Raw genomic sequence first — 57,671 nt, 5'->3', positions numbered from 1 at the left:
GGTGGAGAGGGCGGCCAGCGCGGTGTGCGCCATCACCCGCACCCCGTGCGCGATGCAGGTCTCGTCCACGTCGAAATCGCCCTGGTGCAGGTCGTGGCGCACGTCCGAGCCGGGCCGCCCGGTGCCGAGCCGGATCATCGCGCCCGGCACGTGCTCCAGGTAGAACGAGAAGTCCTCGCCGCCCATGCTGAGCTCGGCCTCGACCACCCGGTCGGGACCGAGCGCGGCGCCGGCCGCACCGGCGATGACGGCCGAGGCCATCCGGTCGTTGATCACCGGCGGGACGCCCCGGACGTAGTCGACCTCGACCTCGACCCCGGTCGGCGCGGCCACCTCGTGGATCAGCCGGGTGATCAGCTCCTCGGCCTGCCGCCAGGCGTCCCGGCTGAGGACCCGGACGGTGCCGCGGACGTGCCCGGCGCCGGGGATCGCGTTGAACGCCTGCCCGGCCTGCACCGCGCCCCACACCAGCGACAGCCCGGCCCGCGGGTCCATCCGGCGGCTGAGCAGCGACGGCACGTCGACGATGATCCGGCCGAGGGCGTGCACCAGGTCGGCGGTGAGGTGCGGCCGGGCGGTGTGCCCGCCGGGGCCGGTCAGCCTGACCTCGACCGCGTCGGCGGCCGCGGTGAACGGCCCGGAGCGGACGCCGACCAGCCCGGACGGCAGCTGCGGGTAGCAGTGCAGCGCGTAGATGGCATCGACGTCCTTGAGCCCGCCGGCCGCGATCACCTCGGGCGCGCCGGACGGCATCGCCTCCTCGGCCGGCTGGAAGATCAGCCGCACCCGGCCGGGCAGCAGGCCCTGATCGTTGAGCTGGGCCAGCGCCATGCCGAGACCGAGCACGACGGTGGTGTGCACGTCGTGGCCGCAGGCGTGCGCCTGGCCGTCGACGGTGCTGCGGTAGGACACGTCCTTGAGGTCCTGCAGCGGCAGCGAGTCGATGTCGGCCCGGAACGCGATGGTGCGCGGGCCCTCGCCGATGTCGCAGATCACCCCGTTGCCGCGCGGCAGCAGGCGCGGGCTGAGGCCGGCGACGGTCAGCTCCCGGGCGATCAGCGCGGCGGTCTCGAACTCGGAGTGTGACGGTTCCGGGTGGGCGTGAATGTGCCGCCGGATCGCTACCAGCTCGGCGCCCCTCGCAGCGAGCCAGCGGTCCAGCCGGCCGGGGAGCGGGTCGGTGCCGGGCATCTGCCCGGGCCACGACGTATCGGCGCCTTCCGGCGCCTCCAGAGCAGTAGTCACGTCGGCTTCCGTATCACTCTCGAACTTCGTCGGGTTTCGCAATGCGCGACAGCTTAGTCCTGATCCAGGTAACGCTGTGTAACGGTCGCGTAAAGAGGTGCGGGCACACGGGAGGTCGTCCCGGCCCGCCAGCCCTTCAACGGGTAGTGGATCGCGCAGGTGACGCGACACACCACCGGTACGTCGATCGACGTGGCGACTCTATTAGTACAACGTTAAGTCGTCCCCACTTGCGGTGCGGGGTATTCCACCGGCGATCACCGACTCACCGCCACACCTCGACTACACAGGGTCGAAGTGTCATGAACAGTGACGCGGTGCCTTTCGTTCCGGCCCTCCCTGCGGGCAAGATAGCCTGGTTGGCCGACAGCCCCTATACCCCCTCGGTGGCATCCTCAGTGACTCAAATTCCGACGTGGAGCGGTGGGAACTCGTCTCCAACCAGCGGACGCGCAGCCCCTGGCACGCTCATCGGCGGGCGGTACACCCTTCGCGCCGCGGTTGGCCACGGTGGCATGGGCACGGTGTGGCGCGCGGCGGACACCCTGCTGCGCCGCGACGTGGCGATCAAGGAGGTCATCCTCCCGCCCGGTCTCGCCCCCAGCGACCGTGACGCGATGTATGAACGGACCATGCGCGAGGCCCGGGCCGCGGCCGCGCTCCAGCACCCGGCGGTGGTGCAGGTCTACGACGTGGTGCACGAGAACGGCCGCCCGTGGATCGTGATGGAGCTGCTGGACGCCCGCAGCCTCGCCGACATGGTGATCGAGGACGGCCCGGTGTCCCCCCGGGTGGTCGCCAAGATCGGCATCGCCCTGCTCGGCGCGCTCGAGGTCGCGCACGCGCACGGCGTCCTGCACCGTGACGTCAAACCGGCGAACGTGCTGATCTGCGGCGACGGCCGGTGCGTGCTGACCGACTTCGGTGTCGCCCGGATGCCCACCGACGTGCAGCTGACCACGCCGGGCATGGTGCTCGGCTCGCCGCACTTCATCTCGCCGGAGCGGGCCATGGGCCACGACTTCGGCCCGCCCAGCGACCTGTTCTCGCTCGGCGTCACGCTCTACACCGCGATCGAGGGCCGGCCGCCGTTCGACAAGGGCGACCCGATCGAGACCATGCACTCGGTGGTCGAGGACCCGCCCGCCCCGGTGGTGCGGGCCGGCTCGCTGACCCCGGTGCTGATGGGCCTGCTGGAGAAGAACCCGGCCCAGCGGATGGACGTGCAGACCGCCCGGACCATCCTGCGGCAGCAGCTCGTCGGGCCGCTGGCCAGCAAGAACCCGCCGCACATGATGACCGACCCGTACTCGGTCGTCCCCGCGTCCCGGCCGACCAGCCCGCCCACCCCGCCGCCGGCCGCCGACACCCAGCCGATCCCGCCGCAGCCCAGCGGCCAGATCGGCGGGCGCGCGATGCTGGCCGCCGACGAGTCGCTCACCGACCACCTGGCCAAGCTGGAACAGCAGAACGCGGGGGGCCGCCGCCGCGCGCCCGAGCCGCCGGCCGCCCCGGTGTCCACGGTCAGCGTGCCGACCGGTCAGATGCCCTCCTTCAAGCTGCCGGACGGCGGCCGGGGCCGGAGCCAGGGCGGCAACGAGACCACCAGCGTCATCCCTCCGCAGAACTCGTGGGCCCAGCAGCGGGCCGGCGCCGCCCCGCGCCCGGGCACCGTGGTGGTGAGCCCGGCCGCCAAGCGGCGGGCCGGCGTCGACAAGGTGGTCGGCACCGCCCGGGAGGGCGCCGAGAAGGCGGTGGCCACGTTCCAGTCGTGGCCGCGCAACAAGCAGCTGATCTCCGGCGGTGCCGCCGCGGTGGTGCTGATCCTGGTGCTGGTCTTCGCGTTCAGCGGCGGTTCGGACGAGCCGGTCACGCCGCCCCAGGCCGCCCCGCCGCCGGCCAACGCCGCGGCCGCCGACTTCGAGACCCAGCCGTACAAGGGCAACGCCGCGGTCAGCGTGGACGTCCCGGCCGGCTGGACCCGCTCGGCCGGTGGCGTCTACGTCGAGTACATCGAGCCCGACGACAAGACCACCAAGGTCCGCGTGCTGGTGGAGAACGGCAAGATCGCCCCGACCAAGTTCGTCAACCAGACCGCCCCGGCCGGGCTGCGCAAGGGCAAGTCCTGCCCGGCGCCGTTCACCACGGTGGCCACCAGCGAGGTGACCATCTCCGGCAACCCGGGCGCCGAACTGGAGTACACCTGCGGTGCGGGCGCCGACATGCGCCACGGCATCTGGCGGATGACCACCGTCGGCAACAAGATGTACTCCTTCTTCCTCACCACCACCGACGCGAAGTACCCGGACTACAAGAAGTACTACGACGTCATGACCGAGACGTTCCAGCTCAACCTCTGACCGGCCTGTGCTATCAACTCCTGATGGCACCACAAGTTGATGTTGACCTGATCGCCCGCGCCGAGGCCTGGCTCGCCGACGACCCGGACCCGGTGAGCCGGGCCGAGTTACGCGCGGTCCTGGACGGGCTGCCCGGGACGGCCGCGGAGCTGGGTGACCGGTTCTCCGGCCCGCTCACCTTCGGCACCGCGGGACTGCGCGGCCGGTTGCGGGCCGGCCCGAACGGCATGAACCTCGCCGTCGTCACCCGGGCCGCCGCCGGCCTGGCCACCTGGCTGGACGCGCGGGGCGGCACCGGGCCGCTGGTCATCGGATACGACGCCCGGCACGGTTCGAAGGAGTTCGCCGAGCGCACCGCGCGGGTCGCGACCGGCACCGGCCGCCAGGCGCTGCTGCTGCCCGGACCGCTGCCCACCCCGGTGCTGGCCTACGCGGTGCGGGCACTGGACGCGGTCGCCGGTGTGATGGTCACCGCCAGCCACAACCCGCCGCAGGACAACGGCTACAAGGTCTATCTGGGCGCTCAGCTGGGCGGTCCGGCCGGCGCGGGGGCGCAGATCGTCCCGCCGGCCGACGCCGGCATCGAGGCGGCGATCCGGGCGGTGCCGAGCGTGGCGTCGGTCCCGCTCGGCGATCCGGGCACGGTCCTCGGTGACGAGATCCTCGCCGGGTACGTCCGCGACGCCGCCGCCGTCCTCCGCCCCGGCGGCCCCCGCGACCTGACCATCGCGTACACCCCGATGCACGGGGTGGGCGGCTCCACCCTGGTCGAGGCGTTCACCGCGGCCGGGTTCCCGGCGCCCGCGGTGGTGGCCGCCCAGGCCGAACCGGACCCGGAGTTCCCGACCGTGGCCTTCCCCAACCCGGAGGAGCCCGGCGCGATGGACCGGCTGCTGGCCCTGGCCGGGACGGAACACGCCGACCTGGCGATCGCCAACGACCCGGACGCCGACCGCTGCGCGGTGGCGGTGCCCGGCCCGGACGGCTGGCGTCCACTGCGCGGCGACGAACTGGGGGTGCTGCTTGCCGATCATCTGATCCGGCGCGGTGTCCCCGGCCTGTACGCCACCACGATCGTCTCGTCGTCGCTGCTGGGCCGGCTCTGCGCGGCCCGGGGTGTGCCGTACGCGGAGACCCTGACCGGCTTCAAGTGGATCGTCCGGGCGGCCGAGGACCTGGCGTTCGGCTACGAGGAGGCGCTCGGCTACTGCGTGGCCCCGGCGATGGTCCGGGACAAGGACGGCGTCACCGCCGCGCTGACCGTGGCCGAGCTGGCCGCCGGACTCAAAGCCGAGGGGAGAACGCTGGCCGGGCGGCTGGACGAACTGGCCGCCGAGTTCGGGCTGCACGCCACCGACCAGCTGTCGGTCCGCGTCGACGACCTCGCCGAGATCGGCCGGGCGATGACCCGGGCCCGGACGAACCCGCCCGCCACTTTGCTGGGCGCGGCGGTGACCGAGGTGGTGGACCTGCTGCCGGAGAACGACGTGCTGACCTTCCGTACGCCGGCGGCACGCGTGGTGATCCGGCCGTCGGGTACCGAGCCGAAACTGAAGGCGTACCTGGAAGTGGTCGTGACGGGTGACCCGGGGACCACCCGGACCCGGGCGGCGGCCGACCTGGCGGCCCTCCGCGCCGAGATCGCGACCACGCTCGGCGTGTGACGCGACCGTCTCCCGGGGCGGCGAGCCCCGGGAGACGACGTCAGATCGGCTTGGGAGCGCCCAGGGCGGCCTGGATCGCCTTGCCCAGGGTGGCCACCACCAGCGCCACGCTGGGCCGCACGATGGAGTCCTCCAGGGACACGTCGCCGACGAAACCGGCGTTGCTGGCGATCTCGGCGAGCCGCTCGTGCGCCCGCTCCGCCTCGGCCGGCGGCAGTTTCAGCGCCGGCTCCATCCGCGCCGCGACGAGCAGGGTGGCCAGCGCGGCCGTCCGCTCGTCGGGCAGGGTGTTGCCGACCAGCGCGGCGGCCAGCCGGCTGCGGATCTCCGCCTCGTACGCCGGATCGCTGGTCGGGTAGCGGTGCACGTGGATGACACCCAGCTGGGTCTCGTCCACGTCCTGCACCACGCCCCGGGCGCACAGGTCCTCCAGCACCCGGGTCCGCAGCCGGTGCCGCAGACGCTGCAGCCACTGGGCCGGCGTGTGCGACTCCTCAGTCGCGATCTTGGACAGCACCGCGTCGGCGACCGGGTCACCGAGCGGCGTGCCGTCCACGACCTTCAGATATCCGTCGGCCGCGTACGCGACCCGGTTCGCCAGCGCGAGATCGATCAGGACGGCCGCTGCCATACCGAGATCGAGGCCGATCCGGGATCCGGTCGCTTTACCGCTCTGGTCGTCGTAGGCGAGAAGAAGCAGTTCCTCGGCGAGGGGGATGGACGTCATGCCCGAACGATAGTTGCTCAACGCCCGGCTGCCATCATCCAGTCGACGAGCTTTGACGCCGCGCCGCCCTCTCCGCCGGCACCATGTGTCGCCGCGAAGGCCTCCGCACGGTCCCGGTGCGCCGCGACGATCCCGGGGATGTCCTGCAGGGCGGCCGCCACCTCGGCGGACTCCCGCAGCAGCGGGCCCGGCGCGGATTTCTCCAGGTCCACGTTGAGACCCGGGGAGCTCTCGAACTCCTCCAGGTCCGGCACGTAGAGCAGAGCCGGCCGGCCGGTGCTCGCATAGTCCGCGAGCAGCGCCGAATAGTCGGTGATCAACATGTCGGTGGCGAGCAGGAGTTCACTCACCTGGGGGTACGCGGTCACGTCCAGCACCCCGTCGACCTGACCCAGCACGTCGTCCGGCACACCCGGGTGACGCCGCACCAGCAGCCGGTGGTTCGGCGGCAGCGCGGTGGCCACCCCGAGCAGGTCCAGCAGGCGGCCCGGGTCGCTGGCCCCACGACGGCGCAGGTCCGAGGGGCGGCGGGTGGGCGCGTACAGCACCAGGGTGGTGTCCTCCGGCAGCCCCAGCAGCTTCAGCACATGGGCGCGCGCGGCGGTCCGGCCGATCGTCGACAGCATGTCGTTGGCCGGCCGGCCGTACTCCAGGACCGTCCCGGTGAAGCCCAGCTCCTCGCGCAGCACCGGAGTGGCCGACGGACTCGGCGAGGCCACCGCGGTCCACGACGCCGCATCCGACTGCAGCTGCTCGATCAGGCTCTTGCCGAGCGGGTGTCCGCTGGCCAGGGCGCCGGAGCGGGCCACCGGCCAGCCACCGGCCAGCCGCAGCACCACCTGGCCGGGGGCCGGGCGGAACCAGAGCGGCAGGTTGTCGTTGGTGACCACCCAGCGGCTGGTGGCGAGCGCCGCGTACCACGCCTCACTGCCGTACGAGACCGGCTCGGCGTCGTCCGGCAGCGGCTGGCCGCGGTCCACGGTCCACAGCACCGGCGGCGCGTCCGGCCGGGACCGCAGCTCGGCCAGCAGGGCCGCCGGGTCGTCGAAGAAGCGCCGGCCGGGTGCCGCGTCGAGCAGCACCACGTCCCGCAGCGCGGGCCGGCCGGACGCCGGGAAGTACTGCTTGAACAGCCGGTCGTGCTCCTCCGGGCCGGTCTCCGGTGCGCTCAGGTAGATCACCGCGCGTTCGTACTGCCCGCGCCGGATCCGGCCGCGCACCCCGTCGTTCTCCGGGCCCTCCAGCGGCAGGCTGGCCAGCACCCCGGCGTCGAACGCCAGCGGCGTCGTCGTCTCGTGCCGGACACCGGGCGCCCGGAAGGTCAGGTCCCAGGTGCCGGCGACCAGTGGCAGCCGGCCGGCCAGGGTCGGCACCCCGGACGGGTCGACGGCCACCTCCCAGCGTCCGTCCTCCACCTTCAGCGGCAGGCCCAGGTCCTTGCGGCGGCCGCGCAGGCGCAGCAGCAGCCGGCCCTCGGCGGGCACCGGGCTGTCGCCGCTGAGCACCAGCACACCGTTCGGCTCCCAGCGGGCCCCGGTCACCACCGGGCCCTGCGGGCGGGTGCCGATCGAGACGCCCCGGTTGTGGTCGGCGACCGCGGTGAACACCTCGTCGGTGCCGTACGGGACACGCATCTCCCGGTAATCGGCGCCGGCCATCAGCCGGGTCGACTTCCCACCGGTCTCCAGGTCCAGGTAGAAGCGCTGCCCGTAGTGGCCTTCGGCGTGGTTGTCGTCGCGGACGTCCAGCGCGATCCGGTTCAGCGGCAGCCGGGCGGTGAAGTCGCGCCCGTCCGCGCCGATCTGGGCCGGCACCGTCTGCGCGACGATGCCCGCCGCCCGGCACAGCTGGATCTCGGCGGCGGTCTGCTTCTGCCGCAGCCGGCCCACCAGGACCAGGTCGTCGCCGTCCGGGCGGCTCTCGGTGAGCCAGCCGTCCGCCTTGATCACCGAGATCCGCAGCTGGCCCTTGGCGATGTTCGGCATCACCCAGACGCCCGGGGCCACCGGGATCTGCGGCAGCGGCTCGATCCAGTCGCCGGGCATCCGGACCACGGTCTTGCGCAGGTTCAGGCCCTGGGTCATCGCGGCCGCGACGGTCCAGTGCCCGGCCTGCCAGGCGTTGCCGATCCGCAGCGTCTCGGGCTTGATCCGGAGCACGAAGCCGCCGGGCTGGGACCGCGACCAGATCGGGACCTTGCGGCCGCTGGCCGGGTTGCTGGCCCAGAAGACCTTGAGCCGGCCGGTCCGGCTGGCCGGTGCCGCCGGGGACCCGACCGTGCCGGACAGCACGAGCCGGTCGCCCTCCCAGGTGAGGGCCCGGACGACCGCCTCCACCTGGGGCATCTTGACCGGTTTGGTGTTGAGCCGGTAGCCGTGGTCGATCAGCTCGATCAGCTCGGCGAACTTGTTCTGCTTGATCAGCTTCCAGTGCGGGCGGATCTCCGCGGGCAGCTGGGCGATCGCCGTCTGGTCGACCTGCTTCAGGTACGCCCGGGACAGGTCCATGAAGGTGGACTGGAACTCCGGCGTGGCCGACGGCAGGAACTTGAAGTAGTTGCTCAGCTGGTCCTGGATCGACAGCCGCAGGAAGTGCTGGCGCAGCTCCTCCTGACCGGCCCGGGCCAGCGCCTGCGAGGCCAGCTCGATCGAGTGGAACCGGTCCACCAGGTTGCGCAGGTCACCGCCGGACTGGGTGATCGACCGGACGGCGCCTTCCCGCAGCCGCCAGAAGTAGATCGTCCCGGCGACCACCGCGACCTTCTCGGCCAGCGCGTGCGCGGGCACCGTGACCGGGGCGTCCTCGTAGAGCCGGCCGACCGGGAACTCGAAGCCGTGCTTGTCGTAGAAGCTGCGGCGGAACAGCTTGTTCCAGATCGTCCGGTCGGCGAGCAGGACCCGCCGGGTGGAGACGTGCGCGTTCAGCTTGGTCTTGGTGATGGCGGTCTTGTGCGGGGCGCCGCGGTGGGTGCCGCGGGAGGTCAGCCGCACCACCCCGCCGGTGGCGAAGTCCGCGCCGTCGGCCAGCGCGCCGACCAGCAGCTCGTACGCGTGCGCGGCGAGCAGGTCGTCGCTGTCCACGAACGCCAGGAACTCACCGGTCGCGGCCGGCACACCGGTGTTGCGGGCCGCGCTCAGCCCGGCGTTGGCCTGCCGGATCAGCTGGAACCGCTCGTCGGCGGCCACATACTCCTCGGCGATGGCCGCGGAACTGTCGGTGGAGCCGTCGTCGACCAGGATGACCTGGAGGTCGGTGTAGGTCTGGGCCCGCAGCGAGTCCAGACAGTCCCGCAGGAACGGTTCCACGTTGTAGATCGGCACGATCACACTGACCAGGCCGGGCACCAGCTCAGACAAGGGGTTCCCCCAGGAAGACGCGCCGGACGACCCGCTCGGCGGCGTGGCCGTCCTCCAGCGAGCAGAACCGCTCCCGGAACCGCTCCAGGGCCTGCCTCGCTTCCGGACTGTCGATCGCACCGGACCGGATCGCCTCGACCAGCTCGTCGAAGGTGCGGGCGAACGTGCCGGGGTGACCGGCCTCCAGATCGAACGAGACGCCACGGACGGCCTTGTAGACCTCCCAGTCCGGGGCGAAGATGATCAGCGGCTTCCGCAGGATCGCGTAGTCGAACATGATCGACGAGAAGTCGGTGATCATCGCGTCGGACGCGATCGCCAGCGTCTCCACCGACGGGAAGGTGGACACGTCCAGCACCCGGGGGTGCCGCGGCGGGAAGCCGATCGAGTCGTAGAAGTAGTGGCCGCGCAGCAGCACCCGGACCTTCGGGCCGAGCGCCTCGGCCAGCTCGTCCACGTCCAGCGGCGGGGTGAAGACCGCATGCCACTCACGGTGCGTCGGGGCGTAGAGCACGACCTGCTCGTCCTCGCCCAGCCCGAGCTCGGCACGGGCCGCGGCGCGCTCCGCCGGGCCGGCCAGGGCCAGCCGGTCGTTACGCGGGTAGCCGGTCTCCAGGGTCTCGCCCTTGATCGGGAACTGGCGGTCCCAGAGCAGCGTGGTGTGCCGGTTCGGGGTGATGCTGAAGTCCCACTTGGCGAGGTTCATCCGCATCCGGTCGGGGTTGAAGTTGCCCAGCGACGCGGGGAACCGCGGCTGGTCCAGCCCCATCGTCTTGAGCGGCGTCCCGTGGTGGGTCTGCACCTGGATCGCGTCCGGCCGCTTCACCACGTCCGGCGGGAAGGTGGCGTTGTTGATCATGTACTTGGCGCGGGCGATCAGCCGGAAATACTCCTTCGTCCCCGGGTTGACCGTCGGCACACCCTCCGGCACGTCCCGGGCACCGGGCTTGACCACCCAGACACCGCGCACATGCGGAGCCAGCTCCTTGGCCTTCTCGTAGATCGCCGCCGGGTTGCAGGCGTAACCGCGGTACCAGTACGCCCCGTACACCGCCAGGTTCTCGTCGATCGGCTCCCGCAGCTGCTGCTTGTAGTAGATCTGCAGCGCCTTCTTGTCCCGGGCCGCCTTCGACTTGGTCCGGGCGCCGCGCACCTTGCCGATCACCCCGTCCACCGCGCCACGACCCCGGCGCAGCAGGCGGTACGCCGAATACTTGCCGTCGGCCAGCAGCTTCAACCGCATGCCGCCCAGCCCGCCCGGCCGCGGCGACACCCGGGTCTCGTGCCCGCGCAGCAGCTTGGAGATCTCGGTGAACATCGCGGGCCGGGCCTTCTCCGGCACCCGCGCGCCGTTCTCCATCAGCGTCAGCAGATCACCGATCACCCGGTTGAGGATCTTGCGACGGATCTTCGGATCGGCCTGCTCGACCACCGGCAGGCGCAGCGTCCGGTCCCACTGGCGGACCAGCTCGACATGCCGCTTCGACCGGCCGCGCAGCGAACCCTGCCGGTCCATCCGGTGGATGTAACACGGCGGCTCGATCATCGCCACGTTGCCGGCGTCGGCCGCGGCCAGCACCGCGTAGCCGAAAGCCATGTCCTCGTACCACTCGGTCTCGAACCGGATGCCCGCGTCGATCAGGAACTGCCGGCGCACCACCAGGCCACCCAGCGGCGGCGCGGCTGCCAGGATCGCGTCCAGACCGGTCCGGGCCTTCTTCGGCGTGACGAACCGGGACACCTTACGGTTCCAGCGCTCCCGCGCCACCCCGACCAGCAGCACGTCCGGCTTCTCCTCACGGAGCTTCGCCTCGACGGCCGCCAGCGCGCCCGGAGCGATCCGGTCATCACCGTCGACGAACCACACGTACTCACCGGTGGCGCGCTCCAGGCCGGCGTTGCGCGCGGCGCCCGGGCCGCCGTTGGTGTCCAGGTGGATCGCGACCACCCGGGGATCAGCCGCGGCACGCTCATCGATGATCTGGCCGCTGTGGTCGGTGGAGGCGTCATCGACCGCCACGACCTCCACGCCCTCGACCGATTGCTGTCGCAGAATCGAATCCAGACATTCGTTCAGATAACCCTGCACTTGCCACGCAGGCACAACTAAACTGGTCAAGTTCGGCATAGGTGGACGCAGACCATCCGTGTGACGTCGTTGAGGAAGCGCCCACAGTATCATCGACGCAAACCGAGACCGTCATTAAGATGACCATCGAACTTACGTCCTCATAACAACGGTTTTGCCTGCGCGAGCCGGGGTTCTCCGCCACCGAGAGGCGCATCCCTTCTGAGGCTAGGCTGCATCGGTGCGAGCAGTCCTGGCAACCCTCGGATACGTCCTCTCACCCGACCGCGACCGGATTCTGATGATCCGTCGCGACGCCCGGCCGGACGACATCCACTACGGCTATTACAACGGCCTCGGCGGCAAACTGGAGCCCGGCGAAGACGTGCTCACCGGCCTGCGGCGGGAGATCCACGAAGAGGCCGGCATCGACTGCACCGGCATCGAGACGGCCGGCACCATCGCCTGGCCCGGGTTCGGCCGCGACGGCGAGAACTGGTTCGGCTTCCTGTTCCGGATCACCGGCTGGACCGGCACCCCGCACACCACCAACGACGAGGGCAGCCTGCACTGGGTGGAGATCGACCGGGTGCTCTCCGGCGAACTCCCGATGTGGGAGTCCGACCGCCACTTCCTGCCCCTGGTGTTCGCCGAGAAACCCCAGGTGTTCCACGGGGTGATGCCGTTCACCGACGGCCGCGCGACCAGCTGGTCCTACACCGAACTTCCCTGATTTTGTACGCCCCACGAACAGCCCCGTCTCGTCCCCGCGAGGTGGGCGACACACCAGACCGTCCAGCGCCCGCCGGGCGAATGCGCCCACCCACGCCCGGCCTACGGCCAGCCGTACCCAGAAGCCCAACACCCCCCCCACACACACAACCCACCCCGATTCGCGGCTAGCCGTACCTCAGCCATGTAACAGAGGCCTCATTACATGGCTGAGGTACGGCTCGGCCAGCCCAGCCGTACCTCAGACGTCTTATCGGCACTCGATAACCTGCCTGACGTACGGCTAGCCGAGAGTTGGGAGCGGGGATACCTGCCTGATGTACGGCTAGCCGGGAATCGGGGGCGTGTTTGCCCGGCGGTCGCTGGGCGGTCCGGTGTGCCGCCCACCTCGCGGGGACGAGGCGGGACCGTTTCGTGGGGCGTACCGGAAAAGGGGTTTCAGAAGCGGCGCATGCCGCCGAATTGACGGTCGCCGGCGTCGCCGAGGCCGGGGACGATGTACGCCTTCTCGTTGAGCCCCTCGTCGATGGAGGCGGTGATCAGGCGCAGCGGCAGGCCGGACTCCTTCAGGCGCTCGACGCCTTCGGGGGCGGCCAGCACGCAGCAGATGATGATGTCGGTGCAGCCGCGGTCGGCCAGCAGGCGGCAGCAGTGCAGCAGCGATCCGCCGGTGGCCAGCATCGGGTCGAGGACGAGCACCGGCTGCCCGGTCAGGTCGGCGGGCAGCGACTCCATGTAGGCGCGCGGCTCGTGGGTCTCCTCGTCGCGGGCCAGTCCGACGAAGCCCATCGACGATTCGGGGAGCAGGCCGAGTGCGGCGTCGGCCATGCCGAGTCCGGCCCGGAGGACCGGGACGATGAGCGGCGGGTTGGCGAGCCGGGTGCCTTCGGTGGGCGCGACGGGGGTTTCGATGGGGTATTTCTCGACGGCGAAGAGGCGGGCCGCCTCGTAGACCACCATGGTGGTCAGCTCGTGCAGCGAGGCGCGGAAGACACCGGAGTCGGTGTCGGTTCGGCGCATCGCGGTGAGCCGCGTCTGGGCCAGCGGGTGATCTACGACAAGGACGTCCACGGCTGACAACCTATCGTTCAATCAAGATCAACTGTCGTGGGGTTGCGTAGAATCCCTTTCATGACTGTGACAGCGTCCGCTGGACTGTCCGATCTCCGCTCGTTCCTGCACGGCCTGCCCGGGGTCGACAAGGTGGGCGTCGAGTCGAGGGCGGCGGCGCTCGCCACCCGCTCGGTCAAGGCGGACTCCAAGGCGGCGGCGATCGACCTGGCCATCCGGATGGTCGACCTGACCACGCTGGAGGGCGCGGACACTCCCGGCAAGGTGCGCGCGCTCTGCGCGAAGGCCAGACGCCCGGACCCGTCCGATCCGTCCTGCCCGCCGGTCGCCGCGATCTGCGTCTACCCGGCCATGGCCGGTGTCGCGGCCACCGCGCTGGCCGGCTCCGGGGTGCATCTGGCCAGCGTGGCGACGGCGTTCCCGTCCGGTCAGGCGCCGCTGGCGGTCAAGTTGGCCGACACCCGGGAGGCGGTGGCGGCCGGTGCCGACGAGATCGACATGGTGATCAGCCGGGGCGCTTTCCTGGCCGGCGACTACTCCCGGGTCTTCGACGAGATCGTCGCGGTGAAGGAGGCGTGCGGCAGCGCCCATCTGAAGGTGATCCTGGAGACCGGCGAGCTGGCCACCTACGACAACGTCCGCCGCGCCTCCTGGCTGGCGATGCTGGCCGGGGCCGACTTCATCAAGACCTCGACCGGCAAGGTGGGTGTCAACGCCACTCTGCCGGTCACGCTGGTCATGCTGGAGGCGGTCCGCGACTTCCGGGAGCGGCACGGCCGGATCATCGGGGTCAAACCGGCCGGTGGCATCAAGACCACCAAGGACGCGATCAAGTATCTGGTGCTGATCAACGAGACCGTCGGTGACGAGTGGCTCGACCCGGACCGGTTCCGGTTCGGCGCCTCCTCGCTGCTCAACGATCTGCTGATGCAGCGCGCCAAGCTGACCACCGGCCACTACGCGGGCCCCGACTACGTCACCCTGGACTGAGGCCCATGTTCGAGTACGCACCGGCACCCGAGTCCCGTTCGGTGGTGGAGATCGCCCCGTCGTACGGGCTCTTCATCGACGGCTCGTTCGACAGCGGGACGGACGGCACCGTCTTCAAGACGGTCAACCCGGCCACCGAGGAGGTGCTCGCGGAGGTCGCCGCGGCCGGCCCGGAGGACGTCGACCGGGCGGTGGCCGCGGCCCGGCGCGCGTTCGGCCCCTGGTCGGCGCTGCCCGGTAGCGAGCGCGCGAAGTACCTGTTCCGGATCGCCCGGATCATCCAGGAGCGGTCGCGTGAGCTGGCCGTGCTGGAGTCGCTGGACAACGGCAAGCCGATCCGGGAGTCGCGGGACGTCGATCTGCCGCTGGTCGCGGCACACTTCTTCTACTACGCGGGCTGGGCCGACAAGCTGGCGTACGCCGGTTTCGGCCCGGATCCGCGGCCGCTGGGTGTGGCCGGTCAGGTCATCCCGTGGAACTTTCCGCTGCTCATGCTGGCCTGGAAGATCGCGCCGGCGCTGGCCACCGGCAACACCGTGGTGTTGAAGCCGGCCGAGACGACCCCGTTGTCGGCGCTCTTCTTCGCCGACGTGTGCCGGCAGGCGGAGTTGCCCGCCGGGGTGGTCAACATCGTCACCGGGGCCGGCGACACCGGCGCTTATCTGGTGCAGCATCCGGATGTCGCCAAGGTGGCCTTCACCGGTTCGACCGAGGTGGGCCGGCAGATCGCGCGGACGGTGGCGGGCACCGGCAAGCGGCTGACTCTGGAGCTGGGCGGCAAGGCGGCCAACATCGTGTTCGACGACGCCCCGATCGATCAGGCCGTCGAGGGGATCGTGACCGGGATCTTCTTCAATCAGGGGCATGTGTGTTGTGCGGGTTCCCGGCTGCTGGTGCAGGAGTCGGTGGCCGATGAGGTGCTGACGTCGTTGAAGCGGCGGATGGCCACGTTGCGGGTCGGTGACCCGCTGGACAAGAACACCGACATCGGTGCGATCAATTCGGCGGCCCAGTTGGCTCGCATTACGGAATTGTCGGAAATAGGCGCACGGGAGGGTGCGGAGCGCTGGTCGCCGGCCTGCGAGCTGCCCTCGCAGGGCTTCTGGTTCCCGCCGACGATCTTCACCGGGGTCACCCAGGCACACCGGATCGCCCGCGAGGAGGTCTTCGGGCCGGTGCTGTCGGTGCTCACCTTCCGCACCCCGGCCGAGGCGATCGAAAAGGCCAACAACACGCCGTACGGCTTGAGCGCCGGGATCTGGACCGAGAAGGGTTCCCGGATCCTGGCCGTGGCCGACAAGCTCCGGGCCGGAGTGGTGTGGGCCAACACGTTCAACAAGTTCGACCCGGCGTCGCCGTTCGGCGGCTACAAGGAGTCCGGCTACGGCCGGGAGGGTGGCCGTCACGGCCTGGAGGCTTACCTTGCCTAAATCAGCCAAGGCGACGGTCACGACGGAACCGCGACCCGTCCGCCTCGCCGTTCGCAAGACGTACAAGCTCTACATCGGCGGCAAGTTCCCCCGCAGCGAGTCAGGACGGACCTTCGTGGTGGACGGCGACAACGTGGCCCTCGCCTCCCGCAAGGACGCCCGGGACGCCGTGGTCGCGGCCCGCGCCGCCCAGCCGAAGTGGGCCGGCGCCACCGCCTACAACCGCGGTCAGGTGCTCTACCGGATCGCCGAGATGGTCGAGGCCCGCCGGGCCGAGTTCACCGCCCTCGGGGTGCCCGGCGCCGAGGTGGACGCCACGATCGACCGCTGGGTCTGGTACGCGGGCTGGTCCGACAAGATCGCCCAGGTGGCCGGCGGGGCCAACCCGGTGGCCGGGCCGTTCCTCAACGTCTCCGCGCCGGAGCCGACCGGGGTCGTCGCGATCGTCGCCCCGCCCTCGCTGCTCGGGCTGGTCAGCGTGATCGCCCCGGCGATCGTGACCGGAAACACGGCGGTGGTTCTCGCCGGCCGGCCGCAGGTCGCCGTCACCCTGGCTGAGGTGCTGGCCACGTCGGATGTCCCGGGTGGTGTGGTGAACCTGCTCACCGGCCGGTTCGCCGAGACCGCCCCGTGGCTCGCCTCACACGCCGACGTGAACGCGTTCGACCTCACCGGGGTGGATCACCCGGAGCTGGCCGCCGAGTTGGAGCGGGCCGCCGCAGGGACGCTGAAGAGGGTGATCCGCCCGTCGGCGGCCCCGGATTTCACCGTCGATCCGGGTCTGCGGCCGATGACCGCCCTCCTGGAGACGAAGACGGTGTGGCATCCGAAGGGCTACTGAGAGCCCACCGGGACGGCTGTCACACAGCGTTGCCGACTAGGGTGTGTGCCCAGAGTCACCCGTCCCACCACCCCCAGATCACCCGGAGGTCACCGTGACCAGCCAGTCCGACGAGCCCGAGGCGTCCGCGCCGGTGGCTGAGAAGTCCTCGTCCGAGGGGTCTTCCGGGCGGGAGCTTTGGGAGAAAGCCCGTGTCGAGCCGGTGGAGATCGCTCTGCCCGGCGGGGTCGGCCTGACGCTCCGGGCGTACCGGAAGGCTTCCGAGCTCACGCCGACCGAGATCGAGGTCGACGAGGACGACCCCTTCGAGGCGCGCCGCAAGCGTGCCGAGGAGGAGGAAGAGGTCATCGTCGACGAGGAGTATCAGGCGCTCCTCACCGAGGGCGAGACCGAGGAGGGCAAGGAGAAGGGATCCGCCGAGGAGCCCGATCCGGCCGACTTCGAGGATGAGCCCGCCGCCCAGGCGGATGACGAGGAAGTACCCATGTTCCTCAGTCACAAGGGCCGACTGCTTGCTTTCAAGAGCGCCGAATCGCTCGTCTCCTTCCTTCGTTCGGGTGCTCCGCACGATCTCGCACAATTGGACACCTGGGGTGACCTGGCGGAGCGGGTACAGTCGAGCGACATCGACCCCCAGCCGGAGGACCGCTACGAGCTCGACCTCGTGGTGGAAAACCTGCGCGGCGGTCATGACACGTGGGATCTGCCGCTGCTCATCAACGCCGGCGAGGTGGCCCGTGACCTGGGTTACGCACTCCGCATCAAGCCGGTGATCCTGGCACTGTCGCCCGGTTCGCCGCTCGACGACCTCGACGAGTCGCTCCGCTCCGCTGAGAAGGGCGGGATGGGCGGGTTCTTCGGCCGCCGCAAGCTCAAGAAGATCGGTGCTCAGCAGGCGAGCCTCGGCTGGCGTTCGGTGATCGGCAAGATCTCGGCGGCCGTGGACTGGCGTGACTGACCGATTACCGGGGAATATCTATCCTTGGCTGAAACGAAGCACTCCCGGGGAGGAGGACGACGCCGTGGCGCTCGTGCGCGTGTACTGCGGTCTGGCGTCGGCTGATGAATCGGTGCGTTCGGCTTCGGCCGCCCCACTGACCATCGCCGTGGTGGACGACGCGGGCCGGCTGCTCGGCGTCCACGAGATCAGCGACGACCCGACCGGGTACGCCCAGTTGGGCACGCTGCTCGTGGAACGGACGACGGGCTTCAGCGACGCGGCGGTCGCCGCCGACAGCGACGATCACGTCGTCACGTCCCTGCTCACCGCGGCCGGCCGGCCGCTGGTGGTGGTGGACGACGACGCGGCCGACGACTACGCGGAGCGGTTCTCCGACGACGACTCCCCCGAGGAGATGTCCGCGCCGGCGGCCGCCCGGCGGGCCGTCGGCCTGGCCCGGGCGCTGCAGGCCGGCGCGATCGCCGCGGTGACCCTGCCGGCGCCGCGCGAGCTGGTCAGCTACAAGCCGGTCCTGGCCGCGCACGTGGCCATGCTGGTCGGGCGGAACGCGGCGTCCCTCGCCCTGCGCGAGGTGCTCCGCGAGCTGTACCCGGCGGCGCTTCGGGCCTACCCCGACCCGGCGCACCCCACGGCCCTGGCCGTGCTCGACGCGCTGCCCGAGCCCGGCCGGCTGGCCGGGCCCGCACAACCGGCCCGGGAGATCGCCGCCGAGCTGGCCCGGGCCGGGTCGGGCAGCGAGAACGAGCTGGCCGGCGCGATCACCGCCCTTCAGGTCGCGGTGAGCGAGTCACCTCGCCGGGGTGGCGTCAACAAGTCGCTCTCCCCGGCTGCCGCCGAGGCGGTCCGCCAGGCGATCGCCGCGGTCCGCTCCTGCGACGCGGCCTGCTCCGCCCTGGTCGGCACGCTGGCCGCCCGGGCCACCCCGCCCGGCGCCACCGGGCCGAACGTGGGCCGGCGCAGCGCGCGCCGGGGCACCGACGCGCCGGCGCTCCAGCCGGTGGCCACCGACCACAGCTCCCGGTTCGGCCGGCGCGGCCGTCCCGAGCCGGTCTCCACCGGCAGCGGCCCGGCCGTGCCGCAGCCGATGACCGCACCGCCGACCGCGCCGGACCCGTTGATGGCCCCGCCGGTCGCGCCCGCCGCGTCGAACGGCCTGCCCGGCCGGGCGACCGGTCCGCTGAACCGGCCGGTCTCGGTGCCGCCGCCCCCGCCCGGCATGACTCCGATCACGCCCGGCTCGCGTCCGGTCCCGGCCACCCGCAACCCGGCGACCCCGTCGTCGGTGCCGCCGGTCCCCGGTGGCAGCAGCCCGGCCGACGCCGGCGAGCCGTTCCGGCCCACGCTGACCAACGCCGAGCTGAACCGGGCCCGCGCCGAACGCCAGCGGACGGTCATCCCGCCCCGCCCGGCGACCGGCACCACCCGGCCGGCCGCGGCCGCCAACGGCGCCACCGACTTCAGCCTGCCGATGCAGACCAGCCGGCCGGCCGCTCCGGAGGCTCCCGAGCCCGGTTCCCGGGCCAACTGGCCGCTGCTCAACAGCGAGAAGGACGAGTCGGCACGGCCGGACACCCCGGCCCGCCCGGCGGCGCCGCCCCTGGCTCCGCGCTCCGAGCTGCCGTCGCGCGCCAAGTCCACCCCGGACCTGCCGTCCCGGTCGTCCGAGCTGCCCTCGCGGTCGTCCGAGCTGCCGTCCCGGTCATCGGGCCTGCCCTCCCGGCAGGCGCCGGCCGCCTCCTCGGTCAGTTCGCCGCCCGGTGGCCGGGTCAAGCCGCCGTGGCAGGACATGCCGCAGGAGCCGTCGCCGCTCGACATCGGCAAGGAGCCCGCGCTGCGTCTGGTCGACCAGGCCCGCAAAAACGGCGGCCGGGCCCGGCTGCCCGGTCTCGACCAGCTCGGTGGCGGCGCCCCGGCGCCGGCCCGCCGGGAGGAGGAGCGCGCTCCCCGGATCACCGCGCTGGACCGGAGCAGTGCCCCGCCGGTCCCTGCCGACAGCAGCGACGGCGACCTGCTGATCTTCGCGGCCGCCCGGTCGGCGTGGTTCACCGGTGGCACCCCGGACTCCCCGGACGTCAGCTGGTCGAACCCGAACGACGACGCCTGGCGTGCCGCGCAGAAGGCGGCCACCCCGGCCGTCGCCGCGGAGACCAACGCCGGCCTGCCGAAACGTGTGCCCCAGGCCAACCTGGTGCCCGGTTCGTCGCGGGCCGAGGAGCGCCCGGTCCGGATAGTCCGGGACGCCGCCTCGATCGCCGCGCACACCACCGGCTACTTCCGTGGCTGGCGGCGCGGGCAGGAGATCGGCGGGTTCGCCATGGGCGGCCGTCCGGGCCGGGAGGCGGCCGGCGGCTGGGACTTCAGCCGGGACGGCCAGCCGGCCGACGAGTTCCGCAACAGCGCCGGTTCCGGCGGGCGCTGACATCGCACGTCGTCGAGGGCCACGACCCGGCTGGTCGTGGCCTTCGGCGTTTTCCGGCCGGGCGGTGGTCTTCGACTTCTTCGGCACCCTCACCGACCCGTCGGCGGAGGCGGGACGGATGGCCGCCTTCGCCGCCACCGCGGCGGTGCTGGGTGTCGATCCCGGGCGGTTCGGGGAGGCGATGCGGGGCAGTTTCCCGCAACGGGTCGTGGGGGCGTACGGCAGCACCCGGGAGACCCTGCGCGCGATGGCCCGCCACTGCGGGACCGATCCGGGTGAGAGCCGGCTGGACCGGGCCGTCCGCATCCATCACGCGGGCGCTGAGCGGCTCCGCACGCCCCGTCCGGAGGCTCTCGCGGTACTGGGTCACCTCCGCGACAGCGGGTTCCGTCTGGGGCTTCTCAGCGACTGCGCCAGTGAGGTGTGCGAGGCGTGGGCGGAGACGCCGTTCGCGGCCCGGATCGACGTTCCGGTCTTCTCCTGGCGGAAGGGCCGCCGCAAACCGGATCCGCTGCTGTACGAGACGGTCGCCGGCCGCCTGGGGGTGCCGCCGGGCGAGTGCTGGTTCGTCGGCGACGGCGGCAGCCGGGAACACGACGGCGCCCGCCGGGCCGGCATGCGGCCGGTGCTGGTGACGAACGCCGGCTATCCGGGGGCCGGGCGGTGGCGGGACGACCCGGACGCGTACGTCCCGGAGAACCGTGTCGACGATCTCACCGGCTTGATCCGTTTATTGAGATCCCGCCATGACAATGGGTGACCGCTCGTATACGATGACGAATGGCCGGAAAGCGCGCGAAAGCCCCGCTCCGGACGATGGAATAAATCCAGTCGGTGGACTGATCCATCACGGAGCGGGGCTTCAGGTCAGGTGGGTGCGCCCTGACCCCTGGTTCGCGAAGTCCGCGTCAGGCCGGAGCCGTAGCGCGGGTCCGACGCATCGTCAGCACATACTCGACGAGCGAGATGAGGACGTTCTTCGTCGACTCGCGGTTACGAGCGTCGCAGCTCACCACGGGCACGTCGGACGAGATCGCCAGAGCGTCCCGCACGTCCTGTGCGTTGTGGTACTGCATCCCGTCGAAGCAGTTTATGGCCACCAGGTACGGCAGCCGCCGGTGCTCGAAGAAGTCGATGGCGGCGAAGCAGTCGGCGAGCCGACGCGTATCCACCATCACGACCGCACCGATCGCACCCCGGACCAGCTCGTCCCACATGAACCAGAAACGTGTCTGACCCGGCGTACCGAAGAGGTACAGGATCAGGTCCCGGTCGATGCTGATACGGCCGAAGTCCATGGCGACGGTGGTCGTCATCTTGCCCGGCACCTGCCGGTTGTCGTCGACACCCACACCGGCCGAGGTCATGATCGCCTCGGTGGTCAGTGGGGTGATCTCCGAGACCGACCCCACCAGCGTCGTCTTACCGACGCCGAAGCCACCGGCGATGACAATCTTCGCCGATGTCACGCGTCCCGCAGCGGGACGGTGCGACATGTCAGAGCCTGCGAAGTCCACTCAGCACCCTTTCCAGCAGTTCCGTGCCTACCGCGTCGGTCTCGTCTTCGAGCGAGGTGGGCTCGTACACAGCGACCAGACCGTCAGTGGCCATGTCCGCAACGATCACACGTGCCACACCGAGCGGCAGTTGCATGCGTGCGGCGATCTCGGCGAGCGACTGAACACGGCCGCCGTCGCACATCGCCGCGATGTACTGATGCTCGCTTCCACCCTGCCCGCGGCCCATTCCGGAACGCCCGCGCTGGGTTGTCTCGACCAGCGCTTCAAGCGCTATCTCAAGCTTCGGCCGGGTCCGACCGCGGGTCACGGCATACGGCCTGACCAGCGCGCCGGTCGGCTCATCGCGTTCAGGCATCGTCACCGTCAACCCCTCCCTCGGCCCCTCGAAGTGTATTGGTTGTCAAAGTTTCTACCAGTAGCCGGCTGAGCCTACCGGGGTCGCAAAACCCCTGACAAACCCCTGGATGCTGCCGGCCCACTACCGGTTCAGCCCAGTACCCCGGCCGCGGAACGCGGCGCGGGGGTCAAGGCTTCGCCGACCCGGTCGACCAGGAGGGCCATCTCGTAGCCGACCTGACCGACGTCGCAGCTCCGCGCGGCGAGCACCGCGAACGACGAGCCGTCGGAGATGGACATCAGGAACAGGAAACCATTGTCCATCTCGACGACCGTCTGAAGAACGGCGCCACCTTCGAAGCAACGTGCGGCACCCTGCGTCAGGCTTACCAGGCCGGACGCGATGGCCGCCAACTGGTCGGCGCGGTCACGCGGGAGGTCTCGCGACGACGCCAGGAGCAGCCCGTCGGCGGAGACCGCGATCGCGTGCGCGACCCCGGGAACGCGGTCGGCGAAGTTGGCCAGAAGCCAACCCAGATCCTGCGTAGATGTCATGCCTCATGCTCCTTGCCAGCCTGCGAGGGCTGCTGCCCTCCCGGAGTGTCCTCCAGGTTGGTCGATTGTTCCTTGGTGCGACCGCGCGCCACACCACGGTGGTAAGCGGACAGAAGACCGCGAACTCCTTCAGGTGTGCGGCGCTGGACAGAGGATCCGACCCTGTCCACACCGCCGGGGACGAGCTGTGCCATCGGCTTGCGCTTCGGCAGACCCGCCGTGGTGGTGGTCTCGACCGGAGCCTCGGCCGCCAGGCGAGCCGCCTGCCATCCGTCGTCCGCCGCGGTCCGCCACGGGTTCGCCGCGGGAGCGGACCCGTTGCCGTAGGACGCGGCGGCGGCCGCCGGCGCACCAACACTAGCCGCATCGAGGTCCCGGACCTCCGGGGACGCCGCCTGCTGGGGCACACCCGCGCCCCGGGTCGGCTCACCGGTCGGAATCCGCTGCGAGACGACCGATTCGTCGCCCACACCGGAGACCTTGGGGCGAGGCGCCTCACCGGTCGTGGTGAACCACGCCGACTCGAGCTCCCGGAAGATCGGCAGCTCCATCGTCTCGTCCGCGAACGGAACCGCGCTCTCGCGCGCCGACGCCATCTGCGCCGCGGCGGCGGCCTGGGCCTCCGCCGGATCCGGCGCGTCCGCCGGGGGCGCCGAGTGCGGCATCACCGGGATGGTCTGCGGGTTGACCGGCGGGGTCACCTGCGGCTGCGCCTCGAAGTTCTCCGGGCGGAACCGCGGGATCTCGGCGGTCATGTCCAGCGCGGCGGCCAGGTTCTCCGGCACGTGCGGGGTGACCGGCTCGCGGTCCGCGGCGACCGGCGGCCAGGCCGGCGGCGCCGAGGCGAACGGGTTCCGGTCGGCCGGCGAGATCGGCTGGGCCGACACCGGCTCGGCGGGAGGCGCCGAGAACGGGGCGGCCGACACCGGCGGGGCCGGCGGTGCCGAGATCGGCGGAACCGGGGGTGCCGAGACCGGCGGCGTGAACGAGTTCGGGTTGGCCGGGAGCTGACGCGGGATGGTCGCGCCGAACCCGTTGCCGTCGCCGTCCGGCCGGAAGTCGCCACCGTTGCGGCGCTGGGCCAGATCGTCCAGGCCGGCGAAGCCCTGCGGGCCGGACGGCAGCGGCGGGATGACCTCGTTGCTGCGCGGCCCGTGGAAACCGTTGGGCGCGCCGCCACCGAAGCCGTTGCCGGAACCGCCACCGAAGCCGTTGGACGCGCCACCGAAGCCGTTACTGCCGTTGTTGCCCGCGTTGAAGCCACCGAAGCCGGACGGTGCCGCACCGGTGAGGTCGGACCAGGCCGGGACCGAACCGTTGGAGCCGTTCGAGCCGTGGTGACCGTTCGACCCGTTGCCGTAACCGCCGCTCTCCAGAGCCAGCGGCTCGCCGAAACCGGGCAGGCCGGAGCCGGGACCACCGTCGAAGGCGTCGCGAGCGGGGGGCAGGCCGGGCATCCCGCCGCCGGGGACCTGGGCGGCGCCCGCCGAGGCCAGCACGGAGATGGGCAGGCCCACCTCGGCGACGGTGCCGCGTTCGCGGTCCGCCGGCCGGAGCTCGACCCGGACACCGTGCCGGTTCGCCAGCCGGGCGACCACGACCAGGCCCATCATGCGGGAGACGGCGACGTCCACCGTGGGCGGGTTGGCGAGGCGCTCGTTGAGGTCGCGGAGCTGCTCCCGGCTGATGCCGATGCCGTGGTCCTCGACGGTGAGCACGGCGTTCTCGCCGACGCGCCGGGCCTCGACCAGGACGTTGGAGTTCGGCGGGGAGAAGGCCGTCGCGTTGTCGAAGAGCTCGGCGACCAGGTGGACCATGTCGTTCACGGCGTGCGCCGCAACCTCGATGTCCCGGTCGATCATGCCGAACTCGATGCGGGTGTAGTGCTCGACCTCGGACTGCGCGGCACGGAGCACGTCGATCAGGGCGGCCGGCTCGCGCTGCACACGGGTCGAGTCGGCGCCCGCGAGAACCAGGAGGTTCTCGTCGTTACGGCGCATTCGGGTGGCCAGGTGGTCGAGCTGGAAGAGCTCGGCCAGACGGTCCGGGTCCTCCTCGCCGCGCTCCAGGCGGTCCAGGTGACCGATGAGCCGGTCGACCAGGATCTGCGAACGACGGGCCAGGTTGACGAACATCGTCGCGACGGAGGCTCGCAGTGCGGCCTGTTCGGCGGCGGTACGCACCGCTTCCAGGTGGACCGCGTTGAATGCCTCGGTCACCTGCCCGAACTCGTCGCGGCTGCGGACCGGCAGTGGCTCGGCGATCTGGTCGGCGACCTGGGCCGGGGTGAGCGACGCGGAGAGCGCCGGGTCACGCAGCCGGCTCACCGCGTGCGGCAGGCCGAACTGGGCGACCGCGAGGGCGCCCTGTCGCAGCTCACGCAGCGAGCGGGCCATCGAGCGGGCGACCAGCCAGGCGAACAGGATGGCCAGCAGGAGCATGCCGAGCAGCAGGCTGGTCCGCAGGAGGACGTCCTGGTTGGTGTTGTCCCGCAGGTCGGTGGCCTGGGCCACGATCTTCTTGTCGAACTCGACCTCGACCGCCCGGAACAGCTCGTTGTAGCCGGCCAGGGCCTCTTCCCAGGCGGCCGACGTGAACGGGATCGCCGAGTTGTTGTTGCCCTGGAGGGACATCAACGGGGTGATCCAGTTTTCCGCGGCCTGCTTCTTCGGGCCGGCGACGGTGGTGCTGAAGTAGTCCCGCTCGGCGTTGTTGCCGACCGCGTTGATGCTCTCCTCGGCCAGCTGGTACCCGGTCTGGGTCTCCAGGAAGTCCTTGCGGAGCGCGTTGGTCAGCTCCTTCGCGGCCACCACGTCCTGGCCGATGAAGCGCTGCTCGGCGACGTAGTTCTTGGCGCGGGCCACCGCGGCCACGACCCGGAGCCGGTCGCTCAGGCCCTGGTCGTTGGCCAGCTGGGCGGAGATCTCGCGGACCTGGAGAAGGTCCTCGATCAGCTGGTTGTAGGTGGTGAGGACGTTGGACCGGTCCTCGCCGCCGTTGGCCACCCGGCTGCGGAAGGTGGGCAGGTCCTCGAGGTTGCGGTCCAGGCGCAGGAGCAGCTGCCCCACGTTGTCCGGGACGTCCTCGAGTGCCGCCTTCTGCTGCACGTAGGGGGCCTTGGCGTCGTCGACCGCGCCGTGCTCGCTGTTGTACCGGTCGACGGCCGGCTTGAAAGCCGAACTGTTCTCGGGCGTATCGGAGATGATGACGCCGAAGGTGCGCTCGGCCTGCAAGTGGTCGACCAGACCACCGGAGGCCTCGGACAGCACCGAGAGCGTGCGTGCGCGCTCCGCGTTGCCGGCTTCGTCGATCTGGGCCACAAGACCACTGACACCGACGGTGATGGTTGCCACTGTCGGCACCAACATGATCAGTCCAAGCTTGGACCAGATCGGTAGGTCTCGCAGCCGACTCATGGGTCGGCGCAGACCAGACATGACGCCGTTCGCGCTACTGGGGCGCTTGCTCACGTCACCGTCCTCCTGATTCGGGCCCGGCTTTCGGCTCGCCGGACACCGCACACGGCCGACTCGCCGACGTCGGGCCCCCGAGATTCCATCACGACAAGTGTCAAAGAGAAAGAGCAGGCGGACACGGACCGGTTGTGTGACGCGATGTTGCAACCTCGTAGTTGGACATCGCCGGTCTCGGAATCACTACCTGTGGAGCTGCACATATCTCAAGGTCACTTCGTAGGTCGGCGCAGCATTGGGGGGTGGAAGCAGGCCGACCGGGTCCCGATCGTAGTCGATCGCGATAGAAGTGACGATGACTCGGTTCCCCGCGATCAGCAAGGCGCGACGCCAGAGTATGCCGACTTTGCAGGCGGCAGTCTAGCCGAACGGCGGGGTACCCAAGTCTGACGGTCGATTTCTTTTGACGTACGTTCGTTCAGATCAGCATATAAACGGACATGAAGGATTTCAGGTCAGCAGTTTGGCGTACGCCGGCTTGATCACTTCATTGATCAAAACGAGACGTTCGTCGTACGGGATGAAGGCGGATTTCATCGCGTTGATGGTCAGCCACTGCAACTCGGCCCACCCCCAGCCGAACGATTCGGTCAGCAGGGTCATCTCCCGCGACATCGACGTACCGCTCATCAGCCGGTTGTCGGTGTTGACCGTGACCCGGAACCGGAGATCGTGCAGCAGCTTGATCGGGTGCTCGGCGATCGACGGCGCGGCGCCGGTCTGCACGTTCGACGACGGGCAGAGTTCCAGCGGGATCCGCTTGTCCCGGACGTACGCCGCCAGCCGGCCCAGCACCGGCGGTGCGGAGAGGGTGCCACCGGTCTCGGTCGGGGCGCTCGGGGTGTCAACGGTGACCGTGATGTCGTCGACCAGCCGCACCCCGTGGCCCAGCCGGTCCGCACCGCACCATTGGATCGCCTGCCAGATCGACGGCAGGCCGAACGCCTCGCCGGCGTGGATGGTGAAGTGGAAGTTCTCCCGCTGCAGGTACTCGAACGCGTCCAGGTGCCGGGTGGGCGGGAAGCCCGCCTCGGCGCCGGCGATGTCGAAACCGACCACCCCGCTGTCCCGGAACCGGACCGCCAGCTCGGCGATCTCCTGGGAGCGGGCGGCGTGCCGCATCGCGGTCAGCAGGGTGCCGACCCGGATCGGCGTGCCGTTCGCCGCGGCCTCGGCGCTGCCCTCCCGGAAGCCCTCGTGCACCGCCTCGACCACCTGGTCCAGGGTGAGCCCGCGCTCCAGGTGCTGCTCCGGGGCGTACCGGACCTCGGCGTAGACCACCCCGTCGGCGGCCAGGTCGAGCGCGCACTCCTTGGCGACCCGGTGCAGGCCCTCCACGGTCTGCATGACCGCGACGGTGTGGGCGAAGGTCTCCAGGTACCGTTCCAGCGATCCGGAGTCGGCGGCCGCGACGAACCACTCGCCCAGCCGTTCCGGATCCTGGGACGGCAGCTCGTGGCCGACCGCCGCGGCCAGCTCGACGATGGTGCCCGGCCGCAGGCCACCGTCCAGGTGATCATGGAGGAGGACCTTCGGCGCCCTGATGATGTCGGAGTGTGCGATACCAACCATCAGAAGAGCCTAGAGGCAGGCACTCGATGATCGACGGTGCAATTCCGTTTCTGCGGTGCCCGGTGTGCCGCGACACGCTGACCCGGCGGGAGCGGACACTGCGCTGCCCGGCCGGGCACAGCTTCGACATGGCCCGACAGGGTTACGCCGACCTCAGCGCCGGGCGGCTGCCGCACACCGGGGACAGTGCCGAGATGGTCGCCGACCGGGCCGCCTTCCTCGGTGCCGGGCACTACGGATTCATCGCCGCGGCGCTGGCCGGGCATCGCACCGACGGCCTGGTGCTGGACGCCGGCACCGGCACCGGCGACTACCTGGCGCATTTCCTGGACGGTTCTCCGGAGGCGATCGGTCTCGGACTCGACGTCTCCAAACCGGCGCTGCGCCGGGCTGCCCGGGCCCATCCGCGGGCCGCCGCCGTGCTGACCGATCTGTGGCGCCCGCTGCCGGTCGCGGACGCGGCCGTCTCGGTGATCCTGGACGTCTTCGCGCCCCGCAACGGTCCCGAGTTCCACCGGGTGCTGCGCCCGGACGGGTTGCTGCTGGTGGTCACCCCGGCCGCCGGGCACCTGGCCGAGCTGATCACCGCGCACGGGCTGCTGCAGGTCGACCCGGACAAGGCGGCCCGGGTCAGCGAGAGCCTGGGCGAGCGGTTCGCCCCGGTGTCGGCGGACCGGCACCGGCGGGAGCTGAGGCTGACCGCGGCCGAGGCGCGCACCCTGATCGGGATGACGCCGAGCGCCCGGCACGTGCCGGTGGACGGGCTGCCCACCGGGGACGTGACGGTCACCGTGGCGGTGGACGTGACGGCCTACCGGCCGCTCTGAGACCCGATTGCGGTGGTACGGGTACCCGTACCACCAAGATCAGTCCACGATGGACCACCGGCCGCCTAGACGGAGAGATCGACTTCTTCCCACTCCGGAGGCGGATCGTGATACGGCCCGGAGAAGATCACCGCCCACTCCAGTGCCCACCGGCGCTGCCCGATGGCGTTGCTGTCGACCTCGCCCGGCAGCGGCCGTCCGCTCTGCTCCGCCTCCTGGTAGGCCCAGTCCAGGCAGTAGTAGAGATCGAGCAGCACCGCGGCCTCGGCCGGATCCCGGGCCGCGACCAGTGACCGGGACCGCCACCGGGTGAAGCTCTCGCCCCCCGGCAGGTCCGGCATCTGGGCCATCATCCGTTCGTCCGGTGGGACCGCCGGGTCCAGGTGCCGGCTCAGGCCGAGCAGCCAGGCCAGCGCGAACACCGCGTCGTGGTGCAGCACGAAGGAACGGTGGTCGCCCTTCGCGCCGATCACGAACTGCCACTCCGGCGGGGTGACCAGTTCGACCAGGTGGGAGCCGAGCAGCCAGCTCATCGCCGCCTCGGTGGGCATGCCGAAGCACCGGGCGACGACGACGTGCAGCACCGCGGCCCGGGCTTCGAGCTCGGCGACCGGGCGCAGCTCGACCGTGTCACCCTGCTCCCAGACCAGCGGGAACGCCAGTGGGGGCAGGGGCAGGCCGAGCCGGGCCAGTTCGTCGAGGCTCGCTTCGCGGACCGCGCGGGGGTCGGGGGCGGCCTTCGTCATGGCGGTTCAGGCTATGCGGTCGAGCAGAAGCGGAACAGGGGCGGTCGCCTCCGCTCCGAGGGCGATCGCCCCGGCCGCGTCGGTGCGGGCCGCCGGGATCCGGGACTCGTCGTCGGCGCGCAGTTCCAGCAGCACGTCACCGGCCTTGACCCGGTCACCCGGGCGGACTTTGAGCTGCACTCCGGCGCCGAAGCTGACCGGGTCCTCCTTGCGGGCGCGGCCGGCGCCGAGACGCCAGGCGGCGATGCCGATGCCGTACGCGTCGATCGCGGTCACCACCCCGTCCTCGGTGGCCCGCAGCTGTTCGGTGTGCGCGGCGGTGGGCAGTGCCGCGTCCGGGTCGCCGCCCTGGGCCCGGATCATCGCCCGCCAGGTGTCCATCGCCTGCCCGTTGGCCAGCACCTTCTCCGGGTCGGCGTGCACTCCGGCGGCGGCCAGCATCTCCCGGGCCAGCGCCAGGGTGAGTTCCACCACATCGGACGGTCCACCGCCGGCGAGGACCTCCACCGACTCGGCCACCTCGTTGGCGTTGCCGATCGCCAGGCCGAGCGGGGTGCTCATGTCGGTCAGCAGGGCGACCGTGGTGACCCCGCTGTCCTTGCCCAGCTGGACCATGGTGCGGGCCAGCTCGCGCGCGGTGGCCAGGTCCTTCATGAAGGCGCCGGTGCCGACCTTCACGTCGAGGACCAGCGCGCCGGTGCCCTCGGCGATCTTCTTGCTCATGATCGAGCTGGCGATCAGCGGGATCGCCTCGACCGTGCCGGTGACGTCGCGCAGCGCGTACAGCTTGCGGTCGGCCGGGGCCAGGCCCTCGCCGGCCGCGCAGATCACCGCGCCGATGTCCTGCAACTGGCTCTTGAACTGCTCGTTGGAGATCCGGGCCTGCCAGCCGGCAATCGACTCCAGCTTGTCCAGGGTGCCGCCGGTGTGGCCCAGCCCGCGGCCGGACAGCTGCGGCACGGCCACCCCGCACGCGGCGACCAGCGGGGTCAACGGCAGGGTGATCTTGTCGCCGACACCGCCGGTGGAGTGCTTGTCGGCGGTCGGCCGGGACACGGAGGAGAGGTCCAGCCGCTCGCCGCTGGCGATCATCGCGGCGGTCCACCGGGCGATCTCGGCGGGCGTCATGCCGCGCAGCAGGATCGCCATGGCCAGGGCCGACATCTGCTCGTCGGCGACCGCGCCCCTGGTGTACGCGTCGACCACCCAGTCGATCTGGGCGTCGGACAGGACATGGCCGTCCCGCTTGGCACGGATCACGTCCACAGCGGCGAAAGCACTCACTATTTTCCTTCTTCCCAACGGTTCGGGATGCCCTCCGGGGCCTCACCCTCGCCCGCCCAGGACAGATTGCCCTCGGCGTCCACCACCACGATCCGTGGCGTCCGGACCAGTCCCCAGGCCACCGCGGCGGCCGTCGTCGGCAGGTTCGGGCCCTCCTCCAGGATGCCCTTCTCCTCGGCCGCTCCGGGCTCACCCGACGAACGCTCCCAGTAGCCGGTCCAGATCGTCTCGCCGCCGGACAGGTCGGGGTGCACGAAGACCGTGCCGCGGCCCCGCCACTTGGCCAGCTCGGGCGGCACGTCGGCGGCGCCCACCGGGCCGGTGACCCGTTCCATGTCCTCGTAGCCGAACGCGTACGGCAGCAACTCGGTCATCCGCAACGGCCGGGGCACCGCCTCGACCAGCAGTTCCGGGCCGCCGTGCTCCCAGAGCAGCTGACGGCAGCGGCCGCACGGCATCAGCGGGGCCCCGGTGGCGTCCACGCAGGAGATCGCCACCAGCCGGCCGCCGCCGGTCGCGTGCAGTGAGCTGACCAGGCCGCACTCGGCGCACAGGGTCATCCCGATGGACGCGTTCTCCACGTTGCAGCCGACGATCATCCGGCCGTCGTCGACCAGCCCGGCCACCCCGACCGGGAAGTCGGATATCGGCGTGTACGCCCGCCGCATCGTCTCGATGGCGGCAGCCCGCAAGGCCGCCCAGTCGATCTCCATGACGCCGATTCTTGCAGTGTGGTCAGTTCAGGTGCGGAGCGCACCCGAACTGACCACGCCGATCAGGATTTGATGTACGGCTGCCCGGAGGCCGCCGGGCCACGCACCCGGCCCACCAGACCGGCCACCGCGACCAGCGTCGCCAGGTACGGCAGCATGTTCAGGAACTGGCTGGGGATCGGGCTGTCGATGGCGCTGAGGTAATACGCCAGCTTCTGCGCGAACCCGAAGAACAGCGCCGCCCCGAACGCCCCGAACGGGGTGAACCGGCCGAAGATCAGCGCGGCCAGCGCGATGAAGCCGGCGCCGGCGGTCATGTTCTTGGTGAAGCTGCCGGTCGCCACCAGCGTGAAGTAGGCGCCGCCGATACCGGCCACCACCCCGCCGAGCAGCACGTTCAGGTACCGCAGACCGCGCACCCGGATACCCACCGTGTCGGCCGCGGTCGGGTGCTCGCCGACCGCGCGGGTCCGCAGGCCCCACCGGGTCCGGGTGAGCCCGAAGTGGATCGCCAGCACCAGGCCGATCGCCAGCCAGACCAGCAGGTTCGCCTCGAACAGCACCGGACCGACCACCGGGATGTCGGCGAGCGCCGGGATCCGCCACTCGGGCAGCTGCGGCGGCTGGTTGTAGGTCTGCGAGTCGGGCTGCATCAGCCGCTCGTAGAGGAAGCCGGTGATGCCGAGCGCGAACAGGTTCAGCACCATGCCGACCACCGTCTGGTCGACCAGGTAGCGGATCGAGAGCACGGCCAGGATCCCGGCGATCAGCACCCCGCCGACGGCCGCGCTGATCAGGCCGGCCCAGACGCTGGTAGCCATCGTGCCGACCAGGGCGCCGGCGAAGGCGCCCATCAGGAACTGGCCCTCGATCGCCACGTTCACCACGCCGGACCGCTCACCCAGCACACCGGCCAGCGCGCCCAGGATCAACGGCAGCGCCAGCTGGAGGGTGCCCTCGGTGGTGTCCACCAGCGGCATGAACTCGCCGGCCACCTGCCAGCACAGGAACGAGAAGACGAAGGTCAGGATGCCGAGCACCAGCCACAGGTTGGACCGGCGCTTGAGCAGTGCGCCGAACAGCGCGGCACCGGCCAGCATGGTGAGCACCCCGAACAGGATCGCCCCGAACCGGCCGTTGACGGAGAGCGCGGCACCCTCGGCGTTTTCACTCAGGGTGAAGCGGGCGTCCTCACTCGGTGCCAGCGAGCCGAACACCGCGGCGGCCAGCACACCGAGCAGGATCAGGACCGCGCCGAGCCGGCGTGACCGGGACCAGAACGGCTCCGGCGCGGCGACCTCGGTCAGGTCCTCCACAGTCGCGGTAGACATGTCCTCAGCCCTTCGCCGGAGAGGCGCCGAGACCGGTGGACCGGGCGGCACGCAGACGGAAGATCGCCTTCACCAGTGCGGGGGCGGCGATGAAGATGACGATGAGCGCCTGGAGCACGGTGACCAGCTCCAGCGAGATGCCCGCGAAGGACTGGATCCGGTTGCCGCCGGCCCGCAGCGCGCCGAACAGCAGCGCGGCGAAGAACGTGCTCCACGGCCGGTTGCGGCCCAGCAGCGCGACCAGCAGGCCGTCGAAGCCGATGTTGCCGGCCACCGCCGGGGTCAGCGAGTGCGCGGTGCCGAGCACCTGGGTCGCGCCACCGAGGCCGGCCAGGCCACCGGCGACGGCCATCAGCAGCACGTACGTCCGGGCCACGCTGATCCCGGCGGTCTTCGCCGCGTGCGGGTTGGCGCCCACCGCGCGGATCTCGAAGCCGAACGCGGACCGCTTCAGCAGCCAGGCCACCCCGGCCGTGACGATCACCGCGAGGATGATGCCGAGGTGCACCCGCAGGACCCCACCGGGCGACGGGAGCTGCGCCGACTCGGCGACCGTCTTGCTGATCGCGTCGGTCCGGCCGGGCGCCTGGATGCCCTGCTGGATGACCAGCCAGGACAGGAACAGGCCGGCGGTGTAGTTGAGCATGATCGTGGTGATCACCTCGTGCGCGCCGGTCCGGGCCTTCAGCAGGCCGGGGAGAAAGCCCCACAGCGCGCCGCCGAGCACGCCGGCCACCAGCGCGACCGCCAGGTTGAGTACGACCGGCAGGCCGAACGAGAAGCCCGCGACGCCGGCCGCCATACAGCCGAGCACCGCCTGGCCCTGAGCGCCGATGTTGAACAGGCCACCGCGGAACGCCAGCGCCACCGAGAGACCGGTGAAGACCAGCGGAGCGGCGTACGTCAGGGTCTCCGACAGCGGCGCGAACGCCTGCTGCCAGGTGGCCGTCCCGGCGAACCAGGCCTGGAACACGGCCGGATCGCCGAACGCGCCCATCAGCAGGTCGGCGTAGGCCAGACTGACCAGGTCCCAGCTGGCGCCGAGCGCGTCGCTGGGCCGGGCGGTGAAGTAGCCGAACTTCGCCAGCACGTCGGCGTCCGAGACGACGATCAGCACCGCGCCGATCACCACGGCCAGCAGGATCGACAGTGCCGTGAGCAGGACGTTGTTCGCCGACCAGAGGTTGCGGACGAATACGTTCATGAACGAGTCGTCACCGGCCGGCTCCGGCTTCTTCGGCGCCTCGGTGGTGGTTCCTGTGGTCACTTCTCCCCCTCGGCCGTCGAGCCGGTGATGCCGGCCATCAGCAGACCGATCTCCTCGCGGGGTGTGTCCGGCGAGACGATGGCCAGGATGCGGCCGCGGTACATCACCGCGATCCGGTCCGCGAGGCCGACCACCTCGTCCAGCTCGCTGGAGACCACCAGCACCGCGGTGCCCTGATCCCGCTCGTGAATGATCCGGTTGTAGATGAACTCGATCGAGCCGACGTCCACCCCGCGGGTGGGCTGCGACGCGATGAACAGGCGCAGCGGGCGGGACATCTCCCGGGCCACCACGACCTTCTGCTGGTTACCGCCGGAGAGCGTGCCGACCGGGGTGTCCGCGGACTGGCACCGGATGTCGAACTGCTCGATCCGCTCGGTGGCGTTGCCGCCGACCTTGGTGCCGTCGATCCGGAACGCGTTGCCGAACGGGGCGCGGTCGTACATGTCCAGGATCAGGTTCTCGGCGACCGAGAACTCCTTGACCACGCCGTCGTGGCTGCGGTCCTCGGGAACGTAGCCGACCCCGGCGCCGAGCACCTTCTTGGTGGTCTGCCCGACCAGGTCGGCGCCGTCCAGCCGGACCGCGCCGGCCCGCACCTCGCGCAGGCCCATCACGGCCTCGACCAGCTCGGTCTGGCCGTTGCCCTGGACACCCGCGATGCCGAGCACCTCGCCGGCCCGGATCTCCAGGTCGACGCCGTCGACCGCGCGCACGCCGCGGTCGTCGTCGACGACCAGGCCGTCGATCTTCAGGATGGTGGCGCCCGGCTCGATCGGGGCCTTCTGCACCTGCAGGTTGACCGCCCGGCCGACCATCAGGGCGGCCAGCTCGTCCTCGCTGGTCTCCGGGCTGGCGGTGCCGACGATCCGGCCGCGGCGGACCACGGTGATCCGGTCGGCGATCGCCTTGACCTCTTTGAGCTTGTGGGTGATGAAGACGATCGACTTGCCCATCTCGGTCAGCGACCGCATGACGGCGAGCAGTTCCTCGGTCTCCTGAGGGGTCAGGACCGCGGTCGGCTCGTCCAGGATCAGCAGGTCGACCTCGCGGGTCAGCGCCTTGACGATCTCCACGCGCTGCTGGGCGCCGACCGGCAGGTCCTCGACCAGGGCGTCCGGGTCGACCGGCAGGCCGTACTTCTTCGAGGTGTCGATCACGTCCCGGCGGGACCGGCGGCGGTCCAGCCAGCCGAGCGGTCCGCCGCGGGTCTCCTCGGCGCCGAGCGCGATGTTCTCCGCCACGGTGAAGACGGGCACCAGCATGAAGTGCTGGTGGACCATCCCGATGCCGGCCGTGATGGCGTCCCGGGGGCTCTTGAAGACGACCGGTTCGCCGTTGACGACGATCTGGCCCTCGTCCGGCTGCATCAGGCCGTACAGCTGGTTCATCAGCGTCGACTTGCCGGCGCCGTTCTCGCCGAGCAGGGCGTGGACCTCGCCCGGCTCGACCGTGATGTCGATGTGGTCGTTGGCCACCAGGCTGCCGAAGCGCTTGGTGATGCCGCGCAGTTCCAGTTTCAGCGGAATCTCCCGACGGTCGGTGACTGAGCCTGGTGGACGGTGTAATGCGAGCCGCCGCTCGGCCACGGATCGTAGAACCCGTGGCCGGGCGGCGGCCAGATGTTACCTACCCGAGGGTCACTTAGGCGCGGAGGCCGACTCGACCTTGACCTTGCCGGAGATCACGTCGGCCTTGAGGGTCTCCAGCTCGGTCTTCAGAGCCGGGTCGACCTTGCTGTCGAAGCTGTGGTACTCGCCCAGCGAGACACCCTCGTTCGACAGGTCGCCGATGTAGCCCGGGGCGGCCGACAGGGCCTCGCCCTTGGCACCCTTGACGACGGCCTCCTTGACGGCGCCCTCGATGTTCTTGACCACGGTGCTCAGGAACACGTCGCAGTACTGCGCGGCGGAGGTGCAGCCGTCCTGGTCGACCCAGATGACCGAGACCTTGCCGGCCGAGTCCTTGGCGACCTGGGCGGTGCCGAGGCCGGTGCCACCGGCGACCGGCATGATCACGTCGGCGCCCTGCGAGACCAGGGTGTCGGTGACCGACTTGCCCTTGTTCTGGTCGATGAAGCTCTCGGCGAAGGTGCCGTTCTGCGAGGCCTTGTTCCAGCCGAGGACCTCGACCTTCTTGCCCTTGACCTCGTTGTAGTGCGCGACACCGTCGGCGAAGCCGTCCATGAAGATGGTCACCGGGGCGATCTTCAGACCGCCGTAGGTGCCGACCTTGCCGGACTTGCTGTAACCGGCGGCCAGGTACCCGGCGAGGAACGCGGCCTGGTGGGTCGCGAACTGCATCGGGTAGACGTTGGAGTTGCCGCTGTTGCTGTCCACGATCGCGAACTGGGAGCTCGCGCTCTCCTTGGCGACCTTGGTGGTCACCTCACCCATCAGGCCACCGACCGCGAGGATGAAGTTGCAGCTCTGCGAGACGTAGCTGCGCAGACCCGGCTCGTAGTCGGCCTCGGAGGAGGACGCCACGTACTTCGGGTCGACGTTGCCGACCTCCTTCTGCGCGGCCTGCAGGCCGGCCCAGGCGGAGGCGTTGAACGACTTGTCGTCGATGCCGCCGAGGTCGGTCACCATGCAAGCCTTGTAAGCGGCCGCGGCCGCCGTGCTGGCCCCGGACGAGGTGGCCTCCTCGGGGGCCTCACCACAGGCGGCGGCAGCGAGCGTCAGCCCACCTGCCGCGAGAATCGCCACGATCCGCTTCCCACGTACTGGGCGCAAGACGCCCTCCTTCCGCTGCACACCGAGGTTAGGAGTAACTCGGGGTGAATCTACGGTCGGGAGCGTATCCCCGGCTCAGTAACCCGTCAGGACATCGGTACGGACTGTTGGCGCACCGTTATACCACCGCAATCACGCCGCGCGTGGCGCGCCGCTTTCGGCTGGTTCAGAGGCGAATTGCGCCCACCGCGGGAAACAGGGAGTTAATCTTCCGCCCGCCGGGACCGACGCCAGGCCGTTACCCCGAGGACTCCGACGGTGGTCCCGATCGCCAGTGACGACACGATCAACAGCGCGTGGATCCACAGGAACCCGGTCGGTGTCCCGGCGGCGAACGACCGCTCGTCGTTCCAGATCGCGACCCCGAACCGCGGCCAGATCAGCCAGGTCCAGGCGCCGACCCCGATCAGGAACGCCGCCCACCTCTTGTCGATCATCACATGCCCAGTATCCCAGCGCGCTCAGGCGGTCAGCCGCCCGGCTATCCGCCGCCAGCCGGCCCGCACCTCGGCCGGCTCCGGCGGGACACCCGGATACTCCCCCGGCACGCCCGTCCCGATGTCGTCGCCGGCCGGCGCGCGGGCCGCCTCGACCGCCCGGCGGATCGCCGCCACCCCGTCCAGCGGCAGCATCGGCTCGACCACCGCCATCAGGTCGTCGTCGGCCACCATCGCGCGGGCCAGGGCGAGCGCGTGGTCCCGCTCGTACGGCCCGCACACCACCGGCTCCCAGTCCTCCGGATCGTCCAGTCCCCCGAAGGTGATCACCCACGGCTCCCGGGCCAGCGGCGATCCCGGTGGCAGATGCAGCGTCACGAGAGTGCCCACCGGCTCATCATCACAGGCCGGGCGCCGGCCGGAAGACCTCTTCTCACTCCTGGCCGGAGTGCCGGATCCAGGTGTTCTGGCCGACCGGGGCGGTCTTGTCGTCGGCGGACAGGTCGACCACCCGGCCGTGCGGGCTGGTCGCCGCCCAGGCCGCCCCGAAGAGCAGGAGCTGGTTGAAGACGTACAGGTAGACCAGCGCGCCGACGGCGGAACCGACCAGGCCGTACGCCGGATTGCGCTCGACCAGGCCGACGAACGACTTGCCGACCGTGTTGAGCAGCAGCAGGCCGACGCCGACCTGGAGCACCGGCGGCGCCATCCGGCGGGCGGTCATCCGCAGCCGGGGCACCGCGGCCAGCAGGGCGGTGGCCAGCACCAGGTTGACGCCGAAGGTGAGGATCCAGCTGACCACCGACAGCGCGACCGCGAAGCCGCCGCCGGCCAGCCAGTGCAGCAGCCGTTCCAGGCCGTAGACGGCGAGCTGGGAGAGGGCCAGCAGGAGCAGCAGTCCGATCAGCACCATCAGGTCGACGGCCTGCCGGACGCCGATGTATCCGGGCTGCTCGCGAACCCCCCAGATGAGCCGCTGCGAGGAGCGGATCGCCTCCACCCAGCCGATCCCGGTGAACGTCAGTCCGATCAGGCCGACCAGGCCGACACTGCCCTTGCTCTCCATGATCGCGCGCACGTCCAGGAACGGCAGGTTGTGCCGCAGGAAATCGCGGACCAGGTCGAGCAGTTCGACGTTGTTGGTCAGCAGCCAGCCGAAGACCGAGTAGCCGATCAGCAGCAGCGCGAAGACCGCGAAGAAGCCGTAGTACGCGATCGCGGCCGCCAACCGGCCACCCTGGACGTCCTCGTAGCGCAGGATGGCCCGGCAGAAGTGATCGAAGTACGGCGATCGGTACCGGACCGCCATGATCTTGGCCTCGATCGCGACCAGTGCCCGGTCGATCGGATTCACCGGCCGACCGTACCGGACACGTCAGCTCCCCAGTGGGAAGTCCCGGCGTGGCCTCCAGGGTCCTTCACCGCCGTGGGAGAACAGGGTGAAGGAGGAGACCTCGAACCGGGCCGAGAAGCCGGCCAGATCGTCGAAGACCGCGTCCAGCGCGGCGGCCGGCACGTCCTGCGCCACCGTCACGTGCGGGTGGTACGGGAAACGGGTGTCCCGGTGCACGTCCTCGGACCGGGTGATCGCCTCGGCCAGCAGCTCGCACTCGCTGATCCCCTGCGCCAGGGTCACGAACACCACCTCGGTGACCGGCCGGAACGTGCCGGTCCCGCGCAGGTGGATGGTGAACGGCTGCTGGGCCGCCGCGACCGCCTCGAGGTGTTTCTCGATGGCCGGCAGCGCGTCGGCCGCCACCTCGGTCGGGCCGAGCAGGGTGACGTGCGCCGGCGTGTAGGCGGCCTGCGGATCACCGGCCTCGGCACGACGGCGGGTGAGCGCCGAGCCCCACGGTTCGGGGATGTCGACGGCCACACCGATACGGGTGATACCCGGCTGGGACATCCTCGTCAGGCTCCGCGGGCCGGGCTCAGGAAGCCCACGTTCTGGTACGCCCGGGCCAGGGTGGCAGCGGAGACCGCACGGGCCTTCTCGGCGCCGACCGCGAGCACCTTGTCGAGCTGGGCCGGGTCGTCCAGGTAGAGCTTGGTGCGCTCCTGGATCGGCTTGACGAACTCGACGAGCACCGCGGCCAGGTCCTTCTTCAGATCGCCGTAACCCCGCCCGGCGTACGCCTCGATCAGCTCGTCGACGGCCCGGTCGGTGAGCGCCGCGTAGATGGTCAGCAGGTTGCTGACGCCCGGCTTGTTCACCTCGTCGAAGATGATGTCCCGGCCGGTGTCGGTGACCGCCGACTTGATCTTCTTGGCCGAACGGGCCGGGTCCTCCAGCAGCTCGATGATGCCGTTCGGCGTGGAGGCCGACTTGGACATCTTGATCGCCGGGTCCTGCAGGTCGTAGATCTTCGCGGTGTCCTTCACGATGTGCGGTGACGGCATGTTGAAGGTCTTGCCGAACCGGGTGTTGAAGCGCTGCGCCAGGTCGCGGGTCAGCTCCAGGTGCTGCCGCTGGTCCTCCCCGACCGGGACCTGGTCGGCCTGGTAGAGCAGGATGTCGGCGGCCTGCAGGATCGGGTAGGAGAACAGCCCGACGGTGGTGCTGTCCTGCCCGGCCTTGGCCGACTTGTCCTTGAACTGCACCATCCGGCCGGCCTCGCCGAACCCGGTGATGCAGCTGAGCACCCAGCCGAGCTGGGCGTGCTCGGGTACGTGAGACTGCACGAAGAGGGTGCAGCGCTCCGGGTCGAGGCCGGCGGCCAGCAGCTGGGCGGCGGAAATCCGGCTCCGCTTGCGCAGAACTGCCGGATCATGACCCATGGTGATCGCGTGCAGGTCGACCACGCAGTAGAACGCGTCGTGCGTGTCCTGCATCGACACCCAGTTGCGCACAGCGCCCAGGTAGTTGCCGAGGTGGAAGGAGTCGGCGGTCGGCTGGATGCCGGAGAGCACACGCGGGCGGCGGGCAACGTCGGACATGGGCGCCATTGTGTCAGCCCCGGTCCCGGTACCGCGAATCCCCTCCCGGCTTCGGCAATGTTCGAACCTGTTGACCTTTGATCGTTTGTGGGGAATTCTAGGATCGTCTGGACCAGAGAGAGGGCCTGAGCCGTGAAATTGCTCGTCACCGGCGGCGCCGGATATGTCGGCAGCGTGACCAGCAGGCTACTGCTGGACGCGGGCCACGAAGTGACCGTGCTGGACAACCTGCGCACCGGGTTCCGGGAGGCGATCGCCCCGGACGCCACCTTCGTCGAAGCGGACATCGCCGACGCCGCGCGGGTGCTCACCCCGGAGGCCGGGTTCGACGCCGTCCTGCACTTCGCCGGGCTGATCGCGGCCGGTGAGTCGATGGCCAGGCCGGAGCTCTACTGGCACGAGAACGTGGTGAAGTCACTCGCCCTGCTGGACGCGATCCGCGCCGCGAAGGTGCCCCGGGTGATCTTCTCGTCCACCGCCGCGGTCTACGGCAACCCGGTCGAGCTGCCCATCACGGAGGCTTCGATCAAGGCCCCGACCAGCACGTACGGGTCCACGAAGCTGACCTTCGACCTGGCCCTGACCTCGGAGACGTTCGCACACGGGCTGGCCGCGGTGTCGCTGCGCTACTTCAACGTGGCCGGCGCCTACATCACCGGCGACCATGAGATCGGTGAGCGGCACGACCCGGAGACGCACCTCATCCCGATCACCCTCCAGGTGGCCGCCGGCAAGCGGGAGAAGCTGCAGCTGTTCGGCGACGACTACCCGACCGCCGACGGCACCTGCGTGCGCGACTACATCCACGTGGCCGACCTGGCCCGGGCCCACCTGCTGGCGCTGGACGCCGCGGTCCCCGGCGAGCACCGGATCTACAACCTGGGCAACGGCAACGGCTTCTCCAACAAGGAGGTGGTCGAGGCGGCCCGCGCGGTGACCGGCGCGGAGATCCCGGCCGAGATCGCCCCGCGGCGCGACGGCGACCCGGCCACCCTGGTCGCCTCGTCCGCCCGCGCCCGCGAGGACCTGGGCTGGATCCCGGAGAAGAACACCCTCCAGGACATGATCGGCGACGCCTGGACCTTCTACCGAAAGCATGTGGCATGAGCATCCCCGAAGCCGCTGTCGCGGCGTTCACCGAGGCGTACGGCACCGAGCCGGCCGGACTGTGGGCCGCCCCCGGGCGGGTCAACCTGATCGGCGAGCACACCGACTACAACGACGGGTTCGTGCTGCCCTTCGCCCTGCCGCAGCGCACCGTCGCGGCCGCCGGGCCATCCCCGGACGGGACCTGGTCGGTCTGTTCGACACTGGCGCCCGAACCGGTCACGTTCGGTGTCACCGAGCCGGGTGAGGTGACCGGCTGGGGGGCGTACGTCGCCGGGGTGGTCTGGGCCCTTCAGGACGCCGGCTTCGAGGTTCCGCCGGCCCGCATCGCCCTCGCCTCGGACGTCCCGCTCGGCTCCGGTCTGTCCTCCTCGGCCGCCCTGGAGTCGGCGGTGCTCACCGCGCTGATCGACCTCGGCGGCCTGGACGTGCCGCTGGAGCGCCGGCCGGCCATCGCGCAGCGCGCCGAGAACGTCTACGTCGGAGCGCCCACCGGGATCCTCGACCAGTCCGCCTCGATCCGCTGTCAGGAGGGCCAGGCGCTGTTCCTGGACTGCCGCAGCTACCAGATCGAGCAGATCCCGTTCGACCTGGCCGGTCAGGGCCTGGCCATCCTGGTGATCAACAGCAACGCGCCGCACCAGCACGTGGACGGCGAGTACGGCGCCCGCCGCAAGAGCTGCGAGGCGGCCGCCGAGGCGCTCGGGGTGAAGGCGCTGCGCGACGTCGCGGTCGCCGACCTGGACCGCGCCATGGACCGGCTCGGTGACGAGGTGCTGCAGCGCCGGGCCCGGCACATCATCACCGAGAACCAGCGGGTCCTGGACACCGTCGAGCTGCTGCGGGCCGGCCGGGTGCGCGACATCGGCCCGCTGCTGACCGCCTCGCACGCCTCGATGCGCGACGACTTCGAGATCACCGTGGATCAGGTGGACACCGCGGTGGAGGCCGCGCTGGCCGCCGGGGCGTACGGCGCCCGGATGACCGGCGGCGGGTTCGGCGGCTGCGTGCTGGCGCTGATCGACGCCGACCGGGCCGACGCGACCGCGACCGCTGTCGCCGACGCGTACGCGAAGAAGAATTTCACCGCCCCCACCAGCTGGGTGGCGACCGCCGGTCCCGGAGCCGGGCGGCTCTGAGGCTCGAAACGGCCACCTCAATCGCGGGGTGGCCGTCAGCCTTTCACCTGATCACCCGCACGAGCGAGACGGCGGGCTCACCGGTCGGGCGGCGGATATCGTGTGCCCATGGGGGTCAGCCCACCGTATCTTCACGATGACACCGAGCGAGGTGTCAGCGTTCACATCGACGCCGCCGACGACGCCGCGGTCTCTCTTCTCACCGTCCGCGGGCCGTGGGACGAGCAGTTGCGTCTCAGTGTGGCCACCACGTTGCGCCGCTGCTTCACCGAGCATCCGGACGGCCTCATCGTGGACCTGTCCGGGCTGCTCGACCCGCACAGCGAGAGCACTCCCACCTGGATGACCGCCCGGCAGTTCGCGGCCGGGCTGGAGCCACCGGTGCATCTGGCCATCTGTGTCCCGCCCGGCATGCCGCTGGCCGACCGGATGCAGCGGCTGTGCGCCGGGCGGCATCTGCCGGTCTACGCGAAGGTCCGGCAGGCCCGGGTGGCGCTGGCCGGCCGGATCCCCGGCGACGAGCGGCTGAGCGCGATCCTGCGGCCGGAGACCGAGGCCCCCTGCACGGCGCGGAACCTGGTCAGCGACGCGTGCCTGTCCTGGGGGATGGCCGGCCTGCTGCACCGCAGCCGGCTGGTGGTCTCCGAGCTGGTGACCAACGCGGTCGAGCACGCCGGCACCGAGATCCGGGTGGTGGTGAGCCGGCGCGGATCCGGCCTGCACCTGTCGGTGGCCGACGGCAACCCGCGGCTGCCCCGGGTGATGCGGCCGTCCCGCCCACGCCCGGACCTGCCGCTCGACGAGCGGGGCCGCGGGCTGCGGACGGTTCAGGAGGCGGCCACCCTGTGGGGCGCCGTGCCGGCCGAGACCGGCAAGGTCGTCTGGGCGACGATCAGGCCCTGAGGCCGGTGTGGCGATCCGCGGCTCGATTCGAGCCGCGGATCGGCACAGGAAGCCTCAGCGGGCCTCGATGATCATGCCGGCGCCGACCGTACGGTTGGTGCTCTCGTCGATCAGGATGAACCCGCCGGTGGTCCGGTTCCGCCGGTACTCGTCGGCCAGCAGCGGCACCGTGGTGCGCAGCTTGACCCGGCCGATCTCGTTCAGCTTCAGCTCGCCGGCGGCCTCGTCCCGGTGCAGCGTGTTCACGTCGAGCCGGTACTGCAGGCCACGCACCACGGTCCGGGCGGTCCGGGTGGTGTGCTTGATCGTGTACTTGCCGCCGATCCGCAGCGGGGCCGTCTCGTCCATCCAGCAGATCATCGCCTCGATGTCCTGGGCGACGGCCGGCGCGTTGTTCGGCCGGCAGATCAGGTCACCGCGGGAGATGTCGATCTCGTCCTGGAGCCGGACCGTCACCGACATCGGCGGGAACGCCTCGTCGACCGGGCCGTCGGCGGTCTCGATCGACGCGATCGTGCTGGTCATGCCGGAGGGCAGCACCATCACGTCGTCGCCGGGCTTGAGGATGCCGGAGGCCACCTGACCGGCGTAACCCCGGTAGTCGGTGACCGTGGTGGACTGGGGGCGGATGACGTACTGCACGGGGAAGCGCACGTCGACCAGGTTGCGGTCGCTGGCGATGTGCACGTGCTCCAGGTGGTGGAGCAGGGACGGGCCCTCGTACCACGGGGTGTTCTCCGAACGGCTGGCGATGTTGTCGCCGTTCAGCGCGGAGATCGGGATGATGGTCAGGTCCGGCGCGTCGAGCTTGGCCGCGAACGAGGTGAACTCGTCGGCGATCCTCTCGAACACCTCCTGGTCCCAGTCCACCAGGTCCATCTTGTTCACGCACAGGACCAGGTGCGGCACCCGCAGCAGGCTGGTCAGGAAGGCGTGCCGGCGGGACTGCTCGACCAGGCCCTTGCGGGCGTCGACCAGGATCAGCGCCAGGTCCGCGGTGGACGCGCCGGTCACCATGTTCCGGGTGTACTGGATGTGCCCGGGGGTGTCGGCGATGATGAACTTGCGCCGCGGCGTGGCGAAGTAGCGGTACGCCACGTCGATGGTGATGCCCTGCTCCCGCTCGGCCCGCAGGCCGTCGGTCAGCAGCGCGAGGTTGGTGTACTCGTCGCCACGGGAGGCGCTGGCCGTCTCGACGGCTTCGAGCTGGTCCTCGAAGATCGTCTTGGTGTCGTACAACAGCCGGCCGATCAGCGTGGACTTGCCGTCGTCGACGCTTCCGGCGGTGGCGAACCGCAGCAGGTCCATGCCACGAGCGGTGTCGGGCTCGAGAACTGCCTGGCTCATCAGAAGTAACCCTCTCGCTTGCGGTCTTCCATCGCGGCCTCGCTGACCCTGTCGTCACCACGGGTCGCGCCACGCTCGGTGATCCGGGTCGCGGCGACCTCGTCGATCACCTTCTCCACGGTGTCCGCCTCGGAGAGCACGGCCGCCGTCTGCGACGCGTCGCCGACGGTGCGGTACCGCACCCGGCGGACCTCGGAGGTCTCGCCGTCCCGCAGCCGGATGAACTCGTTGACCGCGTAGAACATCCCGTTGCGCTCGACGACCTCACGGTCGTGGGCGTAGTAGATGCTCGGCAGCGGGATGTTCTCCTTGGCGATGTAGTGCCAGACGTCCAGCTCGGTCCAGTTGGAGAGCGGGAACACCCGGATCGACTCGCCGCGGTGGTGCCGGCCGTTGTAGAGCGACCACAGCTCGGGACGCTGGTTCTTCGGGTCCCACTGGCCGAACTCGTCGCGGAAGCTGAACATCCGCTCCTTGGCGCGGGCCTTCTCCTCGTCCCGGCGGGCGCCGCCGAACAGGGCGTCGAACCGGTACTTCTCCACGGCGGCGAGCAGCACCGGGGTCTGGATCCGGTTGCGGGTGCCGTCCGGCAGCTCGCGGACCAGGCCGGTGTCGATCGCCTCCTGAACGCTGGCGACCACCAGGTTCAGGCCGAGGGTGGCGACCCGGGTGTCGCGGTACTCCAGCACCTCGGGGAAGTTGTGGCCGGTGTCGACGTGCATGACCGGGAACGGGATGCGCGCCGGCGCGAACGCCTTCTCCGCGAGGCGCAGCATCACGATCGAGTCCTTGCCGCCGGAGAAGAGCAGCACGGGGCGCTCGAACTCGGCCATCACCTCCCGCATCACGAAGATGCTCTCCGCCTCGAGGGCATCCAGATGCGATACGCGATAGGGCTTCGTCTGGCTCATGGGTTCTCTCCCCAGGACCTTTCTCCGGTGTGTCGGCCGGGCAGGGCAGACGTCATTGTGGCGGAAGATGCCTCTGCAACGCAGCAAGCAACCGAGGAGCGAGATCTTTACGACAGACCACCAGGTCCGGCAGCTTCGGATCGGCCTGGTTGTACGCCAGTGGCGTGCCGTCGATCCGGCTCGCGTGCAGGCCGGTGGCCAGCGCCACGGCGACCGGTGCCGCGGAGTCCCACTCGAACTGGCCGCCCGCGTGCACGTAGGCGTCCGCCTCGCCGTTGATCACCGCGGCGATCTTCACCCCGGCCGAGCCCATCGGGACCAGTTCGGCGCCGATCTCCTCGGCCAGCGCGGTGACGAAGGCCGGCGGGCGGGTCCGGCTCGCCGCGATCCGGATCGCCCCGCCGGTGGCCGACTCCAGCGGCATCGGCGGGTAGGCCGGCGCGTGATCGGTGGCCAGCGTGCAGTGCCGGGCCGGCATGGCCACCGCGCCCGCGGTCAGCCGGGCCGGCGCCGACGAGTCGGCGGTCCAGAGCGCCACGTGCACGGCCCAGTCGTCCCGGCCCTCCTCGGAGAACTCGCGGGTGCCGTCCAGCGGGTCGACGATCCAGACCCGGCTGGCGTCCAGCCGGTCCGGGCGGCTGCCGCCCTCGGCCCGGGTCTCCTCGGTCCACGCCACCCGGGACTGCTCGTCCTCCTCGGAGAGCACCGCGTCGGCCGGCCGCCACCGGGCCAGCTCGGCGCGCAGCAGCTCGTGCGCGGCCTGGTCGCCGGCCGCCTTGAGCGCCTTGCCGTCGGAGTGGCCGGTCTCGGCGCGGACCTGAAGAAGGATCTGCCCGGCGCGGTCGGCGAGCCAGCGGGCGAAGGCGGAGTCGTTGACCGGCGGGGTGCCGCCCACCAGCTGATCCGGGCCGAGAAGGCCCGGTGCCCCCGCCATGCGTGCCGACGGCTTCGTCTGCTCGCTCATCGTCTCGCTCCTTCGTTCGTCCTCTAGTACGCCCCCGACGACCGCACCACCGCGGTCAGCGTCCTGAGCAGGATCACCAGATCCAGGCTCAGCGACCAGTTCTCCACATAGCGCAGGTCGAGCCGGACCGCCTCCTCCCAGGAGAGGTCCGACCGCCCCGACACCTGCCAGAGACCGGTCATCCCCGGCTTGACGGCCAGCCGGCGCCGCACGTCGTCGGCGTAGGCGGCCACCTCGGTCGGCAACGGCGGCCTGGGACCGACCAGCGACATCCGCCCCGAGAGGACGTTGAGCAGCTGCGGCAGCTCGTCCAGGGAGAGCCGGCGCAACCAGCGCCCGACCGGGGTGACACGCGGGTCGTCGCGGATTTTGAAGAGCACACCGTCGTGCTCGTTGAGGTGCCTCAGCTCGGACAACCGGGCCTCGGCGTCGACGTACATACTGCGGAACTTGAAGATCCGGAACAATCGGCCGTCACGTCCCACGCGTACTTGGCGAAAGAGTACCGGGCCACGTGAGGTGAGGCCCACGCAGAGCGCCACGGTCAAGAGCACCGGGCCGAAAAGGATCAGCAGAAGGAACGCTCCGACCCGATCGACCAGCTCTTTCACCAGACGCGATCCACCGTGCAGCCGGGGATGTTCGACGTGCAGCATCGGGAGGCCGTCGAACGGGCGGATCGTGGTCCGCGCACCGGCCACGTCGACCAGCGCGCTGGCCACCACCAGGTCCACCTCGTCGCGCTCCAGCCGCCAGGCCAGCCGGCGCACCGCCGCGCCGTCCAGCTCCGGGCAGCTCAGCACGACCACGGTGTCGGCGTCGGCCTGCTCCACCGCGGCCGCCACGTCGTCGAAGGTGCCGTACACCGGAAGATCGGTGACCCCTATCCCGTCGGCCTGCGGCGGCAGGCAGGCGCCGACCACCTCCAGACCGTGGTACCGCTCCCGGCGCAGCTGCCGGGCGATCCCGATCACCGACAGCTCGTGGCCGACCACGATCACCCGTCGGAGGTTCTCGCCCCGGGACCGGGCCCGGTGCAGGCGCTTGCGCAGAGCGAACCGCAACACCACGATCGCGGCGATCGCCAGCGGAAAGGCGACCAGGACGTACGACCGGGCGAGGTCCAGATTCAGGGCGTACGACACCACCGCCGCCGTGCCGATCAGCCCGGCCCCGCCGCGCAGCACACGCTGGTACTCGTCCGAGCCGACGAAGAGATAACGGCGTTCGTACGCCCGGCAGGCCACCAGCACCAGCAGCAGCACCACCGGCAGCAACGCCGACCAGATCAGATAGGTGCGGTTCCAGTCGGTGACCGTCTCCCCGAACCGGGTGACGAAGATGCCCGCGCCGGCCACCGTCCCGGCGGTCAGATCGGCGAGGACGAGCGCCCGCACGTAGCGGCGCTCCCAGTCCTGCCGGCGCGACATCGCCGCGTGCCGGCCCCGGGCGCGGATGAACGGCCGGGTCGCCGGGCGGGCCGCCGACGACCGGTTCCGGGCCGGCGAGAACCGGTCGGCCGCCTGATTACGGGACGGCTCGCCGAGCACACCGCGCGGCGGGGCGTTCTCGGTGCCCGCGGCCGGGCCCGGGATCCGGCTGTTCCGGCCGCTGTGCCGGACCGCCGGCCGCTGTGGACCCCGGTTGGCGGGCGGATGGTTCGCCGTGCCGAACCCGGGTGGCGGCTCGGACCGGTCCGGGTGGACCACCGGCAGGGTCACCGTGGGTTCGGTGAACGCGTCCGCCCGATCCTCGGACACGTCCTGCGACATCCTCGAACCCTCCCGTCACGTCAGCCGACGCACCGGATCCGGGCGTCCGTGTGACCAACGCACGGACGGTGGAGGCGTCACGCCGGGGGACGGATCAGACCCCGTGGTAGCGGTTCTGCGCCCACTCGACGCCCTCCTGGACGATCGCCTCGGTCACGTCGGCCGCCCGGTCGATCAGGAAGTCCAGCTCCTTGCGCTCGGCCGCGGCGAAGTCGGAGAGCACATAGTCCGCCGGCTCCTGACGGCCCGGTGGCCGCCCGATCCCGAACCGCACCCGGGCGTACTCCTTACTGGCCAACGACTTCGACATGGACCGGAGTCCGTTGTGGCCGCCCTCACCGCCGCCTCGTTTGGCACGGACCTGCCCGAACGGCACATCCAGCTCATCATGCACGGCGATCACCTGAGCCACCGGCACTTTGAAGAACTGCGCCAGCGCCACCACCGGCGCCCCGGACAGGTTCATGTAGGTCAGCGGCTTCAACAGGATCAGCTTCGGGCCGCCGAACCCTAGCCGGCCCTCGGCCACCTCGGTCTGCGCCCGCTTGGCCCGGCCGAACTTCCCGCCGGTCCGGGAGGCCAGCAGGTCGGCCACCATGAAGCCCACGTTGTGCCGGTTGCCGGCGTACTCCTTGCCCGGGTTGCCCAGGCCGACGACCAGCCAGGGCGCCTCGTCGCTCACCTTTTCGCCTCCACATACACATCAGGGAAAGTGCCGGACGGCACTTTCCCTGATACCTGGCTTACCGCTGCTGCGCGACTGAAATTACTCCGCGCTGTCGCCCTCGGTGGCCTCGCCCTCGGCCGGGGCCTCCTCGTTCGACTGCGCGGCGTTGATGACCGCGAGCACCGTCTCGGCGTCCACCGCGAGCTCGACGCCCTTCGGCAGCTTCACGTCGCCGGCGGTGATGTGCGAGCCGGCCTCGAGACCGTCGATCGACACCTCCAGCTCGGACGGGAGGTGCAGCGCCTCGGCGACCACGGCGACCGTGTTCGACTCGTGCACGATCAGGGTGTTCTTGGCGGCCTCACCGGTCAGGGTGACCGGGATCTCGACCTGGACCTTCTCGCCGCGCTTCACGATCAGCAGGTCCACGTGCTCGAACGTGTCCTTGATCGGGTCGCGCTGGATCGCCTTCGGCAGCGCCAGGGTGGCGGCGTCGTTGCCGGCGATGTCGATCGTGAAGATCTGGTTGATGCCACCCTTGCGGATGGCGGCGGCGAACTCACGGGCCGGGAGGGCGACGTGCTGCGGCTTCTCGCCGTGGCCGTACAGCACGGCAGGCACAAGGCCGGCCCGGCGCGTGCGGCGAGCACCACCCTTGCCGAACTCGGTGCGGGGCTCGGCGCTGATCTTTACCTCGGACACGGGGAAACTCCTGAAACTCTTCGATGCGGGCTGCGGCGTAAGTCTGCGGCTGCGGTATCCGGCAGTGCTGCGGTGGTGACCTTCGACGGCGCTCGGCCTTCGACGGCGGCGGTGAATCTAGGCGCTGCCGGGCAAGGGGGCGCGCTGGGCACAGGCCCGGAGCACCGCGTCGATGACGGCGCCTCGAGCGGGCTGCGAACCTCAACAGCCCACGAAGCACCCTCGCCGTGGCAACCGCACTAGCTTACCTGCCACGATCGTGCATCGGTCAGCGGGTCCGCCCGGGTGGCGACGCCTGCGAAAAAAGCACCCCACTGATGCAAGTTGCACCAGTGGGGCGGGTGATGCGGTTAGCTCAGGCCACCGAACAGGGTGGTCACCGAACCGTCGTCGAACACCTCACGGATCGCCCGGGCCAGCAGCGGGGCGATGGACAGCACAGTGATCTTGTCGAGGTGCTTGTCCGGCGAGAGCGGCAGGGTGTTGGTCACCACCAGCTCGCTGATCCGGCTGTTCTTCAGCCTTTCGGTGGCCGGGTCGGAGAGCAGCGCGTGGGTGGACGCCACGATCACGTCCGCGGCGCCCTCCTCGAACAGGATGTCCGCGGCCTTGGCGATCGTGCCACCGGTGTCGATCATGTCGTCGACGATCAGGCAGACCCGGCCCTCGACCTCGCCGACCACCCGGTTCGCCACCACCTGGTTCGGCTTCAGCGGGTCACGGGTCTTGTGGATGAAGGCCAGCGGGCAGCCGCCCAGCCGGTCGGTCCAGCGCTCCGCCACCCGGACCCGGCCCGAGTCGGGGGCCACCACGGTCATCGGACGGCCGGCATATTTCCGCTGCACGTAGTCGGCCAGGATGTCCATCGCGAACAGGTGATCCACCGGGCCGTCGAAGAAGCCCTGGATCTGCGCGGTGTGCAGGTCGACGGTGAGGATGCGGTTGGCGCCCGCGGTCTTCAGCAGGTCGGCCACCAGGCGCGCGGAGATCGGCTCCCGGCCGCGGTGCTTCTTGTCCTGCCGCGAATACGGGTAGAACGGCAGCACCACGGTGATCCGCTTGGCCGACCCCCGCTTCAGCGCGTCGATCATGATCAGGGTCTCCATGACCCACCGGTTCACCCCCTCGGTGATGGACTGGACGACGAACGCGTCCGAGCCCCGCACCGAGTCCTTGAACCGGACGAATATCTCCCCGTTGGCGAACTCATAGGAATCCGACGGCGTCGGCGCCACGCCGAGCACCTGGCCGATCTCCTCAGCCAGCTCGGGAAAGCCCCGGCCGGAGAAAAGCATCAGACTCTTACGGTTCTCCGCGACGATGCTGCCCATCGGCTCGCTGCTCCCGTTGATCAGAGGGTGGGTTCGCAGTGAAGTATCCCTTGCGGGAACGTAACCGCCACGTTTCGAGGGCCCTGGGTGGCATGCCTCACCCCCGCTGGATCAGTCCTGCTCAGGGGTGATATTTGCAGCCTTCGCGGCGGCTTCGGCGGAGGCCGTGCCAGCGCGTTTACGCTCGACCCAGCCCTCGATGTTGCGCTGCTGGGCACGGGTCACACCGAGCTCACCGGCCCCGACGTTCTTCTGGACGGCGCTGCCGGCCGCGACGTACGCCCCGGGGCCGATCTCGACCGGCGCGATCAGCACCGAGTCCGAGCCGACGAAGGCCGCCTCGCCCACCGTCGTGTGATGCTTGTTCACCCCGTCATAGTTGGCGAAGATCGTGCCGGCGCCGATGTTGGCCTTCGCCCCGATCGTGGCGTCACCCACATAGGTCAGATGCGGCACCTTGGCGCCGTCACCCAGCTCGGCGTTCTTCGCTTCGACGAAGCCACCGATCTTCGCCTTGCGGCCCAGCCTGGTGCCGGGGCGCAGGTAGGAGAACGGGCCGACGGTCGCCGACGGCCCCACCAGTGCCCCGATCGAGTGGGTCCGCAACACGGTGGCACCCGCGCCGACGGTGGTGTCGATCAGGGTGGTGTCCGGCCCGATCACCGCACCCGTCGCCACCGAGCTGGTGCCCAGGATCTGCGAGTTCTGGTCGACCACCGCGTCCGGCTCCAGCGTGGCGGTCACGTCGATCCAGGTGGTCGCCGGGTCGAGCAGCAGCACACCGGACCGCATCCAGCCCTCGTTCACCCGATCGCGCATCAGCACCCGCAGCGCGGCCAGCTCGGCCCGGTCGTTGCAGCCCAGCGTCTCGTGCGCGAACTCGGCCACCTCGATCGCCACCGGGTGCCCCTGAGCGGCCAGGATCGCGAAGACGTCGGTCAGGTACTCCTCGCCCTGCGCGTTGTCGGTGGACAGCTTGCCCAGCGCCTCGCGCAGCAGCACCGCGTCGAACGCGTAGATCCCCGAGTTGATCTCACGGATCCGGCGCTCGGCGTCGCTGGCGTCCTTGGCCTCGACGATCCGCTCCAGGTTGCCGTCGGCGCCCCGGACGATCCGGCCCAGCCCGCCCGGCGCCGCCACCTCGGCGCTCAGCACGGTGGCCGCGGCGCCCGCCTTCTCGTGCGTGGCGAGCAGCGCCTCCACCGTCTCCGGGCGCAGCAGCGGCACGTCACCGCTGAGCACCACCACGGTGCCGGTCAGATCGGGGGCGGCGTCCAGCGCGATGCGCACCGCGTGGCCGGTCCCGTTCTGCTCGGCCTGCAGCACCGGGGTGGCCTCCGGCGCGACCTCGGCCAGGAACGCGCCGACCTGGTCGGCCTTGTGCCCGACGACGACCACCGTGCGGTCGGTGTGGATCTCCGAAGCGACGTGCAGCACGTGCCCGAGCAGGGTGCGCCCGAGCAGCGGCTGGAGCACCTTGGGGGTCGCGGAACGCATCCGCTTGCCCTCACCGGCGGCGAGGACGACGACAGTACGACTGGGGGCCTGGCTCACGCGAAATCTCCATCGATCGCATCGGCGTAGTGCGTGGGTGGTGTCATCCCACCCGCAGCCATCGGGGCTCACCACAGAAATTGCTCGGCCGCCAGGACTCGAACCCGGAACATCTGGACCAAAACCAGAGGTGTTGCCAATTACACCACGGCCGAAAGCTGCTGGGGACAGACTAGCGTCCCTCCTCCCGATCGCGATAAGCGGTTATGTCGGTCGGATGACGACCGCCCCCGATGGCAGGATGACCGGGTGACGGAGCAGGGCGACAGCAGTGGCAGGCAGCAGCGGACGACGGCGCCACGGGTCCGGATGCCGGCCGCCCAGCGCCGCGAGCAGCTGATCACGGTCGGCCGTCAGCTGTTCGCCGAGCGGGGTTTCGACGCCACCAGCGTCGAGGAGGTGGCGGCCCGGGCGAAGGTGTCCAAGCCGGTGGTCTACGAGCACTTCGGCGGTAAGGAGGGTCTCTACGCCGTGGTCGTCGACCGTGAGGTGCGGGCCCTGCTGGACCGGATAACGACGGCGCTCACCGCGGGACATCCCCGGGAGCTGCTGGAGCAGGCGACGCTGGCGCTGCTGGACTACATCGACGAGGAGCCGCACGGCTTCCAGGTCCTGACCCGCAACTCGCCGCTGCTGTCGGCGTCGGGCAGTTTCTCCAGCGTGATGAACGATGTGGCGCATCAGGCCGAGCACATCCTCGGCGCCGAGTTCAAGAGCCGCGGGCTGGACCCGAAGTTCGCCGAGCTCTACTCACAGGCGCTGGTCGGGATGGTGGCGCTGGTCGGGCAGTGGTGGCGCGAGTCGCGCAAGCCCAAGAAGGAGATGGTCGCCGCCCAGCTGGTCAACCTGGCGTGGAACGGTCTGTCGCATCTCGAACCGAAACCGGGACTGCAGACCCGCCGGGTCCGGTGAGTGGACCCGGCGGGCGGCGAAGACCTCAGGCGGTCCGGCCCTCGCGCACCTGACGGGGCGCGCCCGCCTTCGACTGCGGGGCGGACTTGCTGTACAGGCTGACCGTGATCAGCAGCAGGCCGACCAGGTAGGTGACGATCACCGTCGACATGGTGTGACCGAAGAAGTTCACCTCGTCGGTACGCAGCACGCACAGCGAGTAGGAGCCCAGCACCAGCAGGCCCCAGCCCAGGTACTGGTCGATGAGGACGTCGATGTTCTTGCCGACCGCGGTGCCGAGCAGCACCAGGCCGCCGATCGCCAGCACGACGATCGACCACAGCAGGTTGCTGCCCTGGCCGAGCGCCCGGGCACCGGGGCCGGTGAACGTCTCACCGGACGTCGAGATGAACCCGATGATCCCGAACGCCACCAGGTACGCACCGGTGATGAAGCCGACGATCCGGTAGATCGGCCGAAGCGGGTGATTGACCGGGGTGTGCGCCATGGTTCCGTCTCCAAGGTCAGGTGTCTGCACGCTGATTCTCGCGTATCCCCGACAAGCGGCGCAGGCACACCCCCCGGATCAGCTTTCGGACACCTGCTCGGCGAGCAGCAGCCAGGACTCCTCGACCTCGGCGATCTCCTGCTTGACCGCCTTGAGCTGACCCTCCAGCTCGACCAGTTTGTCGTAATCGCTGCCGTGCGTCGCCAAGCTCTCGTTGATCTTGGCTTCCTTCTCGGTCAGCTTGCTCATCTGCCGTTCCAGCTTCGCCAGGTCCTTCTTCGCCTGGCGCAGCTCACCGGAGGACAGACCGGTCGCGGCCGGCGCCGCTTGCGGAGACGACCCCCGATTGGGTACGGCCGGGGCGCCGGGTGCCGCGACACGCTCCAGATACTCGTCGATGCCACCGGGCAGGTGCACCATCCGGCTGTCGCCGAACATGCCGAAGACCTTGTCGGTGACCCGCTCCACGAGGTAACGGTCGTGGCTGGCCACCACCATCGTGCCCGGCCACGAGTCGAGCAGGTCCTCCAGCGAGGCCAGGGTGTCGGTGTCCAGGTCGTTGGTCGGCTCGTCGAGCAGCAGCACGTTGGGCTCGGTGGCCAGCAGGCGCAGCATCTGCAGCCGGCGCCGCTCACCACCGGACAGGTCGCTGACCGGCGTCCAGATCCGCTTGTCGGTGAAGCCGAACACCTCGGCCAGCTGACCGGCGGACAGCTCCCGGTCGCCGAGCTTGACCCGCTTGGCGACCTCCTCCACCGCCTCCAGCAGGCGCAGGTGGCCGGGCAGCTCCTTCAGCTCCTGGGAGAGGAAGGCGGGCCGCACCGTCGAACCGGTGACCAGGCGGCCGCCGTCCGGGGTGGTGACCCCGGCCAGCAGACGCAGCAGGGTGGTCTTGCCGGCCCCGTTGGCACCCAGGATCGCGATCCGGTCACCCGGGCCGACCTGCCAGGTCAGATCCTGGAAGATCTGCTTCGGGCCGGCCTTCAGATCGATCGACTCCAGGTCGTAGACCTGCTTGCCGAGCCGGGTGGTCGCCAGCCGCTGCAGGCTGACCTGGTCACGGACCGGCGGCACGTCGGCGATCAGCTCGTTGGCCGCGTCGATCCGGAACTTCGGCTTCGACGTCCGGGCCGGCGGGCCCCGGCGCAGCCAGGCGATCTCCTTGCGCAGCAGGTTCTGCCGGCGGGCCTCGATCGAGGCGGCGATCCGCTGACGCTCGGCACGGGCCAGGATCCAGGCGGCGTAACCACCCTCGTAGCTGTGCACCTGCTCGTCCACGACCTCCCAGGTCATGGTGCAGACCGCGTCCAGGAACCAGCGGTCGTGGGTGACCACCAGCAGCGCGCCCCGGCGGGTCAGCAGGTGCTTGGCCAGCCAGTCGACACCGGCCACGTCCAGATGGTTGGTGGGCTCGTCGAGGATCAGCAGATCGCTCTCCCGGACCAGCAGCGCGGCCAGCGCGACCCGGCGGCGCTCGCCACCGGACATCGGGCCGACCGGCGTGTCCAGGCCCAGGTGGCCCATGCCGAGACCGTCGAGGATGGTGCGCACCCCGGCGTCACCGGCCCACTCGTGCTCGGCGCCCATGCCCTCGGCGAGCCAGGCGGTGCCGAGCACCACGTCCCGGACGGTGGCGTCACCCGCCAGGTTCAGCGCCTGGGGCAGCGACGCGACACGCAGGTCACGACGGTGCGTGACCCGGCCGGAATCCGGCTCCTCGGTCTTGGCGAGCATGCGGAGAAGGGTCGATTTGCCTGCGCCGTTGAGACCCACGATGCCGATGCGGGCGTCGTCGTCCAGCCCCAGAGACACGTCGGTGAGCAGCTGACCGGCAGCTCCATAACCCTTGCTGACCCGGTCCAGGTTGATGATGTTTGCCACGATGCCCCTAGATTACCCGCGCGCCCGGCTGCGGCCCGCGGGCGGTGACCGCCGCCCGGCACACCTTCGCCGCGGTCAGGCCGGCCGCCACCTCCTGCGCGTGTGCCGCGTCGGCGGCCAGGAAGACACAGGTCGGTCCGGAGCCGGAGACGATCCCGGTGATCGCGCCCGCCTCGTGTCCCGCTTTGAGCACGTCGGCGAGCTGCGGGCGCAGCGACAGCGCGGCCGGCTGGAGATCGTTGCCGAGCGCCGCGCCGAGCACCTCCGGGTTCCGCTGGCGCAGGGCGGCCATCAGCTGGTCCGGGCCACCCAGCGGGGTGGGCGGCCAGGAGTCGTCCCGCAGCCGGTCCAGCTCGCGGTAGACCGCCGGGGTGGACAGCCCGCCGTCGGCGATCGCCACCACCCAGTGCCAGGTGGTCGGCCGGGCCAGGATCGGGCTGACCGCCTCACCGTGCCCGGTGCCCAGGGCGGTGCCGCCGTGCAGCAGGAACGGGATGTCCGAGCCCAGCTCGGCACCCACCTCGGCCAGGTCCTCCCGGGACATGCCGAGGCCCCAGAGCAGGTCGCAGGCGATCAGGGTGGCCGCCGCGTCGGCGCTGCCACCGGCCAGGCCACCGGCGAGCGGGATGCTCTTGCGCAGGTGCAGGCGGGCGTAGGCGGGCACCCGGGCGCGGGCGGCCAGCGCCCGGGCGGCCCGGATGATCAGGTTCGACTCGTCCAGCTCCAGCTCGCCGGTGCCCTCTCCCTCCATGGTCAGCGTGAGGGTGTCGCCGCGGCGGGCGGTGAGCTCGTCGAAGAGGCTGATCGCGTGATAGACGGTGTTCAGCTCGTGGAAGCCGTCCGGCCGCAGCGGACCCACCCCGAGATGCAGGTTGATCTTCGCTGGGACGCGGACCTTGACCGGGCCACGATGCGGACGGGGCTCGTCGTCGTCCGGCCCCCAGGCCTCCGTCACGGAGCGATGTCCCGGATCTCGAACGGATCGCCCAACGGTTCGGCTGTCATGAGTCCACTTCCTCGAGCTCTGTGCCGGACGGGGTGAGCTTACCGCCGGGTCCTGACAGTTTCGCCGCCGCCGCGATGGCGGCGAACTCGCCCACGGTCAGGGCCTCGCCCCGGGCCTGCGGGCTGACCCCGGCCGCACGCAGCACCGACTCCGCCCGGTCCGGGCCACCGGCCCAGCCGGCCAGCGCCGCCCGCAAGGTCTTGCGCCGCTGGGCGAACGCCGCGTCCACCACCCGGAACACGTCGGCGCGGTCGGCACCGGCGGGTGGTTCGCGCAGCGTGAACGCGACCAGGCCGGAATCCACGTTGGGCACCGGCCAGAACACCGCGGGCGGGACCTTGCCGGCCGGCCTGGCCTCCGCGTACCACGCCAGCTTGACCGAGGGCACGCCGTACACCTTGGAGCCCGGGCCTGCGGTGAGCCGGTCGGCGACCTCCTTCTGCACCATCACCAGGCCACCGCGCAGGGTGGGCAGCTCGGCCAGCAGATGCAGGACCACCGGGACGGCGACGTTGTACGGCAGGTTCGCCACCAGCATCGTCGGCGCCGGATCGAACCGATCGGCGGTCACCCGCATCGCGTCCGCCGGATGCACCGTCAGGTGCGGCGCGGTCACCGTCTCCGGCAGCGCCTTCGCCAGCGTCGGATCGATCTCCACCGCGTGCACGTGCCGCGCCGCCCCGGCCAGGCCCAGAGTCAGCGAGCCCAGGCCCGGACCGACCTCCAGCGCCACGTCGTCGGCCCGTAGCCCGGCCGCGCCGACGATGCGCCGGATGGTGTTCGGGTCGTGCAGGAAGTTCTGGCCGAGCTTCTTGGTCGGCGCGACGCCGAGGCGCGCGGCCAGTTCCCGGATCTCCGCCGGGCCGAGAAGTCCATCTGCCATGACCCGAAGCCTACGGTGGCCCGCGGAGGCCGCTGGACACCGCCGGGTAGGAATTGAGTCATGACGGAGTTGCTGGAGCTGCGAGGGGTGGTGGAGGCTGCCCCGGACGTGGTCGCCGAGGTCCTGCTGGACGTCCGCCCGGGTGGCCGGTCCCCGATCGCGCCGGCCGGCACCGTCGATGGGGCCGGCCCCGCCGACGGTGACGTGTTCACCGTGATCCGGGAGGGCAGCCGGATCACCGTGACCGTCGACCGCACCGCCCGCTCGGTGACCCAACAGGGTGAATGGTGGTACCGCGGGGTGACCACGGTGGAGCCGGATCCGCGCGGCTCTCTGGTGATCCACCGCATCTACAACGTCGCGCCCGGCCACCGCTGGGCGGTGCGGATGGTCTCCCGGGGGCCCTGCACGCCGCGCCGACCACCTTCGCCACCCAGCTGGAGCAGCTCAGCCGGGTCCTCGGCACGGCCGCCTGGGTCGAGGTCTAGGTCAGAGAACGTGTGCCGCG

At 70.7% G+C, this 57,671-nt stretch carries 49 protein-coding genes and 1 tRNA gene (1 of these 50 running past the window's edge); 15 read left to right on the top strand and 35 right to left on the bottom strand.

The window, feature by feature from the left end:
• Positions 1-1,245: the 5' portion of an amidohydrolase gene (locus ACQ0O7_RS06355; RefSeq protein WP_430780806.1), read on the bottom strand. It extends 12 nt beyond the left edge of the window; the window shows 1,245 of its 1,257 coding nt (coding positions 1-1,245); its start codon is at positions 1,243-1,245; the stop codon falls past the left edge of the window.
• A gap of 398 nt (positions 1,246-1,643) precedes the next feature.
• Between ACQ0O7_RS06355 and ACQ0O7_RS06350 the strand changes: the two genes are divergently transcribed.
• Together ACQ0O7_RS06350 and ACQ0O7_RS06345 are read left to right on the top strand one after the other, a co-directional pair.
• Positions 1,644-3,605, top strand: coding sequence for a protein kinase domain-containing protein (locus ACQ0O7_RS06350; RefSeq protein WP_430780805.1), 1,962 nt, complete (start codon positions 1,644-1,646; stop codon positions 3,603-3,605).
• 23 nt (positions 3,606-3,628) lie between these two features.
• Positions 3,629-5,269: a phospho-sugar mutase gene (locus tag ACQ0O7_RS06345; protein WP_430780804.1), complete on the top strand. Its 1,641-nt coding sequence runs from the start codon at positions 3,629-3,631 to the stop codon at positions 5,267-5,269.
• 40 nt (positions 5,270-5,309) lie between these two features.
• Here ACQ0O7_RS06345 and ACQ0O7_RS06340 read toward each other — a convergent pair whose 3' ends face one another.
• Genes ACQ0O7_RS06340 through ACQ0O7_RS06330 form a run of 3 tightly spaced genes read right to left on the bottom strand, consistent with a single transcriptional unit; the run spans position 5,310 to position 11,480 of the window.
• Complete coding sequence (locus tag ACQ0O7_RS06340; RefSeq protein WP_430780803.1) at positions 5,310-5,996, bottom strand: GOLPH3/VPS74 family protein; 687 nt, start codon at positions 5,994-5,996, stop codon at positions 5,310-5,312.
• 17 nt (positions 5,997-6,013) lie between these two features.
• On the bottom strand, positions 6,014-9,352 hold the full coding sequence (locus ACQ0O7_RS06335) for a CDP-glycerol glycerophosphotransferase family protein (protein ID WP_430780802.1): 3,339 nt from the start codon (positions 9,350-9,352) through the stop codon (positions 6,014-6,016).
• Positions 9,345-11,480, bottom strand: coding sequence for a bifunctional glycosyltransferase/CDP-glycerol:glycerophosphate glycerophosphotransferase (locus tag ACQ0O7_RS06330; protein WP_430780801.1), 2,136 nt, complete (start codon positions 11,478-11,480; stop codon positions 9,345-9,347). The genes ACQ0O7_RS06335 and ACQ0O7_RS06330 overlap by 8 nt, the downstream gene beginning before the upstream one ends.
• A 181-nt stretch (positions 11,481-11,661) precedes the next feature.
• Between ACQ0O7_RS06330 and ACQ0O7_RS06325 the strand changes: the two genes are divergently transcribed.
• Entirely contained in the window at positions 11,662-12,153 is a 492-nt protein-coding gene (locus tag ACQ0O7_RS06325) for an NUDIX hydrolase (RefSeq protein ID WP_430780800.1), read from the top strand.
• 437 nt (positions 12,154-12,590) lie between these two features.
• Here ACQ0O7_RS06325 and upp read toward each other — a convergent pair whose 3' ends face one another.
• Positions 12,591-13,223, bottom strand: a complete 633-nt coding sequence (upp, locus tag ACQ0O7_RS06320; protein WP_430780799.1) for a uracil phosphoribosyltransferase — start codon at positions 13,221-13,223, stop codon at positions 12,591-12,593.
• Positions 13,224-13,283: 60 nt separating this feature from the next.
• Here upp and deoC point away from each other — a divergent pair, with 60 nt between their 5' ends.
• The 6 genes from deoC (at position 13,284) to ACQ0O7_RS06290 (ending at position 20,624) form a co-directional block, all read left to right on the top strand.
• Positions 13,284-14,213, top strand: a complete 930-nt coding sequence (gene deoC / locus ACQ0O7_RS06315; RefSeq protein WP_430780798.1) for a deoxyribose-phosphate aldolase — start codon at positions 13,284-13,286, stop codon at positions 14,211-14,213.
• 5 nt (positions 14,214-14,218) lie between these two features.
• Positions 14,219-15,643, top strand: coding sequence for an aldehyde dehydrogenase family protein (locus ACQ0O7_RS06310; RefSeq protein WP_430780797.1), 1,425 nt, complete (start codon positions 14,219-14,221; stop codon positions 15,641-15,643).
• Positions 15,636-16,484 carry an aldehyde dehydrogenase family protein gene (locus tag ACQ0O7_RS06305; RefSeq protein WP_430780796.1) on the top strand — a complete coding sequence of 283 codons (849 nt, stop codon included), beginning with the start codon at positions 15,636-15,638 and terminating at the stop codon, positions 16,482-16,484. Before ACQ0O7_RS06310 ends, ACQ0O7_RS06305 begins: the two co-directional genes overlap by 8 nt.
• Positions 16,485-16,578: 94 nt before the next feature.
• Positions 16,579-17,442: a DNA primase gene (locus ACQ0O7_RS06300; protein ID WP_430780795.1), complete on the top strand. Its 864-nt coding sequence runs from the start codon at positions 16,579-16,581 to the stop codon at positions 17,440-17,442.
• Positions 17,443-17,506: 64 nt separating this feature from the next.
• Entirely contained in the window at positions 17,507-19,864 is a 2,358-nt protein-coding gene (locus ACQ0O7_RS06295; protein WP_430780794.1) for a transposase, read from the top strand.
• A gap of 64 nt (positions 19,865-19,928) precedes the next feature.
• A complete protein-coding gene (locus ACQ0O7_RS06290) occupies positions 19,929-20,624 on the top strand; it encodes an HAD family hydrolase (RefSeq protein WP_430780793.1) in 696 nt (231 codons plus the stop codon).
• Positions 20,625-20,772: 148 nt separating this feature from the next.
• On the opposite strand, the gene ACQ0O7_RS06285 is transcribed toward ACQ0O7_RS06290, so the two are convergent.
• From ACQ0O7_RS06285 to ACQ0O7_RS06265, 5 genes are all read right to left on the bottom strand, one after another.
• Positions 20,773-21,360, bottom strand: coding sequence for a GTP-binding protein (locus tag ACQ0O7_RS06285; RefSeq protein WP_183222624.1), 588 nt, complete (start codon positions 21,358-21,360; stop codon positions 20,773-20,775).
• Between the two features lies 1 nt (position 21,361).
• A complete protein-coding gene (locus ACQ0O7_RS06280) occupies positions 21,362-21,739 on the bottom strand; it encodes a DUF742 domain-containing protein (RefSeq protein WP_430780993.1) in 378 nt (125 codons plus the stop codon).
• 131 nt (positions 21,740-21,870) lie between these two features.
• Entirely contained in the window at positions 21,871-22,275 is a 405-nt protein-coding gene (locus tag ACQ0O7_RS06275) for a roadblock/LC7 domain-containing protein (RefSeq protein ID WP_067706828.1), read from the bottom strand.
• Positions 22,272-25,745 (bottom strand): sensor histidine kinase, encoded by a 3,474-nt coding sequence (locus ACQ0O7_RS06270; protein ID WP_430780792.1) that lies wholly within the window; start codon positions 25,743-25,745, stop codon positions 22,272-22,274. Before ACQ0O7_RS06270 ends, ACQ0O7_RS06275 begins: the two co-directional genes overlap by 4 nt.
• A gap of 453 nt (positions 25,746-26,198) precedes the next feature.
• A complete protein-coding gene (locus tag ACQ0O7_RS06265; RefSeq protein WP_430780791.1) occupies positions 26,199-27,320 on the bottom strand; it encodes an adenosine deaminase in 1,122 nt (373 codons plus the stop codon).
• Positions 27,321-27,346: 26 nt separating this feature from the next.
• Between ACQ0O7_RS06265 and ACQ0O7_RS06260 the strand changes: the two genes are divergently transcribed.
• On the top strand, positions 27,347-28,147 hold the full coding sequence (locus ACQ0O7_RS06260; protein WP_430780790.1) for a putative RNA methyltransferase: 801 nt from the start codon (positions 27,347-27,349) through the stop codon (positions 28,145-28,147).
• A 65-nt stretch (positions 28,148-28,212) separates the two neighbouring features.
• Here ACQ0O7_RS06260 and ACQ0O7_RS06255 read toward each other — a convergent pair whose 3' ends face one another.
• The 12 genes from ACQ0O7_RS06255 to trpS form a co-directional block, all read right to left on the bottom strand.
• On the bottom strand, positions 28,213-28,893 hold the full coding sequence (locus tag ACQ0O7_RS06255) for a DUF4272 domain-containing protein (RefSeq protein WP_430780789.1): 681 nt from the start codon (positions 28,891-28,893) through the stop codon (positions 28,213-28,215).
• A 6-nt stretch (positions 28,894-28,899) separates the two neighbouring features.
• Positions 28,900-30,177, bottom strand: a complete 1,278-nt coding sequence (locus ACQ0O7_RS06250; RefSeq protein ID WP_430780788.1) for a thymidine phosphorylase — start codon at positions 30,175-30,177, stop codon at positions 28,900-28,902.
• On the bottom strand, positions 30,177-30,890 hold the full coding sequence (locus ACQ0O7_RS06245; protein ID WP_430780787.1) for a cytidine deaminase: 714 nt from the start codon (positions 30,888-30,890) through the stop codon (positions 30,177-30,179). Before ACQ0O7_RS06245 ends, ACQ0O7_RS06250 begins: the two co-directional genes overlap by 1 nt.
• A gap of 62 nt (positions 30,891-30,952) precedes the next feature.
• The gene (locus ACQ0O7_RS06240) at positions 30,953-32,221 is read right to left on the bottom strand and encodes an ABC transporter permease (protein WP_430780786.1); all 1,269 of its coding nucleotides are present in this window, start codon (positions 32,219-32,221) and stop codon (positions 30,953-30,955) included.
• Between the two features lie 4 nt (positions 32,222-32,225).
• Positions 32,226-33,425 carry an ABC transporter permease gene (locus ACQ0O7_RS06235; RefSeq protein WP_430780992.1) on the bottom strand — a complete coding sequence of 400 codons (1,200 nt, stop codon included), beginning with the start codon at positions 33,423-33,425 and terminating at the stop codon, positions 32,226-32,228.
• Positions 33,426-33,484: 59 nt separating this feature from the next.
• Positions 33,485-35,077, bottom strand: coding sequence for an ABC transporter ATP-binding protein (locus tag ACQ0O7_RS06230; protein ID WP_430780785.1), 1,593 nt, complete (start codon positions 35,075-35,077; stop codon positions 33,485-33,487).
• Between the two features lie 51 nt (positions 35,078-35,128).
• Positions 35,129-36,223, bottom strand: a complete 1,095-nt coding sequence (locus tag ACQ0O7_RS06225) for a BMP family lipoprotein (protein WP_430780784.1) — start codon at positions 36,221-36,223, stop codon at positions 35,129-35,131.
• Between the two features lie 203 nt (positions 36,224-36,426).
• Positions 36,427-36,660 (bottom strand): SCO4848 family membrane protein, encoded by a 234-nt coding sequence (locus ACQ0O7_RS06220; protein WP_430780783.1) that lies wholly within the window; start codon positions 36,658-36,660, stop codon positions 36,427-36,429.
• A gap of 24 nt (positions 36,661-36,684) precedes the next feature.
• Positions 36,685-37,050, bottom strand: a complete 366-nt coding sequence (locus ACQ0O7_RS06215) for a hypothetical protein (RefSeq protein ID WP_430780782.1) — start codon at positions 37,048-37,050, stop codon at positions 36,685-36,687.
• Between the two features lie 43 nt (positions 37,051-37,093).
• Positions 37,094-38,014, bottom strand: a complete 921-nt coding sequence (locus ACQ0O7_RS06210; RefSeq protein ID WP_430780781.1) for a YihY/virulence factor BrkB family protein — start codon at positions 38,012-38,014, stop codon at positions 37,094-37,096.
• A gap of 21 nt (positions 38,015-38,035) precedes the next feature.
• A complete protein-coding gene (locus ACQ0O7_RS06205; RefSeq protein WP_430780780.1) occupies positions 38,036-38,566 on the bottom strand; it encodes a 2'-5' RNA ligase family protein in 531 nt (176 codons plus the stop codon).
• A 5-nt stretch (positions 38,567-38,571) separates the two neighbouring features.
• A complete protein-coding gene (gene trpS, locus ACQ0O7_RS06200; protein WP_430780779.1) occupies positions 38,572-39,597 on the bottom strand; it encodes a tryptophan--tRNA ligase in 1,026 nt (341 codons plus the stop codon).
• Between the two features lie 132 nt (positions 39,598-39,729).
• Between trpS and galE the strand changes: the two genes are divergently transcribed.
• The 3 genes from galE to ACQ0O7_RS06185 all read left to right on the top strand — a co-directional run bounded on the left by galE (position 39,730) and on the right by ACQ0O7_RS06185 (position 42,746).
• Complete coding sequence (gene galE / locus ACQ0O7_RS06195; RefSeq protein ID WP_430780778.1) at positions 39,730-40,704, top strand: UDP-glucose 4-epimerase GalE; 975 nt, start codon at positions 39,730-39,732, stop codon at positions 40,702-40,704.
• Positions 40,701-41,843 carry a galactokinase gene (gene galK, locus ACQ0O7_RS06190; RefSeq protein WP_430780777.1) on the top strand — a complete coding sequence of 381 codons (1,143 nt, stop codon included), beginning with the start codon at positions 40,701-40,703 and terminating at the stop codon, positions 41,841-41,843. Before galE ends, galK begins: the two co-directional genes overlap by 4 nt.
• A gap of 108 nt (positions 41,844-41,951) precedes the next feature.
• Complete coding sequence (locus ACQ0O7_RS06185; protein WP_430780776.1) at positions 41,952-42,746, top strand: ATP-binding protein; 795 nt, start codon at positions 41,952-41,954, stop codon at positions 42,744-42,746.
• A gap of 54 nt (positions 42,747-42,800) precedes the next feature.
• Here ACQ0O7_RS06185 and cysN read toward each other — a convergent pair whose 3' ends face one another.
• The 9 genes from cysN to ACQ0O7_RS06140 all read right to left on the bottom strand — a co-directional run bounded on the left by cysN (position 42,801) and on the right by ACQ0O7_RS06140 (position 52,149).
• On the bottom strand, positions 42,801-44,093 hold the full coding sequence (cysN, locus tag ACQ0O7_RS06180; protein WP_430780775.1) for a sulfate adenylyltransferase subunit CysN: 1,293 nt from the start codon (positions 44,091-44,093) through the stop codon (positions 42,801-42,803).
• Complete coding sequence (gene cysD / locus ACQ0O7_RS06175; protein WP_430780774.1) at positions 44,093-45,004, bottom strand: sulfate adenylyltransferase subunit CysD; 912 nt, start codon at positions 45,002-45,004, stop codon at positions 44,093-44,095. The genes cysN and cysD overlap by 1 nt, the downstream gene beginning before the upstream one ends.
• A 52-nt stretch (positions 45,005-45,056) precedes the next feature.
• The gene (locus tag ACQ0O7_RS06170) at positions 45,057-45,938 is read right to left on the bottom strand and encodes a 3'(2'),5'-bisphosphate nucleotidase CysQ (RefSeq protein ID WP_430780991.1); all 882 of its coding nucleotides are present in this window, start codon (positions 45,936-45,938) and stop codon (positions 45,057-45,059) included.
• A gap of 53 nt (positions 45,939-45,991) precedes the next feature.
• Positions 45,992-47,740 (bottom strand): exopolysaccharide biosynthesis polyprenyl glycosylphosphotransferase, encoded by a 1,749-nt coding sequence (locus ACQ0O7_RS06165; protein ID WP_430780773.1) that lies wholly within the window; start codon positions 47,738-47,740, stop codon positions 45,992-45,994.
• A gap of 94 nt (positions 47,741-47,834) precedes the next feature.
• Positions 47,835-48,422: an aminoacyl-tRNA hydrolase gene (gene pth, locus ACQ0O7_RS06160; protein ID WP_430780772.1), complete on the bottom strand. Its 588-nt coding sequence runs from the start codon at positions 48,420-48,422 to the stop codon at positions 47,835-47,837.
• An 84-nt stretch (positions 48,423-48,506) separates the two neighbouring features.
• Positions 48,507-49,109, bottom strand: coding sequence for a 50S ribosomal protein L25/general stress protein Ctc (locus tag ACQ0O7_RS06155; RefSeq protein ID WP_430780771.1), 603 nt, complete (start codon positions 49,107-49,109; stop codon positions 48,507-48,509).
• A 350-nt stretch (positions 49,110-49,459) separates the two neighbouring features.
• Entirely contained in the window at positions 49,460-50,440 is a 981-nt protein-coding gene (locus tag ACQ0O7_RS06150; RefSeq protein WP_430780770.1) for a ribose-phosphate diphosphokinase, read from the bottom strand.
• A gap of 111 nt (positions 50,441-50,551) precedes the next feature.
• Positions 50,552-51,994, bottom strand: coding sequence for a bifunctional UDP-N-acetylglucosamine diphosphorylase/glucosamine-1-phosphate N-acetyltransferase GlmU (gene glmU, locus ACQ0O7_RS06145; protein ID WP_430780769.1), 1,443 nt, complete (start codon positions 51,992-51,994; stop codon positions 50,552-50,554).
• A gap of 83 nt (positions 51,995-52,077) precedes the next feature.
• Positions 52,078-52,149 (bottom strand) — tRNA-Gln (locus tag ACQ0O7_RS06140).
• 154 nt (positions 52,150-52,303) lie between these two features.
• On the opposite strand from ACQ0O7_RS06140, the gene ACQ0O7_RS06135 reads away from it, so the two are divergent.
• Positions 52,304-52,906 (top strand): TetR family transcriptional regulator, encoded by a 603-nt coding sequence (locus ACQ0O7_RS06135; protein ID WP_430780990.1) that lies wholly within the window; start codon positions 52,304-52,306, stop codon positions 52,904-52,906.
• A gap of 25 nt (positions 52,907-52,931) precedes the next feature.
• Here the strand turns inward: ACQ0O7_RS06135 and ACQ0O7_RS06130 are convergent, their stop codons facing one another.
• The 4 genes from ACQ0O7_RS06130 to rsmA form a co-directional block, all read right to left on the bottom strand.
• On the bottom strand, positions 52,932-53,393 hold the full coding sequence (locus ACQ0O7_RS06130) for a DUF4383 domain-containing protein (protein ID WP_430780768.1): 462 nt from the start codon (positions 53,391-53,393) through the stop codon (positions 52,932-52,934).
• 78 nt (positions 53,394-53,471) lie between these two features.
• Positions 53,472-55,274 (bottom strand): ABC-F family ATP-binding cassette domain-containing protein, encoded by a 1,803-nt coding sequence (locus ACQ0O7_RS06125; protein ID WP_430780767.1) that lies wholly within the window; start codon positions 55,272-55,274, stop codon positions 53,472-53,474.
• Positions 55,275-55,281: 7 nt separating this feature from the next.
• On the bottom strand, positions 55,282-56,229 hold the full coding sequence (locus ACQ0O7_RS06120) for a 4-(cytidine 5'-diphospho)-2-C-methyl-D-erythritol kinase (RefSeq protein WP_430780766.1): 948 nt from the start codon (positions 56,227-56,229) through the stop codon (positions 55,282-55,284).
• A 46-nt stretch (positions 56,230-56,275) separates the two neighbouring features.
• Positions 56,276-57,163, bottom strand: coding sequence for a 16S rRNA (adenine(1518)-N(6)/adenine(1519)-N(6))-dimethyltransferase RsmA (gene rsmA, locus ACQ0O7_RS06115; protein ID WP_430780765.1), 888 nt, complete (start codon positions 57,161-57,163; stop codon positions 56,276-56,278).
• 60 nt (positions 57,164-57,223) lie between these two features.
• Between rsmA and ACQ0O7_RS06110 the strand changes: the two genes are divergently transcribed.
• The coding region (locus tag ACQ0O7_RS06110; protein ID WP_430780763.1) for a hypothetical protein at positions 57,224-57,671 on the top strand (448 nt) is incomplete at its 3' end.

Origin of the sequence: Actinoplanes sp. G11-F43 (genome assembly GCF_050589265.1) — a bacterium.
Classification (GTDB): Bacteria; Actinomycetota; Actinomycetes; order Mycobacteriales; family Micromonosporaceae; genus Actinoplanes.
Note: the sequence above shows the minus strand (reverse complement) of the source record. Positions and strands in the feature narration are given on the sequence as shown.

What these genes read in the sequence shown, in the direction of transcription:
- ACQ0O7_RS06265 (WP_430780791.1), bottom strand. Translation starts at nt 27,320, where the DNA reads ATGGTTGGTATCGCACACTCCGACATCATCAGGGCGCCGAAGGTCCTC.
- ACQ0O7_RS06260 (WP_430780790.1), top strand. Translation starts at nt 27,347, where the DNA reads ATGATCGACGGTGCAATTCCGTTTCTGCGGTGCCCGGTGTGCCGCGAC.
- ACQ0O7_RS06255 (WP_430780789.1), bottom strand. Translation starts at nt 28,893, where the DNA reads ATGACGAAGGCCGCCCCCGACCCCCGCGCGGTCCGCGAAGCGAGCCTC.
- ACQ0O7_RS06240 (WP_430780786.1), bottom strand. Translation starts at nt 32,221, where the DNA reads ATGTCTACCGCGACTGTGGAGGACCTGACCGAGGTCGCCGCGCCGGAG.
- ACQ0O7_RS06285 (WP_183222624.1), bottom strand. Translation starts at nt 21,360, where the DNA reads ATGTCGCACCGTCCCGCTGCGGGACGCGTGACATCGGCGAAGATTGTC.
- rsmA (WP_430780765.1), bottom strand. Translation starts at nt 57,163, where the DNA reads ATGGCAGATGGACTTCTCGGCCCGGCGGAGATCCGGGAACTGGCCGCG.
- cysD (WP_430780774.1), bottom strand. Translation starts at nt 45,004, where the DNA reads ATGAGCCAGACGAAGCCCTATCGCGTATCGCATCTGGATGCCCTCGAG.
- deoC (WP_430780798.1), top strand. Translation starts at nt 13,284, where the DNA reads ATGACTGTGACAGCGTCCGCTGGACTGTCCGATCTCCGCTCGTTCCTG.
- ACQ0O7_RS06280 (WP_430780993.1), bottom strand. Translation starts at nt 21,739, where the DNA reads ATGCCTGAACGCGATGAGCCGACCGGCGCGCTGGTCAGGCCGTATGCC.
- ACQ0O7_RS06170 (WP_430780991.1), bottom strand. Translation starts at nt 45,938, where the DNA reads ATGGCGGGGGCACCGGGCCTTCTCGGCCCGGATCAGCTGGTGGGCGGC.
- ACQ0O7_RS06245 (WP_430780787.1), bottom strand. Translation starts at nt 30,890, where the DNA reads ATGGAGATCGACTGGGCGGCCTTGCGGGCTGCCGCCATCGAGACGATG.
- ACQ0O7_RS06205 (WP_430780780.1), bottom strand. Translation starts at nt 38,566, where the DNA reads ATGTCCCAGCCGGGTATCACCCGTATCGGTGTGGCCGTCGACATCCCC.
- ACQ0O7_RS06330 (WP_430780801.1), bottom strand. Translation starts at nt 11,480, where the DNA reads ATGCCGAACTTGACCAGTTTAGTTGTGCCTGCGTGGCAAGTGCAGGGT.
- ACQ0O7_RS06130 (WP_430780768.1), bottom strand. Translation starts at nt 53,393, where the DNA reads ATGGCGCACACCCCGGTCAATCACCCGCTTCGGCCGATCTACCGGATC.
- cysN (WP_430780775.1), bottom strand. Translation starts at nt 44,093, where the DNA reads ATGAGCCAGGCAGTTCTCGAGCCCGACACCGCTCGTGGCATGGACCTG.
- ACQ0O7_RS06165 (WP_430780773.1), bottom strand. Translation starts at nt 47,740, where the DNA reads ATGTCGCAGGACGTGTCCGAGGATCGGGCGGACGCGTTCACCGAACCC.
- ACQ0O7_RS06135 (WP_430780990.1), top strand. Translation starts at nt 52,304, where the DNA reads ATGCCGGCCGCCCAGCGCCGCGAGCAGCTGATCACGGTCGGCCGTCAG.
- ACQ0O7_RS06185 (WP_430780776.1), top strand. Translation starts at nt 41,952, where the DNA reads ATGGGGGTCAGCCCACCGTATCTTCACGATGACACCGAGCGAGGTGTC.
- ACQ0O7_RS06345 (WP_430780804.1), top strand. Translation starts at nt 3,629, where the DNA reads ATGGCACCACAAGTTGATGTTGACCTGATCGCCCGCGCCGAGGCCTGG.
- ACQ0O7_RS06275 (WP_067706828.1), bottom strand. Translation starts at nt 22,275, where the DNA reads ATGACATCTACGCAGGATCTGGGTTGGCTTCTGGCCAACTTCGCCGAC.
- ACQ0O7_RS06310 (WP_430780797.1), top strand. Translation starts at nt 14,219, where the DNA reads ATGTTCGAGTACGCACCGGCACCCGAGTCCCGTTCGGTGGTGGAGATC.
- ACQ0O7_RS06235 (WP_430780992.1), bottom strand. Translation starts at nt 33,425, where the DNA reads ATGAACGTATTCGTCCGCAACCTCTGGTCGGCGAACAACGTCCTGCTC.
- ACQ0O7_RS06340 (WP_430780803.1), bottom strand. Translation starts at nt 5,996, where the DNA reads ATGACGTCCATCCCCCTCGCCGAGGAACTGCTTCTTCTCGCCTACGAC.
- ACQ0O7_RS06150 (WP_430780770.1), bottom strand. Translation starts at nt 50,440, where the DNA reads ATGGGCAGCATCGTCGCGGAGAACCGTAAGAGTCTGATGCTTTTCTCC.
- galK (WP_430780777.1), top strand. Translation starts at nt 40,701, where the DNA reads ATGAGCATCCCCGAAGCCGCTGTCGCGGCGTTCACCGAGGCGTACGGC.
- trpS (WP_430780779.1), bottom strand. Translation starts at nt 39,597, where the DNA reads ATGTCCGACGTTGCCCGCCGCCCGCGTGTGCTCTCCGGCATCCAGCCG.
- ACQ0O7_RS06220 (WP_430780783.1), bottom strand. Translation starts at nt 36,660, where the DNA reads ATGATCGACAAGAGGTGGGCGGCGTTCCTGATCGGGGTCGGCGCCTGG.